Raw genomic sequence first — 55,576 nt, 5'->3', positions numbered from 1 at the left:
CCGGGCCTGCATCTCGATTTGTTTTTTGAATTCTTCTGTCATAAAAAACACCTCGGTTTTTATCAAAAATCAAAGATTTGCACTGCGCACCTTTTCGCTGCCTGCAAGGCCGAGATACAGCCTGCTCTCCACCGGGCACAGAGCTGTCACACCGCCTGCACCCTTGCTGGAGACCGTCCGCTTCCAGCTGCCGTCTGCCGTATCCACAGCTTCCGCGCAGGGCGCATCGGCAGGCAGGCTGAATAGCTTTTCCTGCAGATTCCGGCCTGCACGCAGGGCAATGCCCCGCAGCAGGGTGCTGTCGGCGTTCTTTTCCAGCCAGCTGCTGCGCGCCCACCGGTAGCCGATGTACAGGGTGCCGTCTGCATCCACAGCAAGCGCACCGGGATACCCCGGCAGGCCGGAAACAAAGCTCTGGCAGTTTTTACCGCCCGCCGTCAGGTCGCGGGCATCGGCGGCAGCGCTCCACACACAGCGGTTCCCAAGGTCAGCCACGAACAGCGTGCTACCGTCCCGGCTCAGGGCCAGCCCGGAAGCACCGGCCACACCGCCCAGCACCTTCTGCACCGTGCGTGCTGCCGGGTCGTATACATACACGCAGCCCGTGCCGGTGTGGGCCAGCAGTTCGGTGCGCAGAGTGCTCTCCAGCCCGTCCGCGGCACTGGCACTGGCAGCAACAGCAAAGTAGATCTTGCCGTCCGGCGCGGCTTCCACCGCTGAGACAGCCCCCAGCGGTGCACCGTCGATCTGGGTCACTACCTGCTCCACCGCCGTGCCCCAGCTGTCGTGGGCGGCGCGGCACAGGCTGCCGCCGCCGGGCGTGAGGATGCTCAGCCACAGGTCCCCGCTGCCGTCAAAGGCAAAACCGGTCAGCTCACCGTCCACGGAAAGGATGGCCGCATCGTGTCCGCCGTCGGTGCGCACAAGGTCGCTCGTGCGCTTTTTTAAGGCTGCGCCGTCGTATGCTGCGGCATACACAAGGCCGTCCTGTGTGCGGATGCAGTCCACACCCTGATATTCGCCCAGATCCAGCGTTCCCTTATGATCGGCGGCAAGGGCCGTCTGTGCTGCACCGGTGTCCTGCCGGACATCCGGCGCGGTGTAGCCTTGTGGCGGCGTATCGATGGGCCGGAACACCAGTGCATACACCAGCGCCAGCAGGATGCACACGCCAAACACCGTGCTGGCCGTGCGGAACCGCTTGAGCAATGCGTCCCGCTCCACCGCCATCTGGGCCGCATACTCGGCACGGCGGCGGGCGGCGCGGGCATTGGCGCGGTTTGCCCGGCGCATCCAGCGATCCACGAACAATGCCACCTGCGGCCCGATGGTGAGCGACGCAATGGCAAGGATGAGCAGAAATTCAATAAGTCCGATCCTCATAGGGCTTTTTCCTTTATCTTCAGAGCTTTTTCAGGGGGGTATCCCCTTATCGTTTCAGTATAGCATCTGTGGCGCGGCAGTTCAAGCACCCAACTCTGTCTCCCGGCTTTTGCCGCCGCCTGCCGCCTTTTTCTCCATCTTTCCTGCCAAAGACTTTTTTGCCGTGCTGAAATATGCTATACTGATTATAAATATGGCATTCTGCACCGGAATGCCGCGTGTCAGTGTAAAAGAGGATAACATGGAAGCATTCAAATATAATGTGCAGCCGGGCCGCTACCGGCATTTCAAGGGCAACGAATACGAAGTGCTGGGCATGGCCCGCCACAGCGAGACCGAAGAGGAAATGGTGGTGTACCGCGCCCTGTACGGGGAACGCGGGCTTTGGGTGCGTCCTGCCGCCATGTGGTGCGAGACCGTGGAGCGGGACGGCAAAGTGCAGCCGCGCTTTGTGCGCATTGAGGAGTGAACCGGCAGTTTTTGCCGATGGGATAAAACGGAGGGTGATACTTTTGTACAGTGAACAAAAACAGGCGCTTGCCGCCGAACTGAGCTTCAAGCATCCGGCAGTGCTGGCTGTCAGCGGTTCCGCAGGCAGCGGCAAGACCGCTCTGCTGGCCGCGCTGCTGCCGGTGCTCAAGAGCCGCGGGCTGAAGGTGGGCGTGATCCGCGAGGCTGACGATCTGCGCCTGCCCGCCGAGACCGACCGCCTGCATGAGGCCGGTGCCGAGGGTGTGGCCGTGTTTACTGCCGGGCGCTATCTGCTTACCGAGCAGTTCCGCCTGAACGAGCAGGACCTGCTGGCTTTGTTCGAGCGCCACGGCTACGACCTTGTACTGCTGGAAGGCTTTGGCGACAGCGGCTGGGCCAAGATCGAAGTGGTGCGCAGCTCGGTCAGCCCGGTGGGCACCGCGTTCCAGCCCATGGCCATCGTGGGCGATGTGCCGGGCGCTGATTTCGCACTGGACGATCCTGCTGCTCTGGCAGACTGGATCGAGAACCAGATGCCGTCCCTGTAACGGAGGTTCTGCATGAAACTCATCCGTACCGAAGACGCTGTCGGGCAGGTGCTCTGCCACGACATTACACAGATCATTCCCGGCCAGTTCAAGGGAGCACGCTTCCGCAAAGGGCACATCGTCCAGCCGGAGGATATCCCCGTGTTGCTCTCCATTGGCAAAGAGAATCTCTATGTCTGGGAGAAGCGCCCCGGCATCCTGCACGAGGACGAAGCCGCTGCCCTTTTGTACAAGGCAGCGGCGGGCCGCAACATCCACGGCACTGAGCCGAAGGAAGGCAAGATCGAACTGGTTGCCGACTGCGACGGTCTTTTGAAGATCGACCGCGCCGCCCTGCTGGCCGTGAACCGCACACCCCAAATGATGATCGCTACCATCCACGGCGACCTGCCCGTGAAAAAGGGCCAGAAGCTGGCCGGCACCCGCATCATCCCGCTGGTGATCGAGCAGGAGAAGATGGATGCCATGCAGGCTGCGGCAGGCAGCGAGCCCATCCTGAACGTGCTGCCTTTCCACCCGAAAAAGTTTGCGGTCATCACCACCGGCAGCGAGGTATTCAAGGGACGCATCGAGGACAGATTCACCCCCGTTCTGGTGGGCAAGCTGGCCGAATACGGCTGCGAGATGACCTATCACAAAACCTGCGACGATGACCCCGCCGGGATCACCGCCGCCATTCTGGAAGCAAAGGCCGCAGGCTGTGAGCTGATCTTTACCACCGGCGGCATGAGCGTAGACCCCGACGACCGCACGCCGCTTGCCATCAAGAACACCGGTGCCGAGATCATCACCTATGGCGCACCGGTGCTGCCGGGTGCCATGTTCCTTGTGAGCTATCTGGACGGTGTGCCGGTGTGCGGCCTGCCCGGCTGCGTGATGTACGCCAAGCGCACCATTTTTGACCTGCTGCTGCCGCGCCTGCTGGCCGACGACCCCATCACTGCCGAGGACATTGCCCGGCTGGGCGAGGGCGGGCTGTGCTTAGGCTGCGCCGAATGCCACTGGCCCAACTGCGGCTTCGGGCATTGCTGAAACCCTCTCAGTCAAAGCCTTACGGCTTTGCCAGCTCTCCCAAAGGGGAGAGCTTTATCAAGGTAAAAATTATGAGCGAAACAAAACTTTCTCATTTTGATGCGTCCGGCAGCGCCGTGATGGTGGATGTGAGCGAAAAGCCCGTCACTGCACGGCAGGCTGTGGCCCGCGGCATCATCACTATGAATGCGGCAGCCTTTGCCGCTGTTCGGGACGGCACCGCCCAGAAGGGCGACGTGCTTGGCGTGGCCCGCATTGCAGGCATCATGGCGGCCAAGCGCACCAGTGAGCTGATCCCCCTGTGCCATCCGCTGCCGCTGAGCAAGCTGACTGTGGATTTTCACCTTCTGCCCGAACAGCAGGCCGTAGAGGCCGTGTGCACCGCCAGGACCATCGGCGTGACCGGCGTGGAAATGGAAGCTCTGACCGGCGTTTCTGCCGCGCTGCTCACCATCTACGATATGTGCAAGGCCGTGGATAAGGGCATGGAGCTGGGCGAGATCCACTTGGTCGAGAAGACCGGCGGCAAGAGCGGGCACTATGTGCGGGCCGAGGGCGGCTATGTTTGATGCATACGGCCGCAATATCCACTATCTGCGCCTTTCGGTCACCGACCTGTGCAACCTGCGCTGCCGCTACTGTATGCCGGACGGCGTGCCAAAGCTGGCCCACGAAGATATTCTGACCTATGAGGAATTTCTGCGGCTGGCTGCGCTGTTCGCCCAGTGCGGCATCGACACGGTGCGCATCACCGGCGGTGAACCGCTGGTGCGCCGGGGCGTGGAACAACTGACGGCGGGCCTGAAAGCCATTCCCGGCATCCGCCGCGTTGCCCTTACCACCAACGGCGTGCTGCTGGCCCAGAAGCTGCCCGCCCTGCTGGCGGCGGGCCTTGACAGCGTGAACATCAGCCTTGACACCTTGCACCCGGAGACCTTCCGGCGCATCACCGGCAAAGACGAGCTTGCCGCCGTGCAAAACGGCATCCGGGCGGCCCTTGCCAGCGGCATACCGGTCAAGCTGAACTGTGTGCCGCAGCCCGGCGTGAACGAGGGCGAGCTGGAAAGCCTTGCTGCCTTCGCACAGGAGCATCCGCTGCAGGTGCGCTTTATTGAGATGATGCCCATTGGCTTTGGTACCGGGCTGCCCTGCCTTTCCGGCCCGGAACTGCTGGAGCGCTTTTACCGCCGCTGGCCGCAGCTGCAGCCGGTGACCGGTGCGGCCTTTGGCGATGGGCCGGCGGTGTATTATTCTGCGCCCGGCTGGCGCGGCAGCATCGGGTTGATTGCTGCCGTGCACGGCAAATTCTGCGCTTCCTGCAACCGGGTGCGGCTGACAAGTCAGGGCTTTCTGCGTCCGTGCCTTGCCAGCGAATCCGGCACCGACCTGCGTGCTCTGCTGCGCAGCGGCGCGGACGACGCGGCCCTTTTGCAGGCCATTCAAAACACGATTCTGGCAAAACCCCGGGAACATCACTTCGGCCAAGGCTCCATGCCCGCCACACGAGGGATGTACCGGATCGGAGGATAACACAAATTTATGGGTAAAATTCTGGCTATCTGCACAAGCCCCCGGCGCGGCACCTTGAAAACGCCGGTGCCGTCCGCTGTTCTCACCCCGGAGTGGGGTATTGTGGGCGATGCCCACGGCGGCAGCTGGCACCGGCAGGTCAGCCTGCTGAGCGCGGAAAAAATTGAAGTTTTCCGTCAAAAGCTCTGGGTGGACTACGGTGCCTTTGGCGAAAATCTGGTGGTGGAAGGGTTCGATCTTGCCACCCTGCCGGTGCCCAGCTTTTTTGCCATTGGGGATGCCGTGCTGGAAATGACCCAGATCGGCAAGGAGTGCCACAGCGACTGCGCCATCCGCCAGCAGACCGGCGACTGCATTATGCCGCGGGAGGGCGTGTTCGCACGGGTGGTAAAAGGCGGCACCATCCATACCGGCGACGAGATGAAGCTGCTGCCCACCCCGGCAGATCTGCCCCTGCGCGCGGCGGTGATCACCCTTTCCGATAAGGGCAGCCGCGGCGAACGGGAGGACAAAAGCGGCCCGCTCATTGTGGAGATGCTCACCGCCACAGGCTACAAGGTGGAGGAAGCGCTGCTTCTGCCGGACGATGCCGCCCAGCTCAAAACCCAGCTGCTGCGCCTTGCGGATGCCCGTCAGGTGAACCTGATCCTCACCACCGGCGGCACCGGCTTTGCACCCCGGGATATCACCCCGGAGGTGACTTTGAGCGTAGCCGAACGCAACGCGCCCGGCATTGCCGAGGCCATGCGGTACCATAGCCTTACCATCACACCGCGCGGGATGCTCAGCCGCGGTGTCAGCGTGCTGCGCGGCAAGACCCTGATCGTGAACCTGCCGGGCAGCCCTAAGGCCGTAAAAGAAAACCTCGAGTACATCCTGCCCAGCCTTGCGCACGGCATCCGCCTTGCCGCCGGGCTGGACGGCGAATGCGCCCGGAAGTAAAAAAGTATCCCGGTGGGCGGCACCGCATCCTGTACCGTATCAAATGCAAAGATTCATTTTAAAAACAGGAGCGCTTATCATGAACAACACTAAAATTTCCCGCCGCAGCTTTCTGGCTGCTGCCGGTATCGCCGGTGCCGCTGCGGCCCTGACCGCCTGCGGCTCCTCCGCTTCCAGCGCTGCATCTTCCGTGGCAGGCTCTGCCGCTGCTTCTTCTGAAGCTACCGGTGGATCCATGGAGCTGATCGTGTTTGCCGCCGCATCCCTCACCGAGACCCTCACCGCCATCGGCGAGATCTACTCTGCCGAGAACCCCGGCGTGACCTTCAGCTTCAACTTCGACTCCTCCGGCACCCTCAAGACCCAGATTCAGGAAGGCGCGGACTGCGACCTGTTCATCTCCGCCGGTCAGAAGCAGATGAACCAGCTGGACAGCACCGCTTCCGCCGATGTGAACACCGAAGGACTGGACTTCGTGGACAGCGATTCCCGCGTGGACCTGCTGGAGAACAAGGTCGTTCTGTGCGTGCCCGAGAATGGCGATAAGGGCATCGACAGCTTCGATTCTCTGGCCGAGCACCTCAAGGCCGAGGACATTCTGTTCTGCATGGGCAACAGCGATGTGCCCGTGGGCCAGTACACCCAGAAGATCCTTGCCTACTACGCTTTGGACGAAGAAGCACTGGCCGCAGCCGGTGTCATCACCTACGGCTCCAACGTCAAGGAGGTCACCACCCAGATCACCGAAGCCAGCGTGGATGCCGGTGTCGTGTACTGCACCGATGCCTACAGCGCAGGCCTGACCCCCGTGGATGAGGCCACCAAGGAGATGTGTGGTCAGGTCATCTATCCTGCCGCCGTGCTGAAGGCCGCCCCCAACGCCGAGGCTGCCAGGGAGTTCCTGGCCTATCTGCAGACCGACCGCGCCGCCACCGTGTTCGAGAGCGTGGGCTTCACCGCACTGTAAATCCGTTGTTTTTCAGAGCTTCCCCTCCGGGGGAAGCCTTTTTATTCGGAGGTATCATTTATGGACTGGTATCCCCTTTGGAACAGCCTGCGCATCGCCCTCGTCAGCTGCGCGGCGGTGTTCTTCCTTGGCATTTTTGCCGCCTACTATATTGCCAAGCTGCCGCGCACTGTCAAGGGCGCGCTGGACGTGGTGCTCACCCTGCCCATGGTGCTGCCGCCCACGGTGGTGGGCTATTTTCTACTGCTTTTGTTCGGCGCAAAGCGGCCGCTGGGTGCCTTTTTCATGGAGCATTTCGGCGTGAAGCTTGTCATGAACTGGTACAGTGCCATCTTTGCATCCATCGTGGTGGCCTTTCCGCTGATGTACCGCACGGCGCGCGGCGCGTTTGAAAGCTTTGACGAAACGCTGGCATGGTCGGCGCAAACGCTGGGCCAGTCGGGCGTGTGGATCTTCTGGCGGGTGCGGATGCCCTGCTGCCGTCAGGGCATTCTGGCCGGCACGGTGCTGGCCTTTGCCCGCGCGCTGGGCGAGTACGGTGCCACCAGCATGATCGCAGGCTACACCCCCGGCAAGACCGCCACCATTGCCACCACCGTGTACCAGCTGTGGCGCACCAACGACGAAGCCGGTGCCATGCGCTGGGTGCTGGTGGATATCGTGATCTCGGCAGTGGTGCTGCTGGCCGTGAATCTGCTGGAGAAAAAACAGAAAGCAGGTGGCCGCGCATGAGTCTTGAAGTGAACATTACCAAAAAGCTGAATGGCTTTACCCTTCACGCCAACTTTGCCGCGCGCAGCACCGCCACAGCCATTCTGGGCGCATCCGGCTGCGGCAAAAGCATGACCCTGCGCTGCATTGCCGGTATCGTAAAGCCGGATGCGGGCCGCATCGTACTGGATGGCCGGGTGCTGTTTGACAGCGCCCAGCACATCGACCTGCCGCCGCAGCAGCGCGGCGTGGGCCTGCTGTTCCAGAACTACGCACTGTTCCCCAACATGACCGTGGAGCAGAACGTGCTCTGCGGCCTGAAAGCCGAAAAAGACAAGGCCGCCCGCAAGGCCCGCTGCGCCGAAATGCTGCAGGCCATGCGGCTGGAATCCCTTGCCAAGCGCTACCCGGCCCAGCTTTCCGGCGGACAGCAGCAGCGCACCGCGCTGGCACGCATCCTTGTGGGCAGGCCCAAAATTCTGATGCTGGACGAGCCGTTCAGTGCGCTGGACAGCTACCTGCGTGAGGAAGTGGAGGGCGAAGTGGGCAGCCTGCTGGCCGGGTTTGGCGGCACGGCGCTGCTGGTCACCCACAACCGTGACGAAGCCTACCGCCTGTGCCGGGATATGATCGTGATGGATGGCGGGCAGGTGCTGCGCACCGGCGGCACCAAAGAGGTGTTTGCAGACCCGCAGAGCGCCACCGCTGCACGGCTGACCGGCTGCAAGAACATTCTGTCCTGCACCCGCGTGGATGCCCACACCGTGCGCCTGACCGGCTGGGATGCGCCCCTTCACCTTGCCGCCGAGGTTCCGGAAACCTGCACCGCCGTGGGCATCCGCGCCCACGACTTTGCCCCCTGCGCACCAGCTGCGCCGAACGCTCTGCCGGTGCAGCTGAACTCCACCAGCGAGAATCCCTTTGACTGGAACCTGATCTTTACCGCGCCGGACGGCACCACCCGCCTGTGGTGGAAGGTGAGCAAGACGAACCTGACCGCTGCGTCGCCGGAGGCACCGGCGTTTCTGGGCACTGCACCGCAGAACATCATGCCGTTGGGGTGACGGACAGTGCAAAAACCGCCCTGAAGGGCGCTGTGGGTAGCAGCGGATTTTCAAAGCCGCACAGCATATTCCCCGGCCAGGAAGCCGGATAAAACAAAAAGCGCGTACATTCGGCAGTTTGCTAAAATGTACGCGCTTTGATTTGTGCATTATTCTGGTATTCCCGTTTTTTTGTGGATCGCCTCGCGGTAGCGCCATGCGATCATACCGCTGATGAACGGATACGCTGTGCGGTGGGTGTGCACCTCGTTGATGGCAAGGCTGTGCACCGGGCAATTCTTCTGCCCGGCGGCGCTGCCCAAAAAGCGGGCGTTTTTCTTTTGGATTGCTGTGCTTGGCACTTGTTTTTGTATTTTTCATGCTTTTATCCGGTCGTTTCAGTGTCAATTCCAACGTTCTGGGCATAAAATGGTATTATAGCTAATATTATCACACTTCGCAGTTTTCTGTAATAAACATCCCTGTATTCAGCGGCCTGCGGTCTGCCCCGCAAACTCCGGCTGTGCAGGGCCGTTTTTCTGTGGTATACTGGTACTGGAAGCAGCCCGCCGCTGCGGGCACTTTTTTTGAAAAGCATTCACGCAAACTTCACAGCTTTTTTTTATTCTTGCTGTATGATATTCTGGTCAAGAAGTCTATTATTGAGGAAGGTGTCTGTATTATGGCTAAGATCCTGATCGTTGACGATGAGCCGCGCATCCGCGAGCTGATCCGCGAACATTTACAATATTCCGGTTATATCTGTGAAGAGGCCGCTGACGGCACAGCTGCGCTGACCCAGCTTTCCGGCGGGGCCTTCGATCTGGTCATTCTGGACCTGATGATGCCGTTCATGGACGGTATGACCTGCCTGCGGGAGATGCGCGCCCGCCACATCAACACGCCGGTCATCATCCTGACCGCCCGCGGCGAGGAATACGACAAGCTGGCCGGCCTGGAGAGCGGTGCCGACGACTACGTTGTCAAGCCCTTCTCTCCCCGTGAGCTGGTAGCCCGCGTCAAGGCCGTGCTGAACCGCACCATGCCCAAGCCCGCCGCTGCCTCCGACACCATGACCTTTGGTGAGCTGACCATCGACACGGCCAGCCACACGGTGCGCGTTTCCGGCGAGGAGGTGGCCCTGACCCCCAAGGAGTTCGACCTGCTGGTGTTCCTTGCTTCCAACAAGGGCATCGCCCTCAGCCGTGAAAAGATCCTGCAGAAGGTGTGGAACTACGACTACTTTGGCGAGGACCGCACCGTGGACACCCATGTCAAAATGCTGCGGGGCCATCTGGGCAAGTGCCGCAGCTACATTGCTACCGTGTGGGGCATCGGCTACAAATTCGACCCCGACGCAACGCGCTGATAAAGGAGCGGAGGATTCATGCGGCACCATCACTCCCCCGGCATCCGCGGCCAGCTGATGTGGTTTTTGTGTTGTATCTGTCTGTTCCTGCTGGCACTGGTGTGGTTTCTGTCCACCCAGCTGCTGGAACCGCTGTACACCAAGCACATTGAAAAACAGCTGACCACTCAGGCAGAAAGCATCACCGCCGAGCTGGACAAGGCTATTGCAAACGGCGAAGCCCTTTCGGCATGGTCTTTTGGCCATCTTACGGTCAACACCACGTTTTTTGACCGGCTTGCCACCCAGCTGTACGCCAGCGGTTCGCTGAACAGCTTCTGTGTGGATATTTCCGATACCACCATGCGCACGATCTATAAGATCGAGAACCAGTCCTACTGCAACCTGCACGAAACGCTGCTCTCGGATTCCGCCAACAATGATATGATCGTTTCCACCGCTGTGGCCATGCGCAAGAAATGCCGCACCACCGGCGGCTTTGTGCAGACCCTGAATCCGCCGCGGCTCTCCGGCTCGGCACAGCTGCTGGTAGGGCGCAACACCTCCGGCGGCGAGTACACCGTTCTGGTCACTACCAGCCTTGTGCATGTGGCTGAAGCCGGCAAGGTACTGAGCACCGTGCTGCCCATGGCAGCGGCGCTGATCTTTGCCTTTGCCATGACGGCGGCATGGCTGTTCAGTGAGTGGTTCACAAAGCCGCTGCGCCAGCTTTCCAGCGCTGCCCGCCAGATGGCCATGGGCAACTATGCCGTGCAGGTGGATACCCGCCGCAGCGATGAGCTGGGCGATCTGGCCCGGGACTTCAACCACATGGCAAGCGAGGTGCAGCATTCTTCGCAGATGCAGCGCGACCTGCTGGCCAACGTCTCCCACGACCTGCGCACCCCGCTGACCCTTATCAAGGGCTATGCCGAGACGGTGCGCGACATTACCGGCGACGACAAGGCCCACCGCGATGAGCAGATGAACATTATCGTGGACGAGACCGACCGCCTGACCGCACTGGTCTCCAGCGTGATGGAGCTGAGCAAGGTGACCAGCGGTGCCGACAAATGCGAGCGCGTGCACTTTGATATGGGCCAGCTGTGCGACGAGGTGAGCGAACGGTACGATGCCATCTGCGCCCAGAACGGCTGGCAGCTCCAGCTGGAGCTGCCGGACGAGGAACTGCCCGTTTACGCAGACCCCAACATGATGCAGCGCGCACTGCATAACCTGCTGGGCAACGCCATGCACCACATCGGCAAAGACGGCATCTTCATCCTGCGGGCCCAGCGCTGCACCGAGGGCGTGCGGATCGAGGTGGAGGACCATGGTCCCGGCATCTCTGCCGACGACCTGCCCTATATCTTTGATCGGTACTACCGCTCCCGTTCGGATGCCGGCAAGCAGGGCACCGGTCTGGGCCTTTCCATCACCAAGGCCATCTTCCAGCAGCACGGCTTCCGCTTTGGTGTGCAGAGCGCCATTGGCATGGGCACTACGTTCTGGTTCATCATGAACGACCTGCCCGCCAATGCAGCCGAGATGGCCGGGCAGGATAATCAGGAATAATTTTAAAGCCGGGATGACCGTGTGGTCGTCCCGGCTTTTGCTTTTTCTATAGAGCATCGTTTCTGCCCGCAATGCTGCGGCCATTCCAAATGATTTACTGGCTGGAATCTGCTGTGCGATAAATTCCGAATGTATTATCCGGTGCGGGCATTTCCACCCGGGAGGCACGATCATTCACAGCCCACATCATCCAGCCCATTGCAGCCAGTGCCGCCAGAATGATGATCCATTTGACAAAATTCGGCAGTTTTTTCATAGAAGATCCTTCAAATCCGTTTTATACTTTATTTTATATTTTCTGCTTTTATTCCGGTCTGCAAAGTTTCCGTGCACATCTGAGCAGCTCTTCGGCCTGCTGGCTGTCCAGCTGCTTCACCCATGCACCGCGCGCTGCTGCGCCCTCGCCGGTGCTGCCCGCTTCGGCAAAGCTGGCAAGGTCCGAGTCGGTACGGCTCTGCCAGGGCGAAAAGCCTTCCGGTGCAATGTGGGCTCCCAGACGGCAGTCCAGCACAGCCGTTTTACCGGTGGGCCGCCATGGCCTGCCCAGAAACACCGTGCCCGCCGGGCAGTCGTCCGAAATAAAGTCGCAGTCCCAGAACACAAACCCGAGGCCATCGGCACGGCCCGAGGGAGCCGTGACGTAGCTTGCAGGCAGGTGGTTGTTCACGGTGCGGATGGTGCACTGCTCAAACAGAGCGTCCGCGCCGCCAAAAATAAAATCGATATCTCCCGCGATCTCGCAGTGCCGGTAATACTGGGCCGTCGGTCGGCGGGGCGCAAAGCGGCCCGGGCCAAGGAAGCCATCCTTCTCCCGCTCCTTCTCCGGCAGAGGGGCGCAGAACAGCGTATCCTGATTGCCTAGCAGCCGCACATTCTCAAAGAGGGTGTGTGAGCAGTCCACATAAGCCGCCACGGCCTGCCCCACCTTTGCCCCGGGGCCGGCATCGTTTTCAATGGTCAGGTCCCGCACCCGCAGTTCTATCCCCCGGAAAAACGCGGTATAGCTGCGGAAGGTGTGGGTGGGCCTGCCGTCCGGGTGCGGCAGACTGCCGCCGTCGCCCCACACGATGCGGGTGCTTTCCATGCCTGCGCCGATCAGGGTGATATCCTGTTTTTCGCACACCAGCTTTTCGCGGTAAACTCCCGGGCCAATGCGGATCTCTGCTGCGCAGGCATAAGGTACGGCCAGCACCGCTTCGGACACCGAAGCAAAATCGCCGCTGCCATCCTGCGCTACGGTTATGGTAAGCATATTTCTGTCCTCCCGTTTTGTTTCTATGCTTCCATAGTATACCTTCTCCTCCGTCGAAAATCAACGAAGTTTGTATGAACATCAAACGCATTTTTCCAGCCGCAGCACCGCCGCCGTAATGTCATCCGGCCTGCCGGTCTTCTGGGCGCGCACGCGGGCCGTTTCCACCAGCGTTTTTGCAACTTTTTCCGGCGCATCTCCTGCCGCAGCGGAAAGCTCCAGCTGCTTTGCCACCCAGCCCGGGCCGTCCACCAGCAGCCCGTCCGAGACCAGCACCGCATAATCGCCCACCGTCAAATGCACCACCCGGCTCTGTCCGTTCACTCCGCCCAGAATGCCCACCGGCAGGCTGGTGTCGCCCACAGCACGCACCCGCCCGCCGTGCACAAGGAAGCCCGGTGCCGCACCGGCCTTGAACAGCCTTGCCGTGCCGGTGTAAAGATCCACGCTGATGAGGTCCAGCGTGGCACCGCTCTCATCCTCACTTTTCAGGGCAAGGGCCACGTTGACCAGTCTTGCCGCCAGCTCTGCGGTAAAGCCCGCCTTGAGCAGCCGGGCCGTCAGCTCGGCGGCAAGGTTGCCATCCACGGCTGCAGGCCTGCCGGTGCCCATGCCGTCGCACAGGATCATCTGCGCTGCCGCCGGGCTGCAGAACTGCTGCACCGCATCGCCGGAAATACTGCCCCGCGCCGCCGCGCCCGCCATGCCGAACACGGCCCGCAGCACAGGCTTTTCGCTGAACAGCAGGGTGGTCATTCCCTTGCAGGAAAGCACCTGCGGCACTTCCAGCGTGCGGCGGCAGATGCGGCCCACCTCCCCGGCCAGCGCGGCCAGCTCCTGCGCCGAGAAGCGGGTGCGCGGCAGCGTGACCGCCGCATGGGTGCGGCCCAGATCATCCAGCGTGACGGCACACTCCTGCGGCGGAGTGCCAAGCTGCGCAAAAAAGTCCGCCACCCGGCCGGATTTATAGGGTTCCGGGTCGCCCGGACGGCCCAGCTGTTCTCCCAACACGCCCAGCGCTTCGGCCACGGCGCTGTACTGCTCGGTCAGGGCAGTGCGCATGGCTTCGGCATGAAGGCGGGCCTCCTTGCGGCTGCGGTACAGCGCAAAGGAGCGGTTTGCCGCTGCGCACAGTGCTGCCGGGTGGATGCACCGGGATAATTGCCCGGGCAATTGAGTCGTTTCCAGCCCGCCGCTGCTTTCCAGCAGAGGGCGCAGTGCTTCCATGCCCTCCAGCGTGGCGGCATACTCCTGCTTCCAGCAGGTATCCCGCCGTCCGCAGTTAAAACAAAGGGTATCATGTGTATTATCAATTACCCAATGGAAATCCTCACGCCGGTGCGGCAGCGTTTCGTAGACATCGTTCACGGTCTCTGCCAGCGATGCAAGGCTCTGGGACACCTGTTCCAGCCGGGTGGCCGCTGCACTGTACTGCTGCGGCTGGGCCTGCCCTGCCTGCGGCTTTTCTTCCGGCTCCGGCACAAGCCATGCTGCGGGCATGGCCGCTACGGCCGTGATGCCGATGCAGACGTTCAGCAGATATTGGAACGCGCTCCCGGGCGGCTGCACACAGAGTGCACCGGTCACGCAGCCGCCCGCGTAGGCAGCTACCGTTTCCATGCGCCGTCCGGGTGCCAGCACCGCCGCTGCCGCCGTGGCACAGGCAAGGCCGGATGCCGCAAAGCTGAGAGCCGGGTCTGCCGCGCACAGCGCAGCGCCCAGCACCGCGCAGGCCGCAAGCGCGGCTTTGGCCTGCCCTTTGCTGCATAAATACAGTTCCAGCGCCGCGCAGACGATCACGCCCGGCAGCAGCTGCCACAGCTGCACACTGCCCAGCGCCGCCGCTGCGGCCGCACCCACCAGAAGCATCCCGGCACCCGGCTTTTCGGGCGCAAACTGCCGCAGACAAAAGCCCATGGCTGCGGCCAGCAGGGCATCTGCTGCACTGTAAAGCACCAGCTCTGCCCCGCCGCCGCCAAAGGCAAAGCACAGCGCCACGCCCACCAGCGTGCCGCAGCCCGCCAGTGCCGCCGGGGTCAGTGTTCTGGCACCCATCCACCGCGCTGCCACTGCAGCACCCAGTGCGCACAGCATACAGACACTGCGCAGCGAGAGCGCGCCAAACCCGTGCAGCAGCACACCCAGCGCCGCACCCGCCGCACAGGGGGCAAAGCAGTCCTCTGCAAAGCCCAGCACAAAGCCCAGACCAAAAGGCATCAGTGCACCGTACAGAACGGCCCAGCCGCCTGCAAATCCCACTGCCACAGCCGCCAGCCTGCGCGCTGCCGGGCGCAGCTCTGCCCGCCGTGCCAGCGCTGCCCGCTGTCTGTTCTGCCGCCCGACCGCTGCCAGACCCATCCGCTCTGTCATAAAAACTCCCCGCTTTCCGGCGGGGCGTTGTGGTTCTGTTCCCCGCGCTTTCTGCATATACTGTAGCGCGGGCGCGCGGCGATTTTTGGCGCGGTGCAGTGTTCTGCCGCAAACCGGCCCAAAGACGCAAAAAAGCCCTGCAGCGTTCAAAAATGCTGCAGAGCTTTGTGATTTTATGGCAAAAATCAGCCGTTCAGCTTTTCAATTGCCGCTTTTACGCGGGCAAGGGTGGTTTCGCGGCCCATCATGCAGGCAAGGTCGGTGCCGCCGCCGGGGGTGCGCTGCTTGCCAGAAAGGGCAATGCCCAGCGGGTACAGCAGCCAGCCGTTCTTCTTGCCCAGCTCCTCAGCCTTGGCCTTGCAGGCATCGAAGACGGCATCGCGATTGCCAAAGTCCAGTGCTTCGTCGCTGAGCACAGGCAGCAGGGCTTCCAGTGCCTCCTTGCCGGTCTCCGGGGTGGTCTTCTGCTTCTTGTTGGCGTACATGCTCACATCGTACTCGGGCATCGCATCAAAGAAATCCAGCTGTTCCGGGATCTCGCCTAGCACTTCGCAGCGGGGCTGCAGGTTTGCGCACAGCAGCTTCTTGTCGATGGAGGTGTGCACGGCCTTGTCGATCCACGGCTCCGCCTTCTTCTGGAACTCTTCCGGGGACAGGCGGCGGATATATTCCGCGTTGATGGCCCGCAGCTTGAGGGGATCGAAGATAGCCGGAGACTTGGAGATGCCGTCCGGAGACCAGATCTTGACCAGCTCCGGCAGGGAGAAGATCTCCTGCTCGGCATACTCGCCCTTGGGGCTCCAGCCCAGCAGGCAGATGTAGTTCAGCACGGCCTCGGTCAGGTAGCCCTTTGCCACCAGATCCTGATAGCTGGCATCGCCGTTGCGCTTGGAAAGCTTATTCTGCGCATCCTTCATGACCGGCGGGCAGTGGATGTAGGTGGGGATCTCCCAGCCGAACGCCTGATACAGCAGATTGTACTTAGGGGTAGAGGACAGATACTCGCTGCCGCGGATCACGTGGGTGATGCCCATGAGGTGATCGTCCACCACATTTGCAAAGTTGTAGGTGGGCATGCCGTCGGTCTTGATGAGGATCTGGTCGTCCATCTCGCTGTTGTTCACCTCGATGTGGCCGTACACCACATCGTCGAAGCCGGTCACGCCCTCGCGGGGGATCTTCTGGCGGATAACATAGGGTTCCCCGGCAGCAAGACGCTTTTCCACTTCGTCCTTGGGCAGGTCGCGGCAGCAGCCGTCATAGTGGGTCATTTCGCCGTTGGCGCGCTGCTCGGCGTGCAGGGCCTCCAGACGCTCCTCGGTGCAGAAGCAATAGTATGCCTTGCCCTCGGCCACCAGCTGCTCGGCATACTGCTTGAACATGCCCATGCGCTCGCTCTGCACATAGGGGCCCACGGGGCCGCCGATGTCCGGGCCTTCGTCCCACAGCAGGCCGGTCTCCCGCAGGGTGTTGTAGATGACATCCACAGCGCCCTCCACATAGCGGCCCTGGTCGGTATCCTCGATGCGCAGGATGAAGGTGCCATCCTCGTGCTTGGCCATCAGGTAGGTGTACAGGGCAGTGCGCAGGTTGCCAACGTGCATATAACCCGTGGGCGACGGCGCAAAACGGGTGCGGACTTTATTGCTCGGCATAGAAAAACGCTCCTTTATTCTCATGCAAAAAATTTGCGGATAGCTATGTTTTATTGTACTGATTCTGCGCTGTTTTGTCAATGCGGGATAACATCATGCATTCACAGCTTTGCTTTTCCTTTTGTTCGCAATATGCTATACTTGATTCAACAAATCGAAACTTGTCGGGGCGAGGCCCCTCCATCTTGCTACGCAAGACCGTTCTGTCACTTAAAAGCCCCACTGGGGCTTTCATTGTTCCGCTTCGCTCCACAAACGCGAATTTATATATAAAGGAGAATATTGATGAAACTGTTTTTATGTTCGCACTTTTCAAGTGTAGGAAGTCTGATAAAGGAAGAAATTGAAAATAAAAAAGTCGCATTTATTCCAACAGCTTCGCTGCGTGAAGGCTACACCGGTTATGTCGGCTCGGCTCGAAAATTATTCAAAAAGTTGGGAGCAATCGTAACTGAAATTGATATTTCAACGGAGGCTTATTCAACGATACAGTCTGTTTTTGAAGATGCGGATGTGATATATTTTACCGGCGGAAATTCTTTTTTCCTTATAGACCAGCTCCGTAAAACGGGAACGGATGAGCTGTTGAAGAAAGAATTGGCAAAGGGAAAACTGATGATTGGTGAATCGGCAGGTGCGATTATATGCGCTCCAAGCATCCAATATATCGAGCAAATGGATGAAAAGCCGGAGGACTACTCACAAGAAGATGATGCAGGGCTTGATTTGATTGATTTCTATGTTCTTCCGCATTATCTTACAGCACCATTTAAGAAAGTTACCGAGAAAATAATGACTGAGTTTTCGGATTTGAATCTATGCCCAATTAACAACCGTCAGGGAATTGTAATTGATGGTGAAGGTTCAAAGGTTATTTGCAAAGACTAATTTGAAAATTCGCGTTTGTGGAGCGAAGCGGAACAATGAAAGCCCCAGTGGGGCTTTTAAGCGACCGAACGGTCTTGCGTTAGCAAGATGGAGGGGCTTTGCCCCGACAAGTTCGCGTTTGTGGAGCGAAGCGGAACAATGAAAGCCCCAGTGGGGCTTTTAAGCGACAGAACGGTCTTGCGGCAGCAAGATGGAGGGGCCTCGCCCTGACAAGTTCGCGTTTGTGGAGCGAAGCGGAGCAATGAAAGCCCCAGTGGGGCTTTTAAGTGACAGAACGGTCTTGCGGCAACAAGATGGAGGGGCTTTGCCCCGACAAGTTCCAGTTTGCCGTACAGCACTGAACAACAGAAAAGCCCCTGCATTCCAAAACGGATGCAGGGGCTTTTTTGTTTACTTCAAGATGATTTCGCCGTTTTCATCGGCATCCACCACAAGGGTGCCGCCGGATGCCAGCGTGCCGTCGATCAGGCGCTCGGCGGCGGGGTCTTCCACCGCCTTGCGGATCACGCGGCGCAAATCGCGCGCACCGAACTTGCCGCCCTGACTCTTTTGCACCAGCGCCTTGAGGGCTGCCGGGGTGTAGCTGTATGCGATCCCCTTGGCCTCCATGCCGGGCTTGTACTCGTCCAGCATCAGGGCCGCGATGCCCTGCAGGGTCTCCTCGGTCAGGGGCTTGAAGGCGATCACTTCATCCACGCGGCCAAGGAACTCCGGCCGCAGGAACTGGGCCAGCGCCTTGCGGGTCTTTTCCTCGCTGAGCTGTTCCTCGCTCTTATTGAAGCCAAGCCCACCGGTACTCTGGTCGCTGCTGCCGGCGTTGGAGGTCATGCAGATGACCGTGTTGGAAAAATCCACCGTGCGGCCCTGCGCATCGTTGATCTTGCCCTCGTCCAGAATCTGCAGCAGAATGTTCATGACATCCGGGTGCGCCTTTTCGATCTCGTCGAACAGCACCACGCTGTAGGGGCGGCGGCGCACCTTCTCGGTGAGCTGACCGGCCTCCTCGTAGCCCACATAGCCCGGAGGCGAACCGATCATGCGGGACACCGCGTATTTTTCCATATATTCGCTCATGTCCAGACGGATGAGTGGATCGGGGCCGTCGAACAGCTGATTTGCCAGCTGCTTGACCAGCTCGGTCTTGCCCACGCCGGTGGGGCCCACAAAGATGAAGCTTGCGGGACGGCGGCGGCCGGAAAGGTCGGCGCGGCTGCGCTTGATGGCCTGCGCCACCAGATGCACGGCCTCGTCCTGCCCGATGATCTTCTTTTTCAGCTCGCCCTCAAGGTTTGCCAGCTTTGCGAACTCGGTCTCCCGAATTTTGACCGCCGGAATGCCGGTCCACAGCTCGATGACCTTGGCCACATCGTCCATGGTCACCTGGATCTCGCTGGCAGCTGCCTGCTTTGCGGGCAGGTCGGCTTCGAGCTTTGCAATGCGGGTCTTGCGCTCGGCCACGCGCTCGTAGTCGATGGGCTCGTTCACATCCGCATTCTCCATCTCGGCTTCTTCCTGCTTGAGGGCATCCAGCTCCTTCTGCATCCCAAGATACTCGGAAATGACCGGGTGGGCCAGATTGCAGCAGGCGCAGGCTTCGTCCAGCAGGTCGATGGCCTTATCGGGCAGGAAGCGGTCGGTGATATAGCGCTCACTCAGGGTGACAGTGGCAGAAAGCACATCGGCAGGCACCTGCACATGATGGTGCTGCTCGTAGTAGTGCTTGATGCCGTTCATCACAGCAAGGGTATCGGCCACGCTGGGTTCTTCCACCCGCACGGGCTGGAAACGGCGTTCCAGCGCCTGATCCTTCTCGATATACTTGCGGTACTCGTTGAAGGTGGTGGCACCGATGACCTGAATTTCACCACGGGAGAGGGCGGGCTTCAGGATATTGCCCGCGTTCATGGCACCCTCGCTCTCACCGGCAGAGGTGATGGTGTGGATCTCGTCGATGAACAGAATCACGTTGCCTGCGGCCTTCACCTCGCTCAGCAGGCCCTTGACCCGCTGCTCGAACTGACCGCGGAACTGGGTGCCTGCCACAAGGCTGGTGAGGTCCAGCAGATAGATCTCCTTATCCTTCAGGCCGATGGGCACATCCCCCTTGGCAATGCGCTCCGCAATGCCCTCGGCAATGGCGGTCTTGCCCACACCGGCTTCGCCGATGAGGCAGGGGTTGTTCTTCTGGCGGCGGCTCAAAATCTGGATGGTGCGGTAAATTTCGCGGTCGCGGCCAATGATATCGTCCAGTTTGCCTTCCCGGGCCTTGCGGGTCAGATTCTCGCAATAGGTATCCAAAAATTTGCGCTTAGGCGGCTTTTTGCCGTTCTTGCGGTCGGCCTTCTTGTCGCCATCCTTCTTCTCGCTGCTGGTAAAGCCCAGCGGGAAGGTGGCATTGCTGCCGGGGATCAGATCTTCGTCCATGCTGTCCGGGTCAGCATCCTCGCCGCCGTTCGCCATGTTCATCATCATGGAGAGCGGGTTTGCATCGCCCATCTCCTCCATCATGCTTTCCATGCGGTTCTCCATGTTATCAAGATCCTGATCCGACATGCCGAACTGCTTCATCAGATCGTCCACCGGCTTGATGTGAAGCTCACGGGCACAGTGCAGGCAGTAGCCCTCCTGCTTCATCTGACCATTGTCCATCCGCTGGATGAAGATGATCGCCGGACGTTTCTGGCATCGAATACAGACCATAGTTCCTCCTTTATGCAAAACCCTTTACAGGAAAGGGTTGAAGAGATTGAAGATTTTGTAGTAAAGACTGCTGCTCATCACCGTATCGTTGAGCACATTCAGGTTTCCGCCTGTGATGACGATGATGCCCCACAGGATGCACAGCACCAAATAGATATCCAGCAGCGCCGTGGCACCGCCCACAAGCCAGCCAAGGCCGCGGTTTACCGTGCCAATGACCGGCAGCTTGTTCACAAGGCCCAGCACCGTGACCAGCATACTGACCAGCAGGCGCAAAAGCGCGTAGAACAAGAAGAACAGCACCAGCGTGATCACCGGTGTGAGCAGCGGCTGCAGCACGTTTTCCACAATGGAATCGGCCAGCACCACCGCGTTATCGGCCAGCACAGCGCCAATGGAGCGCTCGCAGGCTGCCACGATGGAAGCGCGGAAAGAAGCAGGCAGGAAGCCCGCATACTTTTCCGCAATGCCGGAAAGGTCTACCGCACCGCCCGCAGCAATGTTTGCTGCGATCTGGGTGCGGAAGCCGCCTGCCAGCATGTGCTCGAACACCCAGCCGGCGCAGGCAGCGGAAAGCTCCTTGGCCCCCAGCAGACTGAACAGGTTGCCCACCAGCTGCACAATGGACGAAAGAAAGCCCTTGCGCGCATAGCGCACCACCAGAATGATCCATGCTGCCGTGCATATGATATCAAAAAGAAATGACGGATTCTTGAACATACCTTGTTTTCCCTGTTATTTTTATCACTTTCCCCGCAAGAGTGCTATTTACGCATGATCTTCTCACCCAAAAATCACTGTCCGCTGGAAGCTGTCTGCTCCGGCGGTGTGACCACCTGCACCGTGTTGCCGGTGAACACCAAGATCTGCCTGCCCTCGACCAGTGCCCGGGGCCGGGCCGAAAGCGGCTGGCTCCACTGGAACTCGCCCACATTGTTGAAGCGTTCCACCGTGCTGTCGGTGAGCAGGTAGAAGCCGTCGTTCTTTGCCCGGATGATCTGGCTGGCCGAGAGCACGCTGCCGCTGTAACCCACGGTCAGCTCACCGTCCAGCAGCACCGCCGTGCTGGTCTGGCCATTGCTCAGCAGCAGGGCCGCACCGTTACTGGTGTTGGACACGCTGACGAGGGTGCCGCCGCCAAAATCGTAGCTGGCGCGTTCGCCTGCGCTGCCGCCGCTCGTGTTGTACAGCACGGCGCGGTTCTCATAAAGCACCAGCAAAAAGCCGTTGGACATCCAGCCCATCCACTGGGGCACACTGTTCTCGGAGCCAAGGCATACCGGGTCGCCCTGCGAGAGGGGCAGTACATAAAGGTTCGTGGTCAGCTGGCCGCCCACCGCCGATACAGCGGCCACGGCAAGGCGGCGGCTGTCCGGCGCAAAGGCCATGCGCAGCGGGGTGCCCTGCTCACTGGTCAGGTTCCACACCAGCTGCTGCTGCATACTGGAATTGTAAACGGTCAGCTTTGCCACGCTGTCGGTGCTGTCGGTCACAACAGCCACCTGTCCGGCATCTGCCACGGCGCACAGCGAGATGGTGCTGTCCATGGTTTTGGTATAAAGGTTCTGGGTACGGCTTTCCACCCGCAGCTCATTGCCGGAGCGGTTGTACAGCACAAAGCGGGTCTTGCCTGCAGCAATGGCCGGGCGGGCATAGCCACTCTGGATGCTGTTCAGGCGGGTGCTGCCAAGGCTGTATACCACGCAGCTGTCGCCGCCCATCTCCACAAAGCTGCCAGACATCTGCGCCACCGCATCCGGGTCGGTGATGCCGGTCTGCTGCGGCCAGCCTGCGGCTGGTGCCAGCGCGATGACGGCAGTATCCACAAGGTCTTTTGCGCGCGCAATGGAAGACCCCACTGCGCCGGTGGCAAACAGTACAAGGATGGTCAGCACCGCTACGATGATGACGGTGCGGCGGATGCGCCGTGTGCGCACCCGGGCCCGGGCGGCTTCCAGATATTCGACGCGTCCGGCAGAAAGCGTCTCCCCTTCGGCGGAATGTCCGCCGCGGCGAATTTTGCTCATGAATGGTTCTCCTTACAGATCATACTCCACACACTTCAAAAATAGGCCCTTGGCGGGCAGGGTCGGCCCGGCGCGGCTGCGGTCACGGCTTTCCAGAATGGCGGGAATTTCCGCCGGGTCCAGCCGGCCTGCGCCCGCTTCGCACAAAGTGCCTGCCAGAATGCGCACCATGTTGTACAGGTAGCCGTCGGCGGTCACTTCAATGTCGATCTCGTCCCCCTCGCGGGTAACATGACAGTCCGTGATGGTGCGCACGGTATCGCCATGGGCTGCAGCGGAAGAGCCCGCCGCGCACAGGGCCAGAAAATCGTGCCTGCCCACGAACTGCTGCGCCGCCGCCTGCATTCTGGCTTCGTCCAGATGCCGGGGCACCCGGGTGTAATAAGCCGCGTCAAAAGGCGAGTCGATGGGGTGGTTGTGGATGCGGTAGAGATAGGTTTTGGTATGGGCCGCGTACCGGGCATGGAAGTCCTCCGGCACCACCTGCGCGTCCAGCACCCGGATGTCCGGCGGCAGATGCTGGTTGAGCGCCAGCGGGAGCTTTGCCGCCGGGATGCGGGTATCGGCGTGGAAGTTGAGCTTGAAGCCCAGCGCGTGCACCCCTGCATCGGTGCGGCTGCAGCCCTTGATATCGGGGCGGCTGCCCAGCACGGCCTGCAGCGCATCCTGAAAGGTTTGGGCCACGCTGCGGCCATTGGGCTGCACCTGAAAGCCGCAGTAATTGGTGCCGTCGTAGGCAAGGGTAAGTAAAAAGTTCATAAAGTTTGTTCCAAATGATATACAGGCTTGCCCTCTCCGTCATTGCTCCGCAATGCCACCTCCCCCAGAGTGGGAGGCCTTGGCATTCCACGCAAGCTTTCTGGTTTTGCCAAGGGCTCTCCCTTTGGGAGAGCTGTCACCGAAGGTGACTGAGAGGGCGAGGTCGTTCACCTTAAAAATTCGGGAACACCAGCCGGGAGGCAAGGATCACCGCAAAGCAGGCGATGCACACGGCCAGGTCGATATAATCCTGCTTTTCGCAGCGCAGCACCTTCAGGCGGGTGCGGCCGTCGCCGCCCCGGTAGCAGCGGCATTCCATGGCCATGGCCAGCTCGTCCGCGCGGCGGAAGGCCGAAATGAACAGCGGGATGAGCACCGGCACCAAGGCTTTTACCCGGTCGGTCATCTTGCCGGTGTCCAGCTGGGCACCGCGGGCTTTCTGGGCGTTCATAATTTTGTCCGTCTCCTCAATGAGGGTGGGGATGAAGCGCAGGGCAATGCTCATCATCATCGCCAGCTCGTGCACCGGGAAGTGCAGTTTGCCCAAGGGCTTCAGCAGCTGCTCGATGGCATCCGTGAGCACGATGGGGCTGGTGGTGTAGGTGAGCAGGCTGGTGCCCGCGATGAGCGCCATGACGCGCACTGCCATCAGCACAGCATAGCGCACACCCTCGGCATAAATGGTCAAAAACCAGATGTGCACCAGCGGTTCGCCCTCGCCTGACACAAAGAACAGGTTCAGCACCGCTGTGAAGATCACGATGGGCAGGATGGGCTTTAAGCTCTTGAGGATCATTTTGCCGGGAATTTTTGCCACCTTGTACATCACTGCCAAAAACAGGATGGAAAGGGCAAGGCCCAGCGGATTGGAAGCTGCAAACAGCAGCACGATATAGGCGATGGTCAGCACCAGTTTCAGGCGCGGGTCGAACCGGTGCACCAGACTGTTGCCCGGGAAGTGCTGGCCAATGGTGATATCTCTCAGCATCCGGCAGCGCCTCCTTCCTTCTTTGCTTCCCGCGGGAGCACAAGGCTCTCGCCTGCCTCCCGGCGGCGCTTGGCCTCCAGGATCATCTTGACCGCATAGGGGATGGTGTACACATCAGCGGGCACATCCACACCCATCTCCCGCAGCTTGAGGAAGATCTTCGTCACCTGCGGCACGGAAAGCCCCAGCTCCAGCAGCTCCGGAGCGCGGGCAAAGACTTTTTCCACGGTGTCGTACATGGCAATTTTCTTGTTGCTCATCACCAGAACGCGGTTGGCGTACTTGGCAATGTCCTCCATGCTGTGGGACACCAGCAGCACAGTGGTGCCGGTCTTTTTGTGGTACTCCTTCACCTCGCTGAGGATGTCGTCCCGTCCCTCCGGGTCAAGGCCCGCAGCAGGCTCGTCCAGCACCAGAATGCGGGGCTTCATGGCCATAACGCCCGCCACGGCCACCCGGCGCTTCTGGCCGCCGGAAAGCTCAAAGGGACTGCGCTCCAGCAGGGCCGGGTCAAGGCCCACGAAATCGGCGGCTTCATGCACGCGGCGGTCGATCTCGGCTTCGTCCAGACCCATGTTCTTGGGGCCGAACGCGATATCTTTATAACAGGTCTCCTCGAACAGCTGGTACTCCGGGTACTGGAACACCAGACCGGTGAGGAAGCGGAAGTCCCGGATCTTCTCCGGATCTTCCCACAGGTCGCGGCCATCGATATAAATTTTGCCGCTGGTAGGCTTGTTCAGGCCGTTCATGTGGGTGATGAGGGTGCTCTTGCCGGAGCCGGTGGCCCCGATGATGCCCACAAAGTCGCCCTCTTCCACCGTAAAGCTCACGTCGTCCAGCGCCGTCACTGCATTGGGCATGCCGGGGTTGTAGACGTAGCTCAGATGTTCTACTTTGATGATATCTGCCATTTGCGTCTGCCCCCCTTACTGCAAAAGCTCGTACAGAGCCTGTGCGCATTCGCCGGTGTCGATGATGCCCTCCGGCATCGGGATGCCGGCCTTCACCAGCTCGTCCCGCAGCTCTGCAGCCTGCGGCACATCCAGATGCAGGGAGCGCACCTTCTCGGTCTGGCTGAACACCTCTTTGGGGGTGCCCTCCATCACCACATGGCCCTTGCTCATCACCAGCACACGGTCTGCCTGCGCAGCTTCCTCCATGTAGTGGGTGATGGACACCACGGTGATGCCCATATTCCTGTTCAGGTAGTGGATGGTCTGCATCACCTGCTCACGGCCCCGGGGGTCCAGCATGGCGGTGGCTTCGTCTAATATCAGGCAGTCCGGCCGCATGGCAACAACGCCTGCAATGGCAACGCGCTGCTTCTGGCCGCCGGAAAGGTTGTGGGGTGCGCGCTCGCGGTACTCATAGATGCCGGCCATCTTCATGGAGTCGTCCACGCGGCGGCGCATCTCTTCGGGCGGCACACCGAGGTTTTCCAGTGCAAAGGCAACGTCTTCCTCCACCACGGTGGCAACGATCTGATTGTCCGGGTTCTGGAACACCATGCCCACGGTCTGGCGGATATCATAGATCTTGTCATCGTCTGCGGTGTCCATGCCCTCCACGTAGACCTTGCCGCTCTCCGGCAGCAGGATAGCGTTGAAGTGCTTTGCCAGCGTGGACTTGCCGCAGCCGTTGGCACCCAGCACGGCCACGAATTCGCCGCGCTTTACTTCCGTTGAGACACCGTCCAGTGCGTAAATCGGCTGGTCGCTGTCGTAGCGGAATTTCAGATTTTGTGCTGTTAAAATCGTCTCTTCCATTTGTGTTTCTCTTTCTGGTGGTGCGCCCCTCTGAAAGGGGCTGTACCCCATTCTTGAATCGTATAACCCTCTCAGTCACGGCTGACGCCGTGCCAGATTCCCCTTTTTGTCACCTGCGGTGACATCTTCCCCCGGAGCGGGGGAAGTCTTTCCTCTCAGGGAGGGCTTTTAATCATCTTACCGTAAGCTCTTATAAAGCTCCCCCTTTCGGGGGAGCTGTCGCCGCAAGGCGACTGAGAGGGTTCTTTCCTTATTCTTCCCAGATGGCGGTTGCGCCGCAGGGTACCACGCCGCCGGTGGCAGAGACCGGCAGGCCGATCTCGTCGCAGCTGGTCTCGCCGCCAAAGCGGGGCACCAGCGTGGTCTTGAGCATATATTCCATGACCGCCGGGGACAGGCCGGTGGTGTAGCTGTTCACTGCAAAAAACAGCGGCGTATCGCTCAGCACCTCTTCGCACTGGCTGATGAGGTCGTAGATGCAGTCCTCCAGCTTCCAGATCTCACCGCCGGGGCCGCGCCCGTAGCTGGGCGGGTCCATGATAATGCCGTCGTAGGTGTTGCCGCGGCGTTTTTCGCGGGCAACGAACTTGGCACAGTCGTCCACCAGCCAGCGGATGGGCCGGTCGGCAAGGCCGCTTGCCGCAGCATTGTCCTTACCCCACGCCACGATGCCCTTGGAGGCATCCACATGGCAGACGGTGGCACCTGCCGCCGCACAGGCCAGCGTGGCACCGCCGGTGTAGCCGAACAGGTTCAGCACCTTTACCGGGCGGCCTGCGGTACGGATCTTTTTGGCGTACCATGCCCAGTTGACGGCCTGCTCCGGGAACACGCCGGTGTGCTTGAAGCCGGTGGGGCTGACGATGAGGGTGAGCTTATCCTCGCCCTCGCCGCAGCTGATCTTCCACTTTTCGGGCAGACGGCGCTTGTACTCCCACTCGCCGCCGCCCTGATTGGAGCGGTGATAAACAGCATCTGCCTTTGCCCACAGCGGGCTCTGCTTGGGTGTTTTCCACACCACCTGCGGGTCCGGGCGGATGAGGATGGTCTCACCCCAGCGCTCCAGACGGTTGCCGTCGGTGGCATCCAGCAGTTCATAGTCTTTCCAGGTATCTGCAGGGCGCATAGCGTCCTCCCTTCTCTTTTCTCCGTTTCTTACTGGCCCAGAATGCGCTTGTTGATCTTATCCACGATGCGGTCGGCGCAGCGGTGGATGGCGTCCAGATCCTGGCCCTCCACCATCACGCGGATCTTCGGCTCGGTGCCGGACACCCGCACCAGCACGCGGCCCATGCCCATGAGCTTCTGCTGCTCGTTCTCAATGAAACCGGCCAGAACTTCGTCCTCTTTGTAGGCTTTTTTCTGGGCGGCGTTGGCGGTCACATTCACCAGCACCTGCGGATACTGGGCGTAGATGCAGTTCAGCTCGCTCATCTTCTTGCCGCTCTCAGCCAGCAGCTTGAGCAGCTTGCCGGCGGTCAGCTCACCGTCGCCGGTGGTGGCATGGTGCAGCAGGATCACATGGCCGCTCTGCTCGCCGCCGATGGCAAAGCCGTTCTCGCGCATGTTTTCCAGCACGTAGCGGTCGCCCACGGCGGTCTTTTCGGTGTTGATGCCCTGACTCTCCATATATTTGATGAAGCCCAGATTGGACATGACCGTAACCACGGCGGTGTCGCCGTCCAGACGGCCTTTTTTCTTCATGGTCATGGCCAGCAGGGCAATGATCTTGTCGCCGTCCATCTCGTGACCCTTTTCGTCGCAGCCAAGGCAGCGGTCGGCATCACCGTCAAAGGCAATGCCACAGTCGAAGCCGCCCTCTACAACAGCCTTTTCCAAATTGTCGAGGTGGGTGCTGCCCACGCCCTTGTTGATGTTCTGGCCGTCAGGCTCAATGCCGATAAAGGTGCACTTTGCGCCCAGACGGGGGAACAGCTTCTGTGCCACTGCTGCGGATGCGCCGTTTGCACAGTCGATGCAGACGTTCAGGCCGGTCAGGTCGCCGTGGATGGACTCGTACAGGTGATCCACATAGTCCTGCAGGCCGTCATCGCGGCGGTACACACGGCCCACCTCGGCACCGGTCTTCAGCTCAATGCCCGCGCAGTCGTTGTCAATGTAGACCTCGATCTCGTTCTCCACCTCGTCCGGCAGCTTATAGCCGGTACCGGCAAAGATCTTGATGCCGTTGAACTCCATCGGATTGTGGGAGGCAGAGATCACGATGCCGGCATCGGCATTGTACTTGCCCACCAGATAGGCCACAGCGGGCGTTGGCAGAACGCCCAGACTTTCCACATCCGCACCCACGCTGCACAGACCGGCGGTCAGGGCTGCTTCCAGCATATCGCCGGACTGGCGGGTGTCCTTGCCGATCAGGATGCGCGGACGGTGGCCGGTGCTGCCGGTCAGCACCGCAGCAGCGCCGCGGCCGATCTTCATTGCCAGCTCACAGGTCAGGTCTGCGCCTGCAACACCGCGCACACCATCGGTTCCAAAATATTTTCCCATAATAATACCCCACTTTCTATAGAAAGAAGCAAGTTTTAATATTGTAAGCATCCTCGCCCTCTCCGTCATCGCTGCGCGATGCCACCTCTCCCTTTGGGAGAGCTGTCGAACGAAGTGAGACTGAGAGGGCAAGCCCGTTTATCTTAGAACAAACTCTGCTGCCCGTTGTCCTCGGGCGCAGCGGCCTCCGGCGCTTTCAGGCCCAGATGTTCGTAGGCCAGCCGCGTTGCGCAGCGGCCCCGGGGTGTCCGGGTCAGAAAGCCCATCTGCATCAGATACGGCTCACACAGGTCTTCCAGCGTGACGGATTCCTCGCCGAGGGCCGCCGCCAGCGTTTCCAGACCCACCGGGCCGCCGTTGTACATTTCAATGATCGCACGCAGCATACTGCGGTCCAGTTCGTCCAGACCCAGTGCGTCCACGTCCATCCGCTTGAGGCCCATCAGGGCCACATCCCGGTCAATGATGCCGTCGCCCAGCACGGTGGCAAAGTCGCGGATGCGCTTCAAAAAGCGGTTTGCCACGCGGGGCGTGCCGCGGCTGCGCTTGGCCAGCTCGTAAGCACCTTCCGGCGTGATGGGCTGATCGAGGATGCCTGCCGAGCGCTGGATGATCTTGCTCAGTTCATCCGGGCTGTACAGCTCCAGCTTGAGCAGCACGCCAAAGCGGTCGCGCAGAGGGCCGGTGATCTGGCCTGCACGGGTGGTGGCACCCACCAGCGTGAACCGCGGCAGGTTGATGCGGATGCTCTGGGCGCTGGGGCCTTTGCCGATCATGATATCCAGCGCATAGTCTTCCAGTGCCGGATACAGCACCTCTTCCACCTGACGGGACAGGCGGTGGATCTCGTCGATGAACAGTACATCGCCCTCCTGCAGATTGGTGAGCAGGGCAGCAAGGTCGCCGGGCTTTTCAATGGCCGGGCCGCTGGTAATACGGATCTGTACGCCCATTTCGTTGGCAATGATGCCTGCCAGTGTGGTCTTGCCAAGGCCCGGCGGGCCGTAGAGCAGGATGTGGTCCATCGGTTCGCCGCGCCGCTTGGCAGCTTCCAAGTAAATTTTCAGGTTCTGCTTGACCTTTTCCTGCCCGATATAGTCTTCCAGATGCTGCGGGCGGAGGTTGTTTTCCTCGCTGTCCGCCGCCGTCATGCCGGGCTGCATCATTTTTGCGCCGTACAGCGCAGTTTCGTCCTGCATTCTTTACCTCCTGCCTGCCATGCTGCGCAAGGCCAGTTTGATGATCTCTTCCACGGGCAATGCCGCGTCGATCTTGGAAACGGCAAGCGCTGCCTCGCTCTGGCTGTACCCCAGCGACACCAGCGCCGCAATGGCCTGACTGCTGCCCTGAGAAGCCTGTGTGTCGGCGGAAGCACCCGCCACATCCTCCAGCGAGATGCCGTCCACAAAGCCCTTGGCGACCTTATCCTTCAGCTCCAGCACGATGCGCTGTGCAAGCTTCGGCCCCACGCCGGAAGCCGCCTTGAACGCCTTGTGGTCCCCCGCCGAGATTGCCAGTGCCACGCGGTCCGGCTCCATCACACTCAGGATGGCAAGGCCAACCTTAGGCCCCACGCCAGACACGGCGGTCAACATCTCAAAGCAGGCCTGCTGCTGCTCGGTGGCAAAGCCGTAAAGGCTCACGTCGTTCTCGGTGATGCTCATCACGGTATAAATGGTGGCTTCCTTGCCCACGCCGGGCAAGGCCCCGGCCACGCTGGCCGGGCACTGGGCATAGTAGCCTACACCGCCGCAGCTGAGCACCACGGCATTCATGCTTTTTTTGACGATTTTTCCTGTCAGACAGTAGATCATTTAAAGCCCTCTCAGTTTCTGTGTCGGCCAATTTTCCTCTGTTCAGCTCGCCCTTCGGGAGAGCTCCGGTGCCGCGCCGCTGCAGGCGGACGGAACCGGTGAGAGGGTCAGATCGGCCCGGCCACACGGCGGACAAAGCGGTTGAGCTGGTTGCCGTTGGTGTGGCAGAAGGTGATCGCCATTGCCAGCGCATCGGCGGTATCGTCCGGCTTTGGCACGGCGGGCAGATGCAGCAGCACGCGGGTCATCTCCTGCACCTGCTTTTTCACGGCCTTGCCGTAACCGGTAACAGCCTGCTTTACCTGCATGGGGGTGTACTCGTAGATGGGCAGGCCTGCCTGCGCTGCCGCCAGCAGGATCACGCCGCGGGCTTCTGCCACGCCGATGACCGTGGTCTGATTGTGCTGGTAGAACAGCTTTTCGATGGCAAGCGCCTCGGGCCGGGTGCGCTCGATCACCTCTTTGATGCCTGCATACACCTCGTCCAGACGGCGCTCGAACGGCACGCCCGCGTCGGTGCACACCGCACCGAAATCCACCGGCGCAAACCGGTTGCCTGCGTAATCCACCACGCCCCAGCCCACGATGGCGTAGCCGGGGTCGATGCCCAAAACTCTCATGCTGCAAATACCTTCCGATACTATTCCTATTATAACTTTATTATTATATCACAACAAAACAGTGTGAGCAACAGAAAACCTTTCGCCTGCCGCCGCCAAATGTGCGCTGGCTCGTAAAAAGGGCAGTCAGCGCCCCTGCCTTTAAAAAAGTTTTACAATTTTTGAAAAAGCACTTGCTTTTTGGCAGAAGGTATGGTAATATAATCAAGCTGATTTCGGCAAAACAGAATATGGACGGTTAGCTCAGCTGGTAGAGCATCTGCTTGACGTGCAGGAGGTCACAGGTTCGAGTCCTGTACCGTCCACCAAACAGTTCGTACTCGAACCCAATTCTCTATGAGAAAGGGTTCGGGTACGTTTTTTGTTTATCGGAAATTCTGCGGAAGGACTACACAGAGCGTTAAACGAGCAAAGGCAGGGTATCACTATGACGGTGGTATCCTGCCTTTTGCTTTGAGGAATCAAGTTCGCTTTGTGCGAACTTGATCGCCATCTATATGGCGCATTGATGGCAATTGCTGCGTACGTGCGTACCGGGAGCCTGTACACCTCTGGCAAGGTGTAACACACTAGACTTTGTTCCAAAGTCCGTGTGCTAAGGGGTCAAGCCCCTTAGAATCCCTGCGGATTGTGTACGCACGTACGCAGAAAAATGGCAAAATTTCACTATATCGGGCTGTTCTTTCATGGTGGAGTGTGGTATACTCGGCTTAGCCCAGTAAATCGGAAGTTATGGAGGTACTTTATGAACGAGAGAGAAAAAATTATCCGATTATGGTTTGATATGTGGATTAAGAAAGCAGATTTAGGAATTGACAATATTTTTACAGATGATGTTGTATATACTGAGAGTTGGAGTCCTAAATATGAAAACCGCAAAACGGTAAAGCACTGGTTTGACGAATGGAATACACGCGGAAGTGTTCTTGTCTGGGAGATTAAGCAATTTTTTCATCAAGGCAATCAAACAATCGTGGAGTGGTATTTTAAAAGCAAAATGAATAATGGAAATGTTGAAGAATTTGACGGAATATCTTTAATTGTATGGACACAGGATAACAAAATAAAATCATTAAAAGAGTTTGGTTGCAATCTTCATAATTACAATCCATATCGAGATAGTGATATTCCCGTATTTCGAGAAGAAAAAGCAAATTGGTTTTGAGAGGACTATAAATTCCAGTTTGCCGTACTCGTTCCAGCAGGGTTTGGGGCAGGCACGCCCCAACAAGAGCACTTCGGAAACTCACATGAGTTGAAGAAGTGAAGTCCCGGATGGACAAGAAATTTTCAAGAATTGAAAATTTGTGGCCACGGGACGATTCTTGCTCTCAGCTTTTTCACTGCGTTTCGCAATTTGCACATTTCAATCTGCTCGCAGATTGTTGACAAGCTGCGCTTGACCCGATAATATAAAGGCAAGTCGAATACACGCCAAGGAGGTGCAACCATGACCGCCGTGATCTACGCCCGCTATTCATCTGACAGCCAGAGAGAAGCGTCCATTGAAGGACAGCTGCGCGACTGCAAGGACTACGCCGAGAAGAACGGTATCACCGTGGTCGGCACCTACATCGACCGTGCCTACTCTGCCAAGACGGATGACCGCCCGGACTTCCAGCGGATGATTAAGGACAGCGCAAAGAAAATCTTCGACGTAGTTCTGGTCTGGAAGCTGGACCGCTTTGCCCGGAACCGATTCGATGCCGTGAACTACAAGTACCAGCTGGAAAAGAACGGTGTCCATCTGGTGTCTGTCATGGAACCCATCTCGCAGGGGTCTGAAGGCATTATGGTGGAGAGTATGCTGATTGGCATGGCGGAATACTATTCCGCCGAACTCGCCCTGAAAGTGGCGCGCGGTGAGCGCGAAAATGCCCTCCAGTGCAAGTACAACGGCGGTGTGGTGCCGCTGGGCTTCACCATCGGCAAGGAGGACAGGCTGTACCATATCGACCCGGAAACGGCTCCTATTGTGCAGGAGATCTTCAGCCGGTACGCCGACGGCGAACCGGCTGAGAAGATTGCCGCATCCCTGAACGAGCGCGGCCTGCGTACCCGCACCGGGAAGCCGTTCGTAAAGAACAGCTTCTTCCAGATCTTCCGCAACCGCCGCTACATCGGCGAATACCGCTACAAGGACATTGTGACGCCGGGCGGCATTCCGGCTATTGTTGATCAGGACTTGTTCGACCGGGTGCAGCAGCGTTTCGAGCAAAACAGGATCGCCCATGGTCGGCCTGCAAAAGAGGATGTGAGCTATCTGCTGACCACTAAGCTGTTCTGCGGCAAGTGCGGCACCCTGATGGGCGGCGAAAGCGGCACCAGCCACATGGGAAACACCTACTATTACTACAAGTGCGGCAACGCCAAACGCCACGGCAAGGCGCACTGCGACCTGAAAGCCATCCGCAAAGAGCCTCTTGAACGGTTCGTGGTGGAAACTGCTATTAAGGTGATTTTCAGCGATGAAATCATCGAACGGCTGATAGATTTGGTCATGGATGCCCAGCAGCAGGAGAACACCCGGCTGCCTGTCCTGAAAGACCAGCTCAGGGACACGGAGAAGCGGCTGGCAAACCTTCTGGAAGCCATTGAACAGGGCATCCTGACCCCGACCACCAAGCAGCGTTTGGACGAGCTGGAAGCCCGGAAAGAAGCTCTGAACACCAGCATTCTGGAAGAAGAGCTGAAAAAGCCCGTCTTGACCCGTGAGTGGATTCGGTTCTGGCTTGAAAAATTCCGCAAGGGTGACGTGGGCAGTACGGAACACCAGCGGCAGATCATTGATACCTTTGTCAACTCGGTCTACGTCTTTGATGATCGGGTCGTGCTCAACTTCAACTTCACGGACGATGCCAAGACGGTCACTCGTGAGGAAGTGTTGGGTTCGAGTGCTGTGGACAATGCTCCACCAAAACTCTTCAACTCTTGCGAGTTTCCGAAGCGCTTTTGTTGGGGCGTGCGGAGCCACAAACCCTGCTTCATAATATCGATCATGACCGATCAACGACTGATTTATAGTAATTGCCAAAGTCTGCAAGTGCATTGACAATTGGTAACATTTCCGTTCCGAGATCGGTCAACCCATATTCTACTTTGGGAGGATTCTCGTGATAATCACGGCGGTAGGCAAGTCCATCATCAATCATCTGTCTTAAGCTCTCGGTCAAAACTTTCTGCGAGATCCCGTCGATGCTTCTTTGTAACTCATTGAATCTCCATGGACGCTCTTTCAGATTGCGCAGAAGCAAGAGTTTCCATTTTCCGCCAATCAGGGATACTGCTGTTGCAACCGGACATTCCGGCAGTTCTTCTTTTGTACGCATATCAGTCACCTCTGTGTACAGTATAGCACATTCATTTTTGAGTGTACAGTTACAAAAAGGTGCGTACTTGTTTTTGAATGTGTAAGCTTCTATACTTAGCTCAGGCAATGAAAGATTGCGAATCAAATTGGAGGTGCTTACAATGGCAAGCTACACAAAAATGACAGTTGGAAAAGAAAATCGGACGGAGCTTCATGAAAAGCTCGCCCTGACTGGTGCGGAGATCAGCCTGAATACGCTTCCTGCGGGAGCAAATGTTCCATTTGTTCACTCCCACAAGGCAAATGAGGAAATCTACGGTGTTCTTTCCGGCAAAGGCAAGGTCGTTATCGATGGCGAAGAAATCAGCCTTGCAGTAGGCGACTGGCTGAAGATTTCTCCCATGGCAAAGCGCCAGTTCTTTGCTGCAAGCAATTCTGAGATCACTTATATCTGTATTCAGGTCAAGGAGAATTCTCTCGAAGGCTATACTGCAACGGATGCTGTGATCTACTGATAAAACATATCAAAGCAAAAGGCAGGATACCACCGTCATGGTGATACCCTGCCTTTGCTCGTTCCGGTTCTCGTCCTGTACCGCCCACCACAAAACGGCAGTCATCCCGATAGACATTCCTAGGCGTTGGGAACCGCGCACTAATCAAAGCCCCACTGGGGCTTTGATTGCCTTCGCTGCGCTCGGCACGTGCTGTTCGAGTCCTGTACCGTCCGGATCTGACGTGGGTTCGTGGATGACGCAACAAAAAAGCCCCTGACCAAAGTCAGAGGCTCTTGTTTTGGTGGAGCATTCTCCACAGCACTCGAACCCAACACCTCTTCACGGGAGATGGTTTTGGAATCGTCCGTGAAGTTGAAATTGAGCACGACCCGGTCGTCAAAGACGTAGACCGAGTTGACAAAGGTATCAATGATCTGCCGCTGGTGCTCCATGTCTCTCATGTCACCCTTGCGGAATTTTTCAAACCAGAACCGCATCCACTCGCGGGTCAGGACGGGCTTTTTCAGCTCTTCTTCCAGAATGCTGGTGTTCAAAGCTTCTTTCCGGGCTTCCAGTTCGTCCAGCCGCTGCTTGGTGGTCGGGGTCAGGATGCCCTGTTCAATGGCTTCCAGAAGGTTTGCCAGCCGCTTCTCTGTATCCCGGAGCTGGTCTTTCAAAACAGGCAGTCGGGTGTTCTCCTGCTGCTGGGCTTCCATAATCAAATCTATCAGCTGTTCGATGATTTCATCGCTGAAAATCACCTTAATGGCAGTCTCCACCACGAACCGTTCCAACGGCTCTTTGCGGATAGCTTTCAGGTCGCAGTGCGCCTTGCCGTGGCGTTTGGCGTTGCCGCACTTGTAGTAATAGTAGGTGTTTCCCATGTGGCTAGTGCCGCTCTCGCCGCCCATCAGGGTGCCGCACTTGCCGCAGAACAGCTTGGTGGTCAGCAGATAGCTCACATCCTCTTTTGCGGGTCGACCATGGGCAATCCTGTTTTGCTCGAAACGCTGCTGCACCCGGTCGAACAAGTCCTCGTCCACGATGGCCGGAATGCCGCCCGGTGTTACGATGTCCTTATATCGGTATTCACCTATGTAACGGCGGTTCCGGAAAATCTGGAAGAAGCTGTTCTTCACGAACGGCTTTCCGGTTCGGGTGCGCAGGCCACGCTCGTTCAGGGATGCTGCGATTTTCTCAGCAGGTTCGCCGTCGGCATACCGGCTGAAGATCTCCTGTACAACGGGAGCTGTTTCCGGGTCGATATGGTACAGCCTGTCCTCCTTGCCAATGGTGAAGCCCAGCGGCACCACACCGCCGTTGTACTTGCACTGGAGGGCATTTTCGCGCTCACCGCGCGCCACTTTCAGGGCGAGTTCGGCGGAATAGTATTCCGCCATGCCGATAAGCATACTCTCCACCATAATGCCTTCAGGTCCCTGCGAGATGGGTTCCATAGCAGACACCAGATGGACACCGTTCTTTTCCAGCTGGTACTTGTAGTTCACGGCATCGAATCGGTTCCGGGCAAAGCGGTCCAGCTTCCAGACCAGAACCACATCGAAGATTTTCTTTCCGCTGTCCTTGATCATCCGCTGAAAGTCTGGGCGGTCATCTGTTTTGGCAGAGTAGGCGCGGTCAATATAGGTGCCGACCACGGTGATGCCGTTCTTCTCGGCGTAGTCCTTGCAGTCGCGCAGTTGTCCTTCAATGGACGCTTCTCGCTGGCTGTCGGATGAATAGCGGGCGTAGATTACGGCGGTCATGGTTGCACCTCCTTGGCAGTATGTTCGGGTTGCCTTTATAGTATCGAGTTAAGCGCAGCTTGTCAACAATCTGCGAGCAGATTGAAATGTGAAAATTACGAAACGCAGCGAAAAAGGGGAGAGCAAGAATCGTCCCGTGGCCACAAATTTTCAATTCTTGAAAATGTTGTGCCCTTCCGGGACTGCACTTCTGCAACGCTCCCGCGTTTTGAAGTGTTCTTGTTGGGGCGTGCCTGCCCCAGACCCTGCTGGAAACGAGTACGGCAAACGGGAATTTTTGTTATTCTACGATACCTTCAATATAGCTGTAATCAATATTTCCCTTTGTAACAGAATAGAAAAATGGATCTTTTCTAATTGTATCATCTGAATTGATAATAAAATTATTCCAATCGCCTGCCTCGTTGCCATCAGACAAATAAATAGTAACTTTGAAACTATATCCCATATATCCCAAAGACGGCTTTGACCGCTTTAATTCGACGCCATTCAAATTTTCGACAATATGCTGAATCTGCTCTTTGTCGGTAATATGTGTTGCGTTTCCGCTATTGCCATTGAAAACAACTATTTCCATGACCTCATTAGGGTCTAAGTCCATCAAGTCGAGTGGAATATTAAACCATACAACAATGCCCATCAAAAGAATTATCACAACAGACAGCAATATGATGATTTTCTTTTTCATATCAGCTCAACTCCTTTGTCAACTTTCGATTTGTTGAACTAAGCCGAGTATATCACACCTACCAAGAAAAGAATACCCTGATATAGTGAAATTTTGTCATTTTTCTGCGTACGTGCGTACACGCTCCGCAGGGATTCTAAGGGGCTTGACCCCTTAGCACACAGACTTTGGAACAAAGTCTAGTGTGTTACACCTTGCCAGAGGTGTACACGCTCTCCCGGTACGCACGTACACAGCGATTGCCCCCAATGCGTCATATAGGGTGACGACCAAGTTCGCACAAAGCGAACTTGATTCCGCAAAGTAAAAGGCAGGATACCATCGCCATGATGATACCCTGCCTTTGTTCGTTCCTGTTTACCGTTCCGAGTAGTCCTTTCGCAGAACCTCCTGTAAACAAAAAACGTACCCGAACCCTTTTTCGTAAAGAATCGGGTTCGAGTACGAACTGTATGGTGGGCGGTACAGGACTCGAACAGCATGGCCACGCCGCAGGCGGGGCAGCAGAACGCTCCTGCGCCAGCAAATAGCACAAAACCCGGAATCTTTTCGGGGCCAAAATGGCTCAGAAAGGGTTCCGGGTTTTTGATTTTGCGCTATTCCTTTGTGCAAGCTGCTATCGCATTTTTATTTTGCAACAGCCCCTCTTTTTTATTTCCGGAGATTTTATTTTCGGGTATAGGCTTCCATGCCGTGCTCGGCGGGGTCGTAATATTCCATCAGGGTGATGTAGTTTTCCGGGTAGTGGCAGAATGCCGCACGCAGAACGCTGTCTGCCGGGCTGTTCACGCTCATCAGGCTGAGGATGTAGTACACCAGCATCCGCAGCACATCGCTCTCCACCTCGTAGCACAGACCCACCGCCAGCACCGGCACCACCACCTGCTGCGCCCGCAGCGGCACGATGGCCCCCACCTGCTCCAGAATGGGTCGGCTCATGGCCGAAGCCGTCATCACGCAGCGCAGCACCTTCGTCCACGACATTTTACGGATGTTCTCCATGCTGCGCAGCCGTTCCATCACAGCTTCATCGTCCAGGATCACGCCCTCGGCTGCCTCTTTCTCCGAGAGGGTAAAAGCACACTGCAGCATATCCATAAAGGCAGCTTCATATTTTTCGTGGTAATTTGCGGCGCTTTTGCAGAACGCCAGAGCCGCCACGATCACCGAATCCACATCTTCCTTTGTGGCCAGCTGGTCGAACCGCAGCGGCACGCCGCCCATCCGGCTCTCGATGATGCTCAGATCATCCAGCTCGTTCTGGTACGCCGTGGAGGGCAGAAAGCGGTCGTTTCCGTTGCGGTGGTAGCCCCACTCTTCCGGCATCACGCGGGCCACGATGTCGCCGCTGGAAATGATGTTGAAGATATTGCTTACATCCCAATCCGTTTTCAGTCCTCCGTCTGCAGTGTGGTCGTTGTCGTAGTCCGCCTGCAGATCCGGGCGGTCTGCTGCCGTCAGTGCCGCCGGTGCGGCAAAGGTGTAAACAAAGGTATTTTCCTGCGCGATCTGCGGCAGCTGCTGCCGGATGCGCGCCGCCGTCAGGTTTGCCACAGCCGCGCCGCGGCTGTAGCCGCCCAGCCAGAGCTTGATGGTGCCCAGCGTTCCCGCTGCAGCCTCGGCTTTTTTCAGGTAGTCCTGCAGATCCTCAAAAAAATGCTCTGCTGCTGTCACAAAGCCATAGTGCCCGCCGCCTTCGCCCACATGCAGGTTGCTGGCCCACTCGGCGCCATAGCCGACACCGCGCAGCATGGCTGCAATAATGGTGGTGCGCTGGCCATCCTGTACCAGTGTTTTCTGCGCAAAAGCACAGCCCGCGGTATCCACCGGGGTGTTCAGGCTGCACTGGTAGCCCGCATAGACCGCATTGGCAAAGCCAAGCTTCTGGTAGGCATCCGCAATGCTGTTCTCACGGCCCGCTTCACCCTCCACCCAGTAAAGCGCATCGCTCTGGTAGGTGTTGCCGCTTGCCGCCACAAGGCCCAGCGTTGCCAGTGCCAGCTTGTGACTGTACTGCAGCGCCGTATTCTCAAAAAAGGCATCTGTATAATAAAAATCGTGGGAGAGATCTGTTTCGCTGTGGTCGCTGCGGAAAGCGAAGGAGTAGTAATCCTCCGGCACCGCACTGCCCACCACAGCCTGTGCGGCCTGCGGCAGCAAAGCCTCTGCCGCCGCGTGCGGGGCCAGCACGCCTGCCACGGCAGCTGCTGCCGCCTTGCAAAAGGCACGTCGTTTTATGGTCTTCATCTTTCTGCTCCAATCAAGGCTTCTGCATAAAACCAGCCTGTTTTTCTAAGTATAGCGGATTTTGCACGCTGATACAATTGCTCTCTTTTAATAAAAAAACAGTCCATGCTCCACACACAGACTGTTTTATGGTATAGTATAAAGGTGTCCGGCTCACCTCAGCTCGATCTGCCTGCAGTAGTCTACGATGTGGTGGAACATCTGTTCCACTGCCGGGGCCATTGCGGCGGGGCGCTGCACAGCCAGGCCCACCACACGGTCTTCCTCTGGCTCGATGGGATAGATCTTGATCGCAGCCTTGCAGTCGCGCAGCAGCATCTGCGGCATGATGGAAATGCCCAGACCTGCTTCCACCATGGCGATGTTGGACTGGTCGTCGATGACATGGCAGCGGCGCTCGGTGCCGATCTTATATTTTTTCAGGAACTGGCGCATTTCAGCATCGGTGGCATCGCACTGCACAACGAAGCTTTGGCCATTCATCAGGGCGGGAGTCATCACGCCGTTTTCCGGTTCGGGCCAGTCCTGCGGCACGATGCACAGCAGCGGCTCGCGGAACAGCTCGGTGAGGTTGAACTCTTCACGGCAGGTGGAGGAAAGGAACGCGATATCCACCTGACCAGTTCGCAGCCATTCCTTCACATCGTCGTAGGTGCCCTGATACACCTCGATCTCGATCTGCGGGTAATGGGTCATAAAGCTTTTGAGCAGGCCCGGCAGCAGCGAAGCACACACCGAGTTGAATACGCCCAGCTTCACCTTGCCCTTTTCCAGGCCGTTCAGGCGGGCGATGCTCTGCTTGAGGGCCTCGTCGCTGTTGAGCACATCGCGAATAGAGGGATACAGGGATGCGCCGTAGCTGGTCATGGATACGCCGTTCTTGCCGCGGTTGAACAGAGCAAAGCCCAGCTCCTCCTCCATTACGGCAATGGCGTGACTGATGGCCGATGGGGTCAGGTGCAGCTGCTGTGCCGCCTTGTTGAAGCTGCCCTGCCGGGCCACGGCATCAAAAATCTCGTAGGAAAAAAGCGTCATGCCCAAAGCCTCCTTCCGTTTTTACTGGTTCGGAGACGCCCGATTCTCTGTGAATCTTTTTCATCTTTCATTTGAGATAGTTCAATTATCTTCTTGATTGTACTATCCCGCGCCTTTTCTGTCAAGCATTTTTGCCCGATTTATGCGCCTTTCCGGCGTATTTTGTCAAAGATGACGCAGGAGCCTGCCAGCCTGCGCCGTATCATTAAAAAGCACAAAAAGTAGATTTTTTATCAAGTGAGGGATTCCTTATGACCGAGACTGCCAAAGCCCCTGTCCGCTGTGGACTCAGCGGCACAGCGCTCAAATACATCGCCTGCATCACCATGCTCATTGATCACATCGGCGCTTCCTGCATCGAAGCCGGTATCCTGCTGCCGGCCCTCGCCGCCGGTGCTGCCAGCTGCGGTGGCATCCCGGTCAGCACCCTGCTGGCGGCAGACCGTGTGCTGCGGTATATCGGGCGGCTGGCCTTTCCCATCTTCTGCTTTCTGGCCGTGGAGGGCTTTCTGCACACCCACGATGTAAAAAAATACGTCCGGCGGCTTCTGCTGTTCGGCCTTCTGAGCGAGGTGCCTTTTGACCTTGCCTTTTTCCGCACACCGTTCGCCCCGCAGCACCAGAACGTTTACTGGACGCTGGCGCTGGGCGTGCTGGCTATGGCAGGGCTCAAGCGCTTTGAAAAGGAAAACGGCCTGCCCGGCTGGCAGGGGCTTGTGTGGGCGGGCGGCTGCGCCGCGCTGGCGCTGGCTGCCAACACCGACTACCACGCCATCGGCGTGCTCATCATCTGCACCCTGTACCTGACCCGCGCAGACCGCAAGCGGCAATGCCTTGCAGGTGCGCTGCTGTTTTTGTTCGAGCTGACCGCGCCGCTGGCCTTTGTGCTGGTCTGGTTCTACAACGGGCAGCGCGGCGCGTGCAGTCCGCTGCAAAAAAAGGCCTTTTACTGGTTCTACCCGGTGCACCTGCTGGTTCTAGCAGGTATCACGAACCTTATGCTATAACAGCGGGCTTTTTTACAGCTTCTCACATCGGGAACATCGCACCGGTCAGCAGCAGCATGGCAGGCACTGTGACCAGCATACACACGGTGGAGTGGGCCACCGCCTGACTGGCAAGGGTCGCCTCGATGCCGGTCTGCTTGGCCAGCACAGCGGCAAGGCTGCCGGCCGGGCAGCAGGCGATGATGGACAGGCCGGTGCGCAGCACATTGTCCAGCGGCAGCAGCCACAGCAGCAGCATGAACAGCAGCGGGAACACCACACCGCGCAGCAGGGTGACCCGGTACAGGAAACCGGTGTGCAGCAGCGCACGGATGTCGCTGTCTGCCAGCAGCACACCTACGATCATGAGCGCCAGCGGGGTGGTGCAGCCGCCCACCGCACTGCAGAACTGCTGCACCGGTGCGGGCAGCCGCCAGCCGGTGGCCAGCAGCACCAGCATAGCCACCGTGGCAATGTTGGTGGGGGTGATGAAGGTCTTGAGCCGGATCTTCTCGCCAGGGCGGAACAGGCACACCACATAGGTAAAGAACCATACATTATAGGAGGCCATGGCCATGCCTGCAAACACAGTGCCGCGCGCGGTGCCCAGCAGGGCGCTGCACAGCGGCAGGCCGATGAAGCCGCAGTTGGGCATAGCCGCCGTGCCCACCAGCACCGCATACTTGCCCGGCGTGTCATGGTGCAGCCAGCTGCTCAACCGGCACAGGCCGGTCGTCACCACAAACAGTACCAGCAGCAGCACGAACAGCACCCCTGCCTGAGTGAGCAGCTCCGGCTCACCGTCCACGGCTGCACCAGCCAGCATGGTGCAGGGCAGCAGAAGCTTCATGATAAAATCCGACAAAAACTTGCTGTCACGATCCTTGATGATGCCGCTGCGTGCACCTACATAGCCCAGCAGCACTTCCAGAAAGATCACCGTGATCTGACCTGCCAAAACGCCAAACGCCATTGGTTCCTCCTCTTTGTTCCACAAGCCGCATTTTTCCTTTACAAAGGAAAAAGCCCATTGATTTCAACGAATCAACGAGCTTTTTCTTGGCGGAGTAGGAGGGATTTGAACCCTCGCGCCGTTGTTTAGACGACCTACGCCCTTAGCAGGGGCGCCTCTTCGACCTCTTGAGTACTACTCCAGAGCAAAGTGTGTTACACTTATTCAATAAAAAATGGCGGAGAGAGTGGGATTCGAACCCACGGTACGTTGCCGTACGGCAGTTTTCAAGACTGCTTCCTTAAACCACTCGGACATCTCTCCTTGTGGACATCCGCCTTACGCCGTGTCGAATGCCTATTTAATTTACCAGATTTGCACGCCGGTGTCAAGCCTTTGGCGCAATTTTTTTCTTTCAGCCCTTAAAAACAAAATTTACCACAACCTTTTTGGGTCTTGGCCTGTTTCAGGTCTTTACAAGTACACCTTTTTGTTGTATAATAAACACAAGAAAATTTCCTCGCGGTGTAAAGGAGAAATATACCATGTCGTTTTCAGAACTTTTGAAGCAGTGCCGCAAAAAGCAGGGCATCAGCCAGGCTGAGCTGGCTTCCAAACTGGGCGTGACACAGCAGGCTGTCGGCAAATGGGAAAGCGGCAAGTCCTCTCCCGATCCGTCTACCGTGGCCCGCATTGCCGAGCTTTTGAACACCACAGCAGATTATCTGCTGGGCCTGTACCGCCCGGTAAGCAATGTTTCCGCCCCGGAAGAGCGGTTCTTTGGCAGCTATTCTGAAAGCCTGATCCCGGTGATCGGCACGGTAAAGGCCGGTTACGGTGCCCTCGCCTTTGAGGAGGACTACGGTCAGGAGTATGCCCGTGTGAAGGACCCCTCCAACTATTTTTATCTGGTGGTGCGCGGCGACAGCATGGAGCCCCGCATTCAGGACGGCGACCTTGCCCTTGTGCACAAGCAGGACACACTGGAAAACGGCGACCTTGGCGTGCTGATCTACGGCGATGAGGGCGAGGGCACCCTGAAGCGCTATATCCAGCGCGGCAACTGCGTGGTGCTGCAGCCCTTCAACCCGGCCTACAGCGAAATGGTCATCAAGGGCGAGGACCTGAATCATCTGCACATCGCCGGCCGCGTGGTGGAGACCAAGGCGAAGTGGTAATAACTCCTTCCGTCTGCTCACGCTGTTCGCAGCCACCTCCCTCATGGAGGGAGGCCTTGGCAAAACCGGAAACTTTCCCGTACTGCCAAAGGCTCCTCCTCCAGGGGAGCTGGCACGGCGGCAGCCGTGACTGAAGGAGTTCGGCACAAATTGATGTAAAGCCATCTGCATTTTGCGCATGGCTTTATTTTTTGACCCTTTTCCCACTTTGGAGGTGTATTCTGCATGGAACAGACCCTGATGGACAAGCTTACCATTCTGGCCGACAGCGCCAAATATGATGTTGCCTGCACCTCCAGCGGCGCATCCCGCACCGCGCGGGCAGGCATTCTTGGCAGCTGCTATGCACCGGGCTGCTGCCACGCCTTTACCGCTGATGGCCGCTGCGTGAGCCTTTTAAAGGTGCTCATGACCAACTGCTGTGCCTTCGACTGCAGCTATTGCGTCAACCGCAAGTCCAACGATATCCCCCGTGCCACCTTCACGCCCCGGGAATTGGCTGAGCTGACTGTGGAGTTTTACCGCCGCAACTACATTGAAGGGTTGTTCCTTTCCAGCGCGGTGCTGGGCACGCCGGACTACACCACCGAACGGATGCTGGCCGCCCTGCGGCTGCTGCGGGGCGAATACCGCTTTGGGGGCTATATCCACGCCAAGGCCATCCCCGGCACCAGCCCGGAACTGTTGCAGCAGCTGGGATATCTGGCCGACCGCCTGAGCGTGAATGTGGAGCTGCCCAGTGAGCAGAGCCTGAACCTGCTGGCCCCGGACAAAGGGCGGCACTCCATTTTCCGGCCCATGAAGCAGATCGCAGTTTCCGGCGCGCAGAGCAAACAGGAGTTGACCGTCTACCGCCATGCGCCAAAGTTTGCACCCGCTGGGCAGAGCACCCAGATGATCGTAGGCGCTTCGCCGGAGACAGACTACCACATTTTAAAGCTCACTGAGGGCATGTACCAGAAGTACAGTCTGAAACGGGTGTTCTACTCCGCCTACATCCCGGTAGCCGAGGACACCCGCCTGCCTGCGCTGGACACCAAACCCCCGCTTTTGCGGGAGCACCGGCTGTATCAGGCTGACTGGCTGCTGCGGTTTTACCAGTTCAAGGCAGACGAAATTCTGGATGAAGCCAACCAGAGCTTCAACCCCTACCTCGACCCAAAATGCAACTGGGCCGTGCAACACTACGGGCTTTTTCCGGTAGATGTGAACCGCGCGCCCTTTGAAATGTTGCTGCGTGTGCCGGGCATCGGCCCCAAAAGCGCCCGGCGCATCTGGCACGCGCGCAAGCTTTCCAGCCTTGGGTTGGACGAGCTGAAGCGCATGGGCGTGGTGCTCAAGCGGGCACAGTATTTCATCACCTGCAAGGGTTTTGCGGGTGCGCACCCGGGCCGCGGCACCGCCGGGCGGGAGCGCATCACGCAGGCGCTCATCGACCCCAACGTGTTCGGCGGCAGCTGCGAACAGCTCAGTCTGTTCACGCCGCCTGCGGTGGACGATCTGATCACGCAGGGCGTGGCACCGCGCGCAGCCATGCGCATGGTGCGGGAGGAGGCGGTGCAATGTCTGGCGAAGGCGCTGTAAATATTCAAGTTCAGAAAGCCCGCAGGCTCCACGATGCGGATGTGGTGTACCTCTACGACAGCAGCTTTGAAGGCTTTCTGTGCTGCGTGTTCGAGAGCTTTGCCCAGCACGAGATCCCCTTTGCGGTGTGGACACCCCAGCGGGAAACTTCCACCCTGTACCCGGTCAAGGACATCCCCACCGACCACGCCAAGGCTCAGCGGGTGTTTGCCAGCTTTGGCAGAAAGCTTGGCCCCGAGACAGAGTACCTCGTCAGCCGGGATTTCCTCTCCGGGCGGGAGGACAAAGAGCTGCTGCTCATCCGCTTTCTGCATCTGGCCTTCGCCCTCGGCCCCGGCACCGTGAAGCGCACCGGCCACCCGGACGTGGCCCCGCTGTATGAGATGAAGAAAAGCCTTGACTGGGAAGTGGACAAGTTTCAGGGCTTTGTGCGGTTTGAGGAGCACGACGGGATGCTGGGCGCCGTCATCCACCCCAAAAACTACATCCTACCGCTGCTGCGGCCCCACTTTTGCGGGCGCTTCCCGGAAGAGAACTTTATGATCTACGATGCGGTGCATCAGGCTGTGCTGCTGCAGGAGGACCACAAGGCCCGGCTGCTGGAGCTGGCTGCACCGCTGGAGCTGCCGCCGCCCAGCGAGCGGGAGCAGCAGTTTCAGGCATTGTGGAAGCAGTTCTACCAGACGCTGGAGATCAAGGCCCGCCACAACGAAAAATGCCGCATGACCCACTGCCCCAAGCGCTTTTGGGCCGATATGGTGGAGATGAAAGATGAATTTTAACAAAAACGTTGCATCTGCGGCGTTGCAACCCCCAAAACCTATGGTATACTATAAGAGATATCCGGCAGGCCTTCTGCCGAACACTCCCGCACTGCTGCGGGGCAACACAAAAGGAGTATTGTAGCGTTATGGTTCGCATTACTATGGAAGACGGCGGCATCATCGATATCGAGCTGAACGAAGAAGCCGCTCCTATCACCTGTGAGAATTTCAAGAAGCTGGTCAGCGAGGGCTTTTACAACGGCCTGACCTTCCACCGCGTGATCCCCGGCTTTATGATCCAGGGCGGCTGCCCGCTGGGCAACGGCACCGGCGGCCCCGGCTGGAACATCAAGGGCGAGTTTGCTGCAAACGGCGTGAACAATCCGCTCAAGCACACCCGCGGCGTGATCAGCATGGCACGCGCCATGAACCCCAACAGCGCCGGCAGCCAGTTCTTCATCATGCATCAGGATGCACCTCATCTGGACGGCCAGTACGCTGCCTTTGGCAAGGTGGTTGCAGGCATGGATGTTGTGGATAAGATCGCAGCTGTCCGCACCGACTGGAACGATAAGCCCACCACCCCGGTCAAGATGAAGACTGTGGAGCTCATTGAGGGCTGAATTTCAAACCTAAAAAAATCCCGACACCTTGCGGTGCCGGGATTTTTTGTTGATGCTTGTTTTTAGCAGCCTTCCTTTTCGGCCAGCTTGCGGCCCATGAGCACGCCCATGACCGAAGCCATCATCAGGCCGCGGGTCCAGCCGGAGGAGTCGCCCAGACAGTGCAGGCCCTTGATGTTGGTGTCAAGGTTCTCGTCCATCTTCACCTTGTTGGAGTAGAACTTCAGCTCCGGGCTGTACAGCAGGGTCTCGTTGGCGGCAAAGCCGGGCACCACCATATCCAGCATCTTGATGAACTCAATGATGTTGGTCATGGCGCGGTAGGGCATGGCGGCGGTAATGTCGCCTGCCACGGCATCCTTCAGGGTGGGCTTCACGTTGGACTGGGCCAGCTCCTTCTGCCATGTGCGCTTGCCGTCCAGAATGTCGCCGTAGCGCTGCACCATGATGTGGCCTGCGCCCAGCATGTTGGTCAGCTCGCCCACCTTCTGTGCGTAGGCAATAGGCTGGTTGAACGGCTCGGTAAAGTTGTGGGAGACCAGAATCGCAAGGTTGGTGTTCTCGCTCTTTTTCTCCTTGAAGCTGTGGCCGTTGACCACGGCAAGGTCGTTGTCGTAGTTTTCCTGCGCCACAAAGCCGCCGGGGTTCTGGCAGAAGGTGCGCACCTTGTTCTTCCAGGGCTTGGGGTAGCCAATGAGCTTGGACTCATACAGCACCTTGTTCACCTTTTCCATGACCTCGTTGCGGCACTCCACGCGCACACCGATGTCTACGGTGCCGGGCTTGTGGGCAATGTGGTGCTCGGCGCAGATCTTTTCCAGCCAGTCCGCACCGCGGCGGCCGGTGCCAATGACCACGGTATCCGCATACACAGGCCGGACCTGATCGCCGTCCTTCAGCAGCACACCCTTGCACTCCTCGTTCTCAAGGATGATGTTCTCGCACTCAGTATTGAACAGCATCTCCACGCCGTTGTCGGCCAGATAGTTCTGGATGGCAAGGTACAGCTGCTGCGCCTTCTCTGTGCCCAGATGGCGGATCGGGCAGTCCACCAGCTTCAGGCCGGCATGGATGGCGTTCTTGCGGATCTCCTTGATCTCCTCGCCGGTGTAGATGCCCTCCACATGGGGGTCTGCGCCGAACTCAAGGTAGATCTTGTCGGTGTAGTTGATAAGCTCCTGTGCAAACTCCTCTCCGATCAGGGTGGGCAGGTCGCCGCCCACCTCATAGGAGAGGCTCAGCTTGCCATCCGAGAAGGCACCTGCACCGGAAAAGCCGGTGGTGATGGCGCAGGTGGGGCGGCAGTTGACGCAGTGGCCCACTTCGGCTTTGGGGCAGTGGCGCTTTTCCACGGGCTTGCCCTTTTCCACCAGCAGCATCTTCTTTTTGCTGCCGTGGCGCAGCAGCTCCACAGCGGTAAAAATGCCAGCCGGGCCGGCACCGACAATGATCAGATCATACTTTTCCATTTCTCTTTTTCCTTTGCTTAGTCGTTAGTATAAAACCCTCTCAGTCAACGCCTGACGGCGTTGCCAGCTCCCCCGAGGGGGGAGCTTTTTCCTGCGGAAGAAAGGGTACACCTTCTTCACAGTATGAGGAAAACGTCATCAAAACAGCGCATTAAGCTCGCCCTTCGGGAGAGCTGGCGCGGAGCGCCTGAGAGGGTTTATTTCTCGTTCTCCTGTTCCACAGTGGCGCTCTCGTCCACCTCATCCAGCTCCACAGCGCTGGCCTCGGCATCGGTGCGGGTCACATCCGGGGCGACTACGCCGTCACCGTTCAGGTCTTCACCGGTCAGGGACTCCAGCATGGACTGAGTCTCCGGGTGCAGTTTGGCAAAACGGCGCACGGCCAGCACCGTGTACAGGGCGCTGAGCAGATTGATGGAACCCTCCACGATCAGGATGATGCCAATGGCCATGACCAGCGTTTCCATGGTGCCGAAGGGGTTCAGGATCATGATAACGCCCAGCACCACGCTGAGCACCGGCAGCAGCAGAAAGCTCTTCCAGCTGGAATAGCCGCAGCGGCGCAGATCCAGTGCGTTCTGCACACGACTGATGCTGTCAAAGATCACGAACAGGCCGAACACGATGGGCAGGATACTCACCACGATGTCGCTGCGCAGGATCAGGAACGCACCCAATGCCAGACAGATGATGCCGGAGATCAGGGTGAGCTGGCTCTGGAACACACCGCGTTCCACCACAAAATAGCGGATGAGCTGCACCGCCGCGCAGGCCAGCACCACAGCGCCCAGCGCATAACACACGATGTTCAGGGCCGTGGTGGGCTTCATGAGCAGAAAAACGCCCAGACCCAGATACAGCGCACTCATGAGCACCAGATTCCATTTGAGCTTTTTTACCATAGAGATCACGTTCCTTTCCTTTGCAGGGACAGTTTTTCACGCCCCTCATTCGGCAGGGGAATACATGGGGGCAATGATGTTTTTGTTGATGCGGGCGTAGAAGCCAAGGCTCAGCAGGACACTGACGATCTCAGCGATGAAGAAGGCCCACCAGACATTGTTGACATTGCCGGTCTGTGCCAGCAGCCATGCGGCCGGCAGCAGCACGAACAGCTGCCGGCAGACCGAAACGATCAGGCTGAACACACCGTTGCCCAGTGCCTGAAACACCGAGCTGAGCACGATGCTGGCACCCGCCAGCAGGAAGTGCAGGCAGATGATGCGCATGGCCGGGATGCCAATGGCCAGCATGGCATCACTGGCCGCAAAGATGCCCAGCACCTTATCCGGCGCGAACTGGAAGATGCAGAAACCAATGAGCATGATGCACTCGGCATAGCAGACTGCCAGCTTGATGGTTTTTTTCACGCGGCCCGGTCTGCGGGCACCGTAGTTGTAGCTGATGATGGGCACCATGCCGTTGTTCAAGCCAAAGATGGGCATGAACACGAAGCTCTGCAGCTTGAAGTACACACCGAACACCGCCACCGCCGTGGCCGAGAAGCTCATGAGGATCAGGTTCATGCCAAAGGTCATCAGGCTGCCCACGCACTGCATGGCAATGCTGGGCAGGCCCACCGTGTAGATGCGGCCAATGGTCTCTGCACTGGGGCGGAAGCCCTTGAAGCTGATCTGGATATCTGGGTTTTTGTTCAGGTTGAAGAACAGGGTCATGCCTGCGCCGCAGAACTGGCCGATGACCGTTGCCACAGCTGCGCCGGTGGTACCACTGAGGGCCTCACCGCAGTAGCCAAAGATGAAGATGGGGTCCAGAATGATGTTCACCACGGCACCCACCAGCTGACTGATCATGCTCAGGTGGGTGCGGCCGGTAGCGGCCAGCAGCTTTTCGCCCATGGTCTGGGTGAAAAGGCCCAGACTGAAGATGCAGCACACCGAAAGATACCGGATGCCCTGCTGCGCAATAGCCGCATCACTGGTCTGTGCATAGAAATAGGGCTTCATGCAGGTAAGGCCAATGACGAGGAACACCACGAAGCTGCACAGCGAAAGAAAGATGCCGTTTTTCGCCGTGGCGTTGGCGCGGTGCTGGTTCTTTTCGCCCAGACTTTTGGACAGCATGGCGTTCACGCCTACGCCGGTGCCCACGCCCACAGCGATCATCACATTCTGCAGCGAGAAGGCGAGGGACACAGCGGTGAGGGCGCTTTCACTCACATGGGACACGAACACCGAGTCCACCACGTTGTAAAGCGCCTGCACCAGCATGGAGATCATCATGGGCACGCTCAGCTTGACCAGCAGAGGGTTGATCTCCATGGTGCCCATAATGTTTTCCCGCGTTTGGGCGGGAGAGGTTTGGGGTTGCTTTGTTTCCACGTTTGCTCCTTTTTGATGTTGAGGTTACAGGGAATATGGCAAGGCTGCTGCCGAATAACTCCTTCCGTCATCGCTGCGCGATGCCACCGCTCCCCTTTTTGTCACTTGCGTGACATCTTCCCCCGGCCGGGGGAAGTCTTTCTCAATGAGGGAGGCATTGGCAAAATCAGAAACTCCATCATACTGCCAAAGGCTCCCTCTCCGAGGGAGCTGGCACGGCGGGAGCCGTGACTGAAGGAGTAAAACAGTCGCCGTTGCCCGAAACGTGGGCAGGATGCAAAAGCACCCTACCCACGAATCATCGTTGTTTTATTTTGAAGTGCCCGGGCGGTCAGCCAAGGTTCTTCTCCTTGGCGGCGGCTGCGTCCAGGATCATCTTCACGCAGGTCTCGCGGCCCAGAGCAGCGTTGATGGCCAGATCATAGTTGTGGGCATCACCCCAGCGGTTCTGGGTGTAGTAGTTGTAGTAGGCAGAACGGTTGCGGTCGGTCTTTTCCACCTCGTCCTTGATGCCCTTTTCGTCCTTGGCCTTGACCAGAGGATTGGTCTTTGCGTATTCCAGCCGCCACTCCTTGGGGGCGTACACGAACACGCGCAGCACATCCTTGCGCTCACGCAGCACATAGTCGCCGCAGCGGCCCAGGATCACGCAGGGGCCTTCCTCGGCCAGCTGCTTGATGATGCGGCTCTGAAGAATGAACACCTGATCGCCCAGCGGCAGCTCATTGCCCATGGTGTACAGACTGTACAGCAGGCTGTGAGTATGCCGTTTTTCACTGGCGGCAACAGCTTCTTCCGAAAGACCGGAGTGCTTTGCTGCCATGGTGATCAGCTCTTTGTCGTAAAGCTTGATGCCCAGCGCATTTGCCACATCTTCAGCGATGTAGCGGCCGCCCGTGCAGTATTCACGTCCCAAAGTGATGATCGTCTTTGCCATAATGTGTTCCTCCTATGTCTTGATCTATAGCCCAAAGGCTTTGGGTCGGGCCGGTCATTCCGCCGGCTTTTCCTGTGCCTGGGAAACAGGTTGCTCCGGCGTGGGGCGCGGCTTTGGCAGCCGCACCTCCGCCACGCGCATGGCACCGGTCTGGTCCACTGCATACACGCTGCAGCGGCAGCCTGCGGCCACGATCTTTTCCGGGAAGCGGATGCCGCCCTCCGGCGTGCGCTCCATCCGGCAGAAGCTGCGGTGGGCGGTGGTGGCGTGGGCCACACCGTCGTGGCACGCACAGGCCACCCAGCCGGAAAAGCCTTCCGGCAGCGGGTCCTTCACGCCGCGCTGCTCAAAATAGTAAACGTCTGCCGTCTCGCCGGGCACCAGCTCGCAGCGCATCCGCAGCGGACGGTTGGCGGCAACATCGCGGGGTTTTGCCCGCAGGGCGATGGCGCGCCCGGTAAAGTAACGCATAAAGTCCACCAGTGCCATGGTGCAGTTCACTGCGCCGTTGGAATCTGCGGTGGGGTCGTTCAGCAGCACATAATCTGCCATTACGGCATCGTCGTGGCCAAAGCCGCGCAGGCCCATCCAGACCCGCACCGGGTCCCGCTGGCCGCGGATGCGCCGCTCCACCTGCACTGCCACACAGCAGTCATCGTGGATCTGGGCACGCAGGTCGGCAAGGTCCATCCATGCCTGCCAGCAGGGGTAGCCGCAGCAGCCGGCGGCAGCAGCCGCAAAGGCCGCATTGGCAGTGGTGCTGTGGGCCATGTCCTCCATCACATAGGCCACTTCTTCGGGCAGGACATCCTCGCCCCAGCAGTTCATCAGTGCCGCCATGACCAGCGGCAGATCCATGGTGCGGCCAAAGCTGGGATCGTGGGCGGAAAGGCAGTATTCCGGCAGATAGAGCTGCCGGTTCAGCGGGTGGCCATTGTGCTTTTCCCACGCCAGCGGCCGCACTGCCGCGGCCAGCAGGCGCACTGCGGGCGAGACCTTGTCATCGTTGGTGGAAAGGTTCACCTGCAGCTGCACGCCGGTGCCGCCGCCGGGCGTTGCCACGGTCACGGTATCGCCCATGAGGAAGATCATGCCGTCGTCACTCTGGGAATTGCAGCTGCAGCGGGGGTAGCCCGGTGCCCACTTGCCAAAGCTCATCCAGCCGGTCCAGCTTCCTCCGGCATATACCCGGCAGCGCACCTCCACCATGGTGTTGTGGGGCGCAAAGGCGTTCCAGCTGACATTCAGGTTGCAGAAGGCCGGCATGGCAAATTCCGGCGTGGTGTAGCTGCCGTATTGCAGGCAGCGGCCCGCCACGCTGTCCAGCACCAGTGCACCGCCGTCCAGTGCCACATTGTCCAGCTGCCCGCGGGAGAAGGTCTCGGTGCCCTGCAAAACCAGATTATTCCGTTGTTCCATGGAGCACCTCTCCTTTGCGGAAGTTCAAATTTACTCTTCGGTGTCGTCGGTGCTTTCGCCGTAGTCCTCTTTGAGGGCGGCTTCCAGCTCGGCATCCTTCATTTTGCGGATGCTCTCCTCAATGTGGAACACCTTTTCAATATCGCCGTAGATGATCTGGCAGGATACTTCGGTCACGAACCAGAAGCCGAAGATCAGCATGAGCAGCAGGCCCAGCGGCATGCACAGGATCACCACGCCCCAGAACAGGATCTGCACGATGGCCGCCGCCAGTGCGTGGGGCAGGAACGCGATCATGCAGTTGATGCTGTTTTTCACGGTCAGGCTGAAGGGCTGATCCAGCAGCACCACCTGCGGCCACATATAGGCGAACAGCATCTGGAAGATGAGCAGGTTCAGCACCGTGGCCACCCACAGCGGCACGCCCACATTGGTGCCCTTGCTCAGCATATTGAAGCAGAAATACACAAGGAAGATCTGCGCCGTGACCACCACACAGTAGAAGATGCCCGGCGCAATGCTGGCCTTGAAGTTGCGCTTGAAGGCACGGCGATAGGTCACCCACCAGTAACCGGCTTCGTCACGCAGGGCACGCAGCACGGTATCGTACATGCCGGCCAGCGCAGGCCCGGCCAGAATGCCGCCTACCACCGCACTTGCCAGCATGACAGGCAGGCTGTTTGCCAGAAAGCCGATGTACACCAGACAGATCACCGGCAGAAAGCCGATGCAGGCCAGCAGGTTTGCAAGGAACATGCCGTTCATATCACGGCCCACAAGCTCAAAAAAACGGCCCACGCCGGTCTTGCGGGGAGCATCCTTTTCAACGCCCTTACCGGCCTTGAAGTCATTTGCGGAAGGAAATAAACCCATGTTCGTATGGTACCTCTCTCTTCATCCATTGGGCCGGCAGAAAGCATTTCGTGCAGAAAGTGCCATTGTGCTGGCTTTACAACTATAAATATACCCGCATTTTGTCAATTTTGCAAGACCGCAGATCCTCCGATTTGTAAAAAAAGTGTTATTTCTCCCCTTTTTACAAAAAGTGTGATACAATGACAATGGCATATTTTGCCGGAGGGAGGAAAACGCAATGAGCATTTTTCGCACGATTGCGATGTTTATTTACTTATTTGGTTATATGATCGTCCATTATGGCGTGCTGCGCCGGGCGGAACGCGCTCTGGCTGCAGGCGACATGCAGCTGGTGGAAGAGCTCGTCAACAAGCATATCCCGCACTGGAGCCGGGGCATTTTAAAGGTGACCGGCGTTTTCCTGAGCGTGGAGGGCCTTGAGAATATCCCCAAAGATACGGCCTGCGTGTTCGTGGGCAACCACCGCAGCTACTACGACATCCCGCTTTTGCTGGCCAGTCTGGATAAGCCCCACGGCATCCTTGCCAAGGAAGAGCTGGAAAAGATCCCGCTGCTGAACCGCTGGATGAAGCTGCTGGGCTGCGTGTTCGTGCAGCGCGACGACCTGCGGGCATCCGTGCGCGCCCTGAACGACGCCACTGCCATTGTGGAGAGCGGCAAGAGCTTCGTCATTTTCCCGGAGGGCACCCGCTACAAAGGGGAAGAGGGCGGTGCCGGTGAGTTCAAGGCCGGTGCATTCCGCATTGCCGTCAAGACCGGCGCACCGGTGGTTCCGGTGGCCATTACCGGTGCACGTGCCCTGTTTGAGAACAATGGCAACCTGTGCCATCCGGGCAGCGTACATATCAAGGTGCTGCCGCCCATCCGGACTGCAGGCATGAGCAAGGCCGAGCAGAAGCAGCTGCCGGACGCTGTGCGTCAGGCCATTCTGGCACAGCTGTAAATCAGAACTTGGAGGGAACTGCCCCATGGCAAGCTACCGTTACGAACGCGATATCGACCCCAAAGACCTCCAGCCCCGCAAACAGCGCCAGTACACCCGCAAGGAACGCTGGGCCAACTGGTGGGATTATAACCTCAAGTGGGTCATCATCATCGGCATCATCGTGGTGTTCTTCGGCTACAACTTCATCGGGCAGTATTTCTTTACCGTCCATGCAGACTATAACGTGGCCGTTGTGGCACCCCACTACCTGCCGGAAGCCACCCAGACCGCCCTGCAGGACGCCCTTGCCGCCTACGGCGAAGACCGGAACGGTGACGGCAAGGTGGTGGTAAAGCTGAACCTCTACACCATGGACTTTGGCAACGAGGACTCGGATGCCTACCTTGACATGGCAGGCACCACCAAACTTTCCACCGACATTCAGGGCGCGCTGAGTTCCATCTTCATCCTGTACGACCCAGCCGGGTTCCAGCAGACCACCGGCACCCTGCGCTACCTCGACGGCAGCCTGCCGCAGTCCGACGCAGACAGTGACTGGTGGAACATGGTCTACCGCTGGACCGACTGCCCGGTGCTGGCGGGCCTTGATCTGGGCGATTACGCTTCTGATGCTGTGCAGAGCGAAAGCGGCTCCAGTCAGGAGCTGATGAGCCGGTACTATATCGGCATCCGCGGCGCATGGAACAAGGACTCCGCCGGCCTGCTTGAGGGCGGCGAAGAACTGTGGAACAAGCTGACCGCCGGGGCTATTTCTACCGCCAGTGCAGAGGGCTGAGCCATGCGGTTCCGGGTAAAGCGCGGCGGGCCTGCCGCCGGGTTCACATTTGACCGCACAGCAAAGCCGGTGCAAAGGCCAGAGCCGGAAAAGCCGGTCTCCCTTGCACAGGCGCTGGATAATCCCTATGGGAGATATTACGGCAAAGCAAGGAGCCGGGAAGAACTGCTGAAAAACAGATAATATGCAAATAGAACTCCCCCAGTCGCCTTCGGCGACAGCCCCCTCGGGGATGGGGCCCTTGGCAGAACCGGAAACTTTTCCGCTTTGTCAAAGGCT

54 protein-coding genes and 3 tRNA genes (1 of these 57 cut by a window edge) are annotated in these 55,576 nt (G+C 58.5%); 24 read left to right on the top strand and 33 right to left on the bottom strand.

What is annotated here, in order from left to right; all coding sequences use genetic code 11:
• Both ACGHP1_RS01620 and ACGHP1_RS01615 read right to left on the bottom strand, forming a co-directional pair.
• Positions 1-42, bottom strand: the 5' portion of a protein-coding gene (locus ACGHP1_RS01620) for a TIGR01440 family protein (RefSeq protein WP_097774267.1). The gene continues 519 nt to the left of window position 1, outside the view; the window shows 42 of its 561 coding nt (coding positions 1-42); the start codon lies at positions 40-42; the stop codon falls past the left edge of the window.
• Positions 43-69: 27 nt separating this feature from the next.
• Positions 70-1,383, bottom strand: a complete 1,314-nt coding sequence (locus ACGHP1_RS01615; RefSeq protein WP_390507374.1) for an SMP-30/gluconolactonase/LRE family protein — start codon at positions 1,381-1,383, stop codon at positions 70-72.
• 241 nt (positions 1,384-1,624) lie between these two features.
• On the opposite strand from ACGHP1_RS01615, the gene ACGHP1_RS01610 reads away from it, so the two are divergent.
• The 9 genes from ACGHP1_RS01610 (at position 1,625) to ACGHP1_RS01570 (ending at position 8,648) form a co-directional block, all read left to right on the top strand.
• Complete coding sequence (locus ACGHP1_RS01610) at positions 1,625-1,852, top strand: DUF1653 domain-containing protein (RefSeq protein ID WP_154260621.1); 228 nt, start codon at positions 1,625-1,627, stop codon at positions 1,850-1,852.
• Between the two features lie 34 nt (positions 1,853-1,886).
• On the top strand, positions 1,887-2,402 hold the full coding sequence (locus ACGHP1_RS01605; RefSeq protein WP_223388288.1) for a molybdopterin-guanine dinucleotide biosynthesis protein B: 516 nt from the start codon (positions 1,887-1,889) through the stop codon (positions 2,400-2,402).
• Between the two features lie 12 nt (positions 2,403-2,414).
• Positions 2,415-3,434 carry a molybdopterin-binding protein gene (locus ACGHP1_RS01600; RefSeq protein ID WP_390507371.1) on the top strand — a complete coding sequence of 340 codons (1,020 nt, stop codon included), beginning with the start codon at positions 2,415-2,417 and terminating at the stop codon, positions 3,432-3,434.
• A gap of 71 nt (positions 3,435-3,505) precedes the next feature.
• Complete coding sequence (gene moaC / locus ACGHP1_RS01595; RefSeq protein WP_097774263.1) at positions 3,506-4,003, top strand: cyclic pyranopterin monophosphate synthase MoaC; 498 nt, start codon at positions 3,506-3,508, stop codon at positions 4,001-4,003.
• Entirely contained in the window at positions 3,996-4,964 is a 969-nt protein-coding gene (gene moaA, locus ACGHP1_RS01590) for a GTP 3',8-cyclase MoaA (RefSeq protein WP_390507369.1), read from the top strand. The genes moaC and moaA overlap by 8 nt, the downstream gene beginning before the upstream one ends.
• Before the next feature lie 9 nt (positions 4,965-4,973).
• Positions 4,974-5,906 carry a molybdopterin-binding protein gene (locus ACGHP1_RS01585; RefSeq protein ID WP_390507367.1) on the top strand — a complete coding sequence of 311 codons (933 nt, stop codon included), beginning with the start codon at positions 4,974-4,976 and terminating at the stop codon, positions 5,904-5,906.
• A gap of 79 nt (positions 5,907-5,985) precedes the next feature.
• Complete coding sequence (gene modA, locus ACGHP1_RS01580; RefSeq protein WP_390507365.1) at positions 5,986-6,873, top strand: molybdate ABC transporter substrate-binding protein; 888 nt, start codon at positions 5,986-5,988, stop codon at positions 6,871-6,873.
• A 60-nt stretch (positions 6,874-6,933) separates the two neighbouring features.
• Positions 6,934-7,605, top strand: coding sequence for a molybdate ABC transporter permease subunit (gene modB, locus ACGHP1_RS01575; RefSeq protein ID WP_291015630.1), 672 nt, complete (start codon positions 6,934-6,936; stop codon positions 7,603-7,605).
• A complete protein-coding gene (locus ACGHP1_RS01570) occupies positions 7,602-8,648 on the top strand; it encodes a sulfate/molybdate ABC transporter ATP-binding protein (protein ID WP_390507363.1) in 1,047 nt (348 codons plus the stop codon). The genes modB and ACGHP1_RS01570 overlap by 4 nt, the downstream gene beginning before the upstream one ends.
• A gap of 149 nt (positions 8,649-8,797) precedes the next feature.
• On the opposite strand, the gene ACGHP1_RS01565 is transcribed toward ACGHP1_RS01570, so the two are convergent.
• Positions 8,798-8,989, bottom strand: a complete 192-nt coding sequence (locus ACGHP1_RS01565) for a hypothetical protein (protein ID WP_133300817.1) — start codon at positions 8,987-8,989, stop codon at positions 8,798-8,800.
• Positions 8,990-9,309: 320 nt separating this feature from the next.
• Between ACGHP1_RS01565 and ACGHP1_RS01560 the strand changes: the two genes are divergently transcribed.
• Both ACGHP1_RS01560 and ACGHP1_RS01555 read left to right on the top strand, forming a co-directional pair.
• Positions 9,310-9,996 carry a response regulator transcription factor gene (locus ACGHP1_RS01560; protein ID WP_044953253.1) on the top strand — a complete coding sequence of 229 codons (687 nt, stop codon included), beginning with the start codon at positions 9,310-9,312 and terminating at the stop codon, positions 9,994-9,996.
• An 18-nt stretch (positions 9,997-10,014) separates the two neighbouring features.
• A complete protein-coding gene (locus tag ACGHP1_RS01555) occupies positions 10,015-11,550 on the top strand; it encodes a sensor histidine kinase (RefSeq protein WP_390507361.1) in 1,536 nt (511 codons plus the stop codon).
• 94 nt (positions 11,551-11,644) lie between these two features.
• Here ACGHP1_RS01555 and ACGHP1_RS01550 read toward each other — a convergent pair whose 3' ends face one another.
• The 4 genes from ACGHP1_RS01550 to gltX all read right to left on the bottom strand — a co-directional run bounded on the left by ACGHP1_RS01550 (position 11,645) and on the right by gltX (position 16,827).
• Positions 11,645-11,806: a hypothetical protein gene (locus ACGHP1_RS01550; protein ID WP_165852638.1), complete on the bottom strand. Its 162-nt coding sequence runs from the start codon at positions 11,804-11,806 to the stop codon at positions 11,645-11,647.
• A 48-nt stretch (positions 11,807-11,854) separates the two neighbouring features.
• On the bottom strand, positions 11,855-12,802 hold the full coding sequence (locus tag ACGHP1_RS01545) for a pectinesterase family protein (RefSeq protein ID WP_390507359.1): 948 nt from the start codon (positions 12,800-12,802) through the stop codon (positions 11,855-11,857).
• Positions 12,803-12,883: 81 nt separating this feature from the next.
• The gene (locus ACGHP1_RS01540; protein WP_242702930.1) at positions 12,884-15,172 is read right to left on the bottom strand and encodes a PP2C family protein-serine/threonine phosphatase; all 2,289 of its coding nucleotides are present in this window, start codon (positions 15,170-15,172) and stop codon (positions 12,884-12,886) included.
• A 185-nt stretch (positions 15,173-15,357) separates the two neighbouring features.
• Positions 15,358-16,827, bottom strand: a complete 1,470-nt coding sequence (gltX, locus tag ACGHP1_RS01535) for a glutamate--tRNA ligase (protein ID WP_390507357.1) — start codon at positions 16,825-16,827, stop codon at positions 15,358-15,360.
• 285 nt (positions 16,828-17,112) lie between these two features.
• Here gltX and ACGHP1_RS01530 point away from each other — a divergent pair, with 285 nt between their 5' ends.
• Positions 17,113-17,715, top strand: coding sequence for a Type 1 glutamine amidotransferase-like domain-containing protein (locus ACGHP1_RS01530; RefSeq protein ID WP_015563755.1), 603 nt, complete (start codon positions 17,113-17,115; stop codon positions 17,713-17,715).
• Positions 17,716-18,105: 390 nt separating this feature from the next.
• Here ACGHP1_RS01530 and ACGHP1_RS01525 read toward each other — a convergent pair whose 3' ends face one another.
• From ACGHP1_RS01525 to ruvC, 12 genes are all read right to left on the bottom strand, one after another.
• A complete protein-coding gene (locus ACGHP1_RS01525) occupies positions 18,106-20,415 on the bottom strand; it encodes an AAA family ATPase (RefSeq protein ID WP_390507354.1) in 2,310 nt (769 codons plus the stop codon).
• A 24-nt stretch (positions 20,416-20,439) separates the two neighbouring features.
• On the bottom strand, positions 20,440-21,135 hold the full coding sequence (locus ACGHP1_RS01520; RefSeq protein WP_097774251.1) for a hypothetical protein: 696 nt from the start codon (positions 21,133-21,135) through the stop codon (positions 20,440-20,442).
• Between the two features lie 74 nt (positions 21,136-21,209).
• Entirely contained in the window at positions 21,210-22,442 is a 1,233-nt protein-coding gene (locus ACGHP1_RS01515) for a DUF5711 family protein (RefSeq protein ID WP_390507352.1), read from the bottom strand.
• 12 nt (positions 22,443-22,454) lie between these two features.
• Positions 22,455-23,201 (bottom strand): tRNA pseudouridine(38-40) synthase TruA, encoded by a 747-nt coding sequence (truA, locus tag ACGHP1_RS01510; RefSeq protein ID WP_005943462.1) that lies wholly within the window; start codon positions 23,199-23,201, stop codon positions 22,455-22,457.
• 172 nt (positions 23,202-23,373) lie between these two features.
• Positions 23,374-24,189: an energy-coupling factor transporter transmembrane protein EcfT gene (locus ACGHP1_RS01505; RefSeq protein WP_371290107.1), complete on the bottom strand. Its 816-nt coding sequence runs from the start codon at positions 24,187-24,189 to the stop codon at positions 23,374-23,376.
• The gene (locus ACGHP1_RS01500; RefSeq protein WP_005943466.1) at positions 24,183-25,103 is read right to left on the bottom strand and encodes an energy-coupling factor transporter ATPase; all 921 of its coding nucleotides are present in this window, start codon (positions 25,101-25,103) and stop codon (positions 24,183-24,185) included. Before ACGHP1_RS01500 ends, ACGHP1_RS01505 begins: the two co-directional genes overlap by 7 nt.
• A 15-nt stretch (positions 25,104-25,118) precedes the next feature.
• Positions 25,119-25,958 carry an energy-coupling factor transporter ATPase gene (locus ACGHP1_RS01495; protein WP_337678663.1) on the bottom strand — a complete coding sequence of 280 codons (840 nt, stop codon included), beginning with the start codon at positions 25,956-25,958 and terminating at the stop codon, positions 25,119-25,121.
• 250 nt (positions 25,959-26,208) lie between these two features.
• Entirely contained in the window at positions 26,209-27,084 is an 876-nt protein-coding gene (locus ACGHP1_RS01490; protein ID WP_390507348.1) for a class I SAM-dependent methyltransferase, read from the bottom strand.
• 29 nt (positions 27,085-27,113) lie between these two features.
• Positions 27,114-28,469, bottom strand: a complete 1,356-nt coding sequence (gene glmM, locus ACGHP1_RS01485) for a phosphoglucosamine mutase (protein WP_097774245.1) — start codon at positions 28,467-28,469, stop codon at positions 27,114-27,116.
• A gap of 143 nt (positions 28,470-28,612) precedes the next feature.
• Complete coding sequence (gene ruvB / locus ACGHP1_RS01480; protein ID WP_005943473.1) at positions 28,613-29,668, bottom strand: Holliday junction branch migration DNA helicase RuvB; 1,056 nt, start codon at positions 29,666-29,668, stop codon at positions 28,613-28,615.
• A 3-nt stretch (positions 29,669-29,671) separates the two neighbouring features.
• Positions 29,672-30,283 carry a Holliday junction branch migration protein RuvA gene (gene ruvA, locus ACGHP1_RS01475; protein ID WP_097781213.1) on the bottom strand — a complete coding sequence of 204 codons (612 nt, stop codon included), beginning with the start codon at positions 30,281-30,283 and terminating at the stop codon, positions 29,672-29,674.
• A gap of 107 nt (positions 30,284-30,390) precedes the next feature.
• The gene (ruvC, locus tag ACGHP1_RS01470) at positions 30,391-30,903 is read right to left on the bottom strand and encodes a crossover junction endodeoxyribonuclease RuvC (RefSeq protein WP_097781212.1); all 513 of its coding nucleotides are present in this window, start codon (positions 30,901-30,903) and stop codon (positions 30,391-30,393) included.
• A gap of 232 nt (positions 30,904-31,135) precedes the next feature.
• Here ruvC and ACGHP1_RS01465 point away from each other — a divergent pair.
• The 3 genes from ACGHP1_RS01465 to ACGHP1_RS01455 all read left to right on the top strand — a co-directional run bounded on the left by ACGHP1_RS01465 (position 31,136) and on the right by ACGHP1_RS01455 (position 33,955).
• Positions 31,136-31,211 (top strand) — tRNA-Val (locus ACGHP1_RS01465).
• 437 nt (positions 31,212-31,648) lie between these two features.
• Positions 31,649-32,068, top strand: coding sequence for a nuclear transport factor 2 family protein (locus ACGHP1_RS01460; protein ID WP_003864537.1), 420 nt, complete (start codon positions 31,649-31,651; stop codon positions 32,066-32,068).
• A gap of 285 nt (positions 32,069-32,353) precedes the next feature.
• Positions 32,354-33,955, top strand: coding sequence for a recombinase family protein (locus ACGHP1_RS01455; RefSeq protein WP_390507344.1), 1,602 nt, complete (start codon positions 32,354-32,356; stop codon positions 33,953-33,955).
• On the opposite strand, the gene ACGHP1_RS01450 is transcribed toward ACGHP1_RS01455, so the two are convergent.
• Positions 33,900-34,232, bottom strand: a complete 333-nt coding sequence (locus ACGHP1_RS01450; RefSeq protein ID WP_005943481.1) for a helix-turn-helix domain-containing protein — start codon at positions 34,230-34,232, stop codon at positions 33,900-33,902. The two genes, ACGHP1_RS01455 and ACGHP1_RS01450, sit on opposite strands and share 56 nt — an antisense overlap.
• Before the next feature lie 142 nt (positions 34,233-34,374).
• Between ACGHP1_RS01450 and ACGHP1_RS01445 the strand changes: the two genes are divergently transcribed.
• Positions 34,375-34,728, top strand: a complete 354-nt coding sequence (locus ACGHP1_RS01445; RefSeq protein WP_005943480.1) for a cupin domain-containing protein — start codon at positions 34,375-34,377, stop codon at positions 34,726-34,728.
• 140 nt (positions 34,729-34,868) lie between these two features.
• On the opposite strand, the gene ACGHP1_RS01440 is transcribed toward ACGHP1_RS01445, so the two are convergent.
• From ACGHP1_RS01440 to ACGHP1_RS01425, 4 genes are all read right to left on the bottom strand, one after another.
• Entirely contained in the window at positions 34,869-36,476 is a 1,608-nt protein-coding gene (locus ACGHP1_RS01440) for a recombinase family protein (protein WP_390507342.1), read from the bottom strand.
• A gap of 280 nt (positions 36,477-36,756) precedes the next feature.
• Positions 36,757-37,164, bottom strand: a complete 408-nt coding sequence (locus ACGHP1_RS01435; RefSeq protein ID WP_097781243.1) for a hypothetical protein — start codon at positions 37,162-37,164, stop codon at positions 36,757-36,759.
• A 666-nt stretch (positions 37,165-37,830) separates the two neighbouring features.
• A complete protein-coding gene (locus ACGHP1_RS01430) occupies positions 37,831-39,411 on the bottom strand; it encodes a lipase (RefSeq protein WP_097774650.1) in 1,581 nt (526 codons plus the stop codon).
• Between the two features lie 153 nt (positions 39,412-39,564).
• Positions 39,565-40,446: a LysR family transcriptional regulator gene (locus tag ACGHP1_RS01425; RefSeq protein ID WP_005943485.1), complete on the bottom strand. Its 882-nt coding sequence runs from the start codon at positions 40,444-40,446 to the stop codon at positions 39,565-39,567.
• A gap of 251 nt (positions 40,447-40,697) precedes the next feature.
• Between ACGHP1_RS01425 and ACGHP1_RS01420 the strand changes: the two genes are divergently transcribed.
• A complete protein-coding gene (locus ACGHP1_RS01420; protein ID WP_097774649.1) occupies positions 40,698-41,453 on the top strand; it encodes a TraX family protein in 756 nt (251 codons plus the stop codon).
• Between the two features lie 22 nt (positions 41,454-41,475).
• Here ACGHP1_RS01420 and ACGHP1_RS01415 read toward each other — a convergent pair whose 3' ends face one another.
• From ACGHP1_RS01415 to ACGHP1_RS01405, 3 genes are all read right to left on the bottom strand, one after another.
• Positions 41,476-42,405: an AEC family transporter gene (locus tag ACGHP1_RS01415; RefSeq protein ID WP_390507339.1), complete on the bottom strand. Its 930-nt coding sequence runs from the start codon at positions 42,403-42,405 to the stop codon at positions 41,476-41,478.
• An 87-nt stretch (positions 42,406-42,492) separates the two neighbouring features.
• Positions 42,493-42,586: transfer RNA gene (locus tag ACGHP1_RS01410), tRNA-Ser, on the bottom strand.
• Between the two features lie 34 nt (positions 42,587-42,620).
• Positions 42,621-42,708: transfer RNA gene (locus tag ACGHP1_RS01405), tRNA-Ser, on the bottom strand.
• Positions 42,709-42,929: 221 nt separating this feature from the next.
• Between ACGHP1_RS01405 and ACGHP1_RS01400 the strand changes: the two genes are divergently transcribed.
• From ACGHP1_RS01400 to ACGHP1_RS01385, 4 genes are all read left to right on the top strand, one after another.
• Positions 42,930-43,562 (top strand): LexA family transcriptional regulator, encoded by a 633-nt coding sequence (locus tag ACGHP1_RS01400; protein WP_005943491.1) that lies wholly within the window; start codon positions 42,930-42,932, stop codon positions 43,560-43,562.
• Positions 43,563-43,787: 225 nt separating this feature from the next.
• Complete coding sequence (locus ACGHP1_RS01395) at positions 43,788-45,146, top strand: putative DNA modification/repair radical SAM protein (RefSeq protein ID WP_044953876.1); 1,359 nt, start codon at positions 43,788-43,790, stop codon at positions 45,144-45,146.
• Positions 45,125-45,928 (top strand): TIGR03915 family putative DNA repair protein, encoded by an 804-nt coding sequence (locus ACGHP1_RS01390; RefSeq protein WP_298638159.1) that lies wholly within the window; start codon positions 45,125-45,127, stop codon positions 45,926-45,928. Before ACGHP1_RS01395 ends, ACGHP1_RS01390 begins: the two co-directional genes overlap by 22 nt.
• Positions 45,929-46,056: 128 nt before the next feature.
• A complete protein-coding gene (locus ACGHP1_RS01385; RefSeq protein WP_005943496.1) occupies positions 46,057-46,533 on the top strand; it encodes a peptidylprolyl isomerase in 477 nt (158 codons plus the stop codon).
• Positions 46,534-46,595: 62 nt separating this feature from the next.
• Here the strand turns inward: ACGHP1_RS01385 and ACGHP1_RS01380 are convergent, their stop codons facing one another.
• From ACGHP1_RS01380 to ACGHP1_RS01355, 6 genes are all read right to left on the bottom strand, one after another.
• Positions 46,596-48,002: an NAD(P)/FAD-dependent oxidoreductase gene (locus tag ACGHP1_RS01380; RefSeq protein ID WP_097774647.1), complete on the bottom strand. Its 1,407-nt coding sequence runs from the start codon at positions 48,000-48,002 to the stop codon at positions 46,596-46,598.
• A 197-nt stretch (positions 48,003-48,199) separates the two neighbouring features.
• Positions 48,200-48,904 (bottom strand): HdeD family acid-resistance protein, encoded by a 705-nt coding sequence (locus ACGHP1_RS01375; RefSeq protein WP_097774646.1) that lies wholly within the window; start codon positions 48,902-48,904, stop codon positions 48,200-48,202.
• Positions 48,905-48,949: 45 nt separating this feature from the next.
• Complete coding sequence (locus tag ACGHP1_RS01370) at positions 48,950-50,344, bottom strand: MATE family efflux transporter (protein WP_390507335.1); 1,395 nt, start codon at positions 50,342-50,344, stop codon at positions 48,950-48,952.
• A gap of 331 nt (positions 50,345-50,675) precedes the next feature.
• Positions 50,676-51,281 (bottom strand): AAA family ATPase, encoded by a 606-nt coding sequence (locus ACGHP1_RS01365; protein ID WP_097774644.1) that lies wholly within the window; start codon positions 51,279-51,281, stop codon positions 50,676-50,678.
• A 54-nt stretch (positions 51,282-51,335) separates the two neighbouring features.
• A complete protein-coding gene (locus ACGHP1_RS01360; protein WP_390507333.1) occupies positions 51,336-52,700 on the bottom strand; it encodes a hypothetical protein in 1,365 nt (454 codons plus the stop codon).
• A gap of 30 nt (positions 52,701-52,730) precedes the next feature.
• The gene (locus ACGHP1_RS01355; protein WP_097774642.1) at positions 52,731-53,573 is read right to left on the bottom strand and encodes a DUF624 domain-containing protein; all 843 of its coding nucleotides are present in this window, start codon (positions 53,571-53,573) and stop codon (positions 52,731-52,733) included.
• Between the two features lie 220 nt (positions 53,574-53,793).
• On the opposite strand from ACGHP1_RS01355, the gene ACGHP1_RS01350 reads away from it, so the two are divergent.
• The 3 genes from ACGHP1_RS01350 to ACGHP1_RS01340 are packed head-to-tail and all read left to right on the top strand — an operon-like array spanning position 53,794 to position 55,480.
• On the top strand, positions 53,794-54,519 hold the full coding sequence (locus tag ACGHP1_RS01350; RefSeq protein ID WP_154260572.1) for a 1-acyl-sn-glycerol-3-phosphate acyltransferase: 726 nt from the start codon (positions 53,794-53,796) through the stop codon (positions 54,517-54,519).
• 25 nt (positions 54,520-54,544) lie between these two features.
• Complete coding sequence (locus ACGHP1_RS01345; protein ID WP_390507330.1) at positions 54,545-55,297, top strand: hypothetical protein; 753 nt, start codon at positions 54,545-54,547, stop codon at positions 55,295-55,297.
• Positions 55,298-55,300: 3 nt separating this feature from the next.
• Positions 55,301-55,480: a hypothetical protein gene (locus ACGHP1_RS01340; protein ID WP_005943509.1), complete on the top strand. Its 180-nt coding sequence runs from the start codon at positions 55,301-55,303 to the stop codon at positions 55,478-55,480.
• Positions 55,481-55,576: the final 96 nt, after the last annotated feature.

Source organism: Faecalibacterium sp. i21-0019-B1, assembly GCF_042852915.1.
Classification (GTDB): Bacteria; Bacillota; Clostridia; order Oscillospirales; family Ruminococcaceae; genus Faecalibacterium; species Faecalibacterium taiwanense.
Note: the sequence above shows the minus strand (reverse complement) of the source record. Positions and strands in the feature narration are given on the sequence as shown.

Excerpts from the sequence above, each read along its gene's own strand:
- ACGHP1_RS01460 (WP_003864537.1), top strand. The coding sequence starts at position 31,649 with ATGAACGAGAGAGAAAAAATTATCCGATTATGGTTTGATATGTGGATT.
- truA (WP_005943462.1), bottom strand. The coding sequence starts at position 23,201 with ATGAACTTTTTACTTACCCTTGCCTACGACGGCACCAATTACTGCGGC.
- modB (WP_291015630.1), top strand. The coding sequence starts at position 6,934 with ATGGACTGGTATCCCCTTTGGAACAGCCTGCGCATCGCCCTCGTCAGC.
- ACGHP1_RS01390 (WP_298638159.1), top strand. The coding sequence starts at position 45,125 with ATGTCTGGCGAAGGCGCTGTAAATATTCAAGTTCAGAAAGCCCGCAGG.
- ACGHP1_RS01495 (WP_337678663.1), bottom strand. The coding sequence starts at position 25,958 with ATGGAAGAGACGATTTTAACAGCACAAAATCTGAAATTCCGCTACGAC.
- ACGHP1_RS01490 (WP_390507348.1), bottom strand. The coding sequence starts at position 27,084 with ATGCGCCCTGCAGATACCTGGAAAGACTATGAACTGCTGGATGCCACC.
- ACGHP1_RS01525 (WP_390507354.1), bottom strand. The coding sequence starts at position 20,415 with ATGGTCTGTATTCGATGCCAGAAACGTCCGGCGATCATCTTCATCCAG.
- ACGHP1_RS01505 (WP_371290107.1), bottom strand. The coding sequence starts at position 24,189 with ATGCTGAGAGATATCACCATTGGCCAGCACTTCCCGGGCAACAGTCTG.
- ACGHP1_RS01615 (WP_390507374.1), bottom strand. The coding sequence starts at position 1,383 with ATGAGGATCGGACTTATTGAATTTCTGCTCATCCTTGCCATTGCGTCG.
- moaA (WP_390507369.1), top strand. The coding sequence starts at position 3,996 with ATGTTTGATGCATACGGCCGCAATATCCACTATCTGCGCCTTTCGGTC.
- ACGHP1_RS01340 (WP_005943509.1), top strand. The coding sequence starts at position 55,301 with ATGCGGTTCCGGGTAAAGCGCGGCGGGCCTGCCGCCGGGTTCACATTT.
- ruvA (WP_097781213.1), bottom strand. The coding sequence starts at position 30,283 with ATGATCTACTGTCTGACAGGAAAAATCGTCAAAAAAAGCATGAATGCC.
- ACGHP1_RS01515 (WP_390507352.1), bottom strand. The coding sequence starts at position 22,442 with ATGAGCAAAATTCGCCGCGGCGGACATTCCGCCGAAGGGGAGACGCTT.
- ACGHP1_RS01530 (WP_015563755.1), top strand. The coding sequence starts at position 17,113 with ATGAAACTGTTTTTATGTTCGCACTTTTCAAGTGTAGGAAGTCTGATA.
- ACGHP1_RS01455 (WP_390507344.1), top strand. The coding sequence starts at position 32,354 with ATGACCGCCGTGATCTACGCCCGCTATTCATCTGACAGCCAGAGAGAA.
- ACGHP1_RS01610 (WP_154260621.1), top strand. The coding sequence starts at position 1,625 with ATGGAAGCATTCAAATATAATGTGCAGCCGGGCCGCTACCGGCATTTC.
- ACGHP1_RS01560 (WP_044953253.1), top strand. The coding sequence starts at position 9,310 with ATGGCTAAGATCCTGATCGTTGACGATGAGCCGCGCATCCGCGAGCTG.
- glmM (WP_097774245.1), bottom strand. The coding sequence starts at position 28,469 with ATGGGAAAATATTTTGGAACCGATGGTGTGCGCGGTGTTGCAGGCGCA.
- ACGHP1_RS01550 (WP_165852638.1), bottom strand. The coding sequence starts at position 11,806 with ATGAAAAAACTGCCGAATTTTGTCAAATGGATCATCATTCTGGCGGCA.
- ACGHP1_RS01415 (WP_390507339.1), bottom strand. The coding sequence starts at position 42,405 with ATGGCGTTTGGCGTTTTGGCAGGTCAGATCACGGTGATCTTTCTGGAA.
- ruvB (WP_005943473.1), bottom strand. The coding sequence starts at position 29,668 with ATGCAGGACGAAACTGCGCTGTACGGCGCAAAAATGATGCAGCCCGGC.
- moaC (WP_097774263.1), top strand. The coding sequence starts at position 3,506 with ATGAGCGAAACAAAACTTTCTCATTTTGATGCGTCCGGCAGCGCCGTG.
- ACGHP1_RS01380 (WP_097774647.1), bottom strand. The coding sequence starts at position 48,002 with ATGGAAAAGTATGATCTGATCATTGTCGGTGCCGGCCCGGCTGGCATT.
- ACGHP1_RS01395 (WP_044953876.1), top strand. The coding sequence starts at position 43,788 with ATGGAACAGACCCTGATGGACAAGCTTACCATTCTGGCCGACAGCGCC.
- ACGHP1_RS01400 (WP_005943491.1), top strand. The coding sequence starts at position 42,930 with ATGTCGTTTTCAGAACTTTTGAAGCAGTGCCGCAAAAAGCAGGGCATC.
- ACGHP1_RS01350 (WP_154260572.1), top strand. The coding sequence starts at position 53,794 with ATGAGCATTTTTCGCACGATTGCGATGTTTATTTACTTATTTGGTTAT.
- ACGHP1_RS01600 (WP_390507371.1), top strand. The coding sequence starts at position 2,415 with ATGAAACTCATCCGTACCGAAGACGCTGTCGGGCAGGTGCTCTGCCAC.
- ACGHP1_RS01430 (WP_097774650.1), bottom strand. The coding sequence starts at position 39,411 with ATGAAGACCATAAAACGACGTGCCTTTTGCAAGGCGGCAGCAGCTGCC.
- gltX (WP_390507357.1), bottom strand. The coding sequence starts at position 16,827 with ATGCCGAGCAATAAAGTCCGCACCCGTTTTGCGCCGTCGCCCACGGGT.
- ACGHP1_RS01425 (WP_005943485.1), bottom strand. The coding sequence starts at position 40,446 with ATGACGCTTTTTTCCTACGAGATTTTTGATGCCGTGGCCCGGCAGGGC.
- modA (WP_390507365.1), top strand. The coding sequence starts at position 5,986 with ATGAACAACACTAAAATTTCCCGCCGCAGCTTTCTGGCTGCTGCCGGT.
- ACGHP1_RS01360 (WP_390507333.1), bottom strand. The coding sequence starts at position 52,700 with ATGGAACAACGGAATAATCTGGTTTTGCAGGGCACCGAGACCTTCTCC.
- ACGHP1_RS01585 (WP_390507367.1), top strand. The coding sequence starts at position 4,974 with ATGGGTAAAATTCTGGCTATCTGCACAAGCCCCCGGCGCGGCACCTTG.
- ACGHP1_RS01555 (WP_390507361.1), top strand. The coding sequence starts at position 10,015 with ATGCGGCACCATCACTCCCCCGGCATCCGCGGCCAGCTGATGTGGTTT.
- ACGHP1_RS01440 (WP_390507342.1), bottom strand. The coding sequence starts at position 36,476 with ATGACCGCCGTAATCTACGCCCGCTATTCATCCGACAGCCAGCGAGAA.
- ACGHP1_RS01450 (WP_005943481.1), bottom strand. The coding sequence starts at position 34,232 with ATGCGTACAAAAGAAGAACTGCCGGAATGTCCGGTTGCAACAGCAGTA.
- ACGHP1_RS01420 (WP_097774649.1), top strand. The coding sequence starts at position 40,698 with ATGACCGAGACTGCCAAAGCCCCTGTCCGCTGTGGACTCAGCGGCACA.
- ACGHP1_RS01345 (WP_390507330.1), top strand. The coding sequence starts at position 54,545 with ATGGCAAGCTACCGTTACGAACGCGATATCGACCCCAAAGACCTCCAG.
- ACGHP1_RS01435 (WP_097781243.1), bottom strand. The coding sequence starts at position 37,164 with ATGAAAAAGAAAATCATCATATTGCTGTCTGTTGTGATAATTCTTTTG.
- ACGHP1_RS01500 (WP_005943466.1), bottom strand. The coding sequence starts at position 25,103 with ATGGCAGATATCATCAAAGTAGAACATCTGAGCTACGTCTACAACCCC.
- ACGHP1_RS01520 (WP_097774251.1), bottom strand. The coding sequence starts at position 21,135 with ATGTTCAAGAATCCGTCATTTCTTTTTGATATCATATGCACGGCAGCA.
- ACGHP1_RS01385 (WP_005943496.1), top strand. The coding sequence starts at position 46,057 with ATGGTTCGCATTACTATGGAAGACGGCGGCATCATCGATATCGAGCTG.
- ruvC (WP_097781212.1), bottom strand. The coding sequence starts at position 30,903 with ATGAGAGTTTTGGGCATCGACCCCGGCTACGCCATCGTGGGCTGGGGC.
- ACGHP1_RS01365 (WP_097774644.1), bottom strand. The coding sequence starts at position 51,281 with ATGGCAAAGACGATCATCACTTTGGGACGTGAATACTGCACGGGCGGC.
- ACGHP1_RS01355 (WP_097774642.1), bottom strand. The coding sequence starts at position 53,573 with ATGGGTTTATTTCCTTCCGCAAATGACTTCAAGGCCGGTAAGGGCGTT.
- ACGHP1_RS01570 (WP_390507363.1), top strand. The coding sequence starts at position 7,602 with ATGAGTCTTGAAGTGAACATTACCAAAAAGCTGAATGGCTTTACCCTT.
- ACGHP1_RS01445 (WP_005943480.1), top strand. The coding sequence starts at position 34,375 with ATGGCAAGCTACACAAAAATGACAGTTGGAAAAGAAAATCGGACGGAG.
- ACGHP1_RS01375 (WP_097774646.1), bottom strand. The coding sequence starts at position 48,904 with ATGGTAAAAAAGCTCAAATGGAATCTGGTGCTCATGAGTGCGCTGTAT.
- ACGHP1_RS01540 (WP_242702930.1), bottom strand. The coding sequence starts at position 15,172 with ATGACAGAGCGGATGGGTCTGGCAGCGGTCGGGCGGCAGAACAGACAG.
- ACGHP1_RS01545 (WP_390507359.1), bottom strand. The coding sequence starts at position 12,802 with ATGCTTACCATAACCGTAGCGCAGGATGGCAGCGGCGATTTTGCTTCG.